The 56538-nt window shown below is 73.6% G+C and carries 56 protein-coding genes and 1 riboswitch (2 of these 57 cut by a window edge); of the genes, 12 read left to right on the top strand and 44 right to left on the bottom strand.

Annotated features, from left to right (window positions below):
* Nucleotides 1–254, top strand: the 3' portion of a protein-coding gene (locus V7S47_RS12525; RefSeq protein ID WP_336561855.1) for an aldose 1-epimerase family protein. Its footprint begins 673 nt before the window's first position; the window shows 254 of its 927 coding nt (coding positions 674–927); its start codon lies off the left edge, out of view; its stop codon occupies nt 252–254.
* Nucleotides 255–474: 220 nt separating this feature from the next.
* Here V7S47_RS12525 and V7S47_RS12520 read toward each other — a convergent pair whose 3' ends face one another.
* The 3 genes from V7S47_RS12520 to V7S47_RS12510 are packed head-to-tail and all read right to left on the bottom strand — an operon-like array spanning nt 475 to nt 2056.
* Nucleotides 475–951, bottom strand: coding sequence for a PH domain-containing protein (locus V7S47_RS12520; protein WP_336561854.1), 477 nt, complete (start codon nt 949–951; stop codon nt 475–477).
* Nucleotides 935–1783, bottom strand: coding sequence for an ATP phosphoribosyltransferase (gene hisG / locus V7S47_RS12515; RefSeq protein ID WP_090855497.1), 849 nt, complete (start codon nt 1781–1783; stop codon nt 935–937). The genes V7S47_RS12520 and hisG overlap by 17 nt, the downstream gene beginning before the upstream one ends.
* A 9-nt stretch (nt 1784–1792) precedes the next feature.
* Nucleotides 1793–2056 (bottom strand): phosphoribosyl-ATP diphosphatase, encoded by a 264-nt coding sequence (locus tag V7S47_RS12510; RefSeq protein WP_090855672.1) that lies wholly within the window; start codon nt 2054–2056, stop codon nt 1793–1795.
* Between the two features lie 68 nt (nt 2057–2124).
* Between V7S47_RS12510 and V7S47_RS12505 the strand changes: the two genes are divergently transcribed.
* The 4 genes from V7S47_RS12505 to V7S47_RS12490 are packed head-to-tail and all read left to right on the top strand — an operon-like array spanning nt 2125 to nt 6383.
* On the top strand, nt 2125–4833 hold the full coding sequence (locus tag V7S47_RS12505) for a PAS domain-containing sensor histidine kinase (RefSeq protein WP_336561853.1): 2709 nt from the start codon (nt 2125–2127) through the stop codon (nt 4831–4833).
* 17 nt (nt 4834–4850) lie between these two features.
* Entirely contained in the window at nt 4851–5366 is a 516-nt protein-coding gene (locus V7S47_RS12500) for a pyruvoyl-dependent arginine decarboxylase (protein ID WP_336561852.1), read from the top strand.
* Complete coding sequence (locus V7S47_RS12495) at nt 5359–5931, top strand: hypothetical protein (RefSeq protein ID WP_336561851.1); 573 nt, start codon at nt 5359–5361, stop codon at nt 5929–5931. Before V7S47_RS12500 ends, V7S47_RS12495 begins: the two co-directional genes overlap by 8 nt.
* A 59-nt stretch (nt 5932–5990) precedes the next feature.
* Nucleotides 5991–6383 carry a response regulator gene (locus V7S47_RS12490; RefSeq protein ID WP_336561850.1) on the top strand — a complete coding sequence of 131 codons (393 nt, stop codon included), beginning with the start codon at nt 5991–5993 and terminating at the stop codon, nt 6381–6383.
* 132 nt (nt 6384–6515) lie between these two features.
* Here V7S47_RS12490 and ribH read toward each other — a convergent pair whose 3' ends face one another.
* From ribH to ribD, 5 genes are read right to left on the bottom strand one after another with little or no spacing between them, the layout of a single operon-like run.
* Complete coding sequence (gene ribH / locus V7S47_RS12485; protein WP_090855482.1) at nt 6516–7004, bottom strand: 6,7-dimethyl-8-ribityllumazine synthase; 489 nt, start codon at nt 7002–7004, stop codon at nt 6516–6518.
* A complete protein-coding gene (locus V7S47_RS12480; RefSeq protein WP_336561849.1) occupies nt 7001–8263 on the bottom strand; it encodes a bifunctional 3,4-dihydroxy-2-butanone-4-phosphate synthase/GTP cyclohydrolase II in 1263 nt (420 codons plus the stop codon). The genes ribH and V7S47_RS12480 overlap by 4 nt, the downstream gene beginning before the upstream one ends.
* Nucleotides 8260–8946, bottom strand: a complete 687-nt coding sequence (pnuC, locus tag V7S47_RS12475) for a nicotinamide riboside transporter PnuC (RefSeq protein WP_336561848.1) — start codon at nt 8944–8946, stop codon at nt 8260–8262. The genes V7S47_RS12480 and pnuC overlap by 4 nt, the downstream gene beginning before the upstream one ends.
* The gene (locus tag V7S47_RS12470) at nt 8946–9563 is read right to left on the bottom strand and encodes a riboflavin synthase (RefSeq protein WP_336561847.1); all 618 of its coding nucleotides are present in this window, start codon (nt 9561–9563) and stop codon (nt 8946–8948) included. Before V7S47_RS12470 ends, pnuC begins: the two co-directional genes overlap by 1 nt.
* Entirely contained in the window at nt 9564–10661 is a 1098-nt protein-coding gene (gene ribD, locus V7S47_RS12465) for a bifunctional diaminohydroxyphosphoribosylaminopyrimidine deaminase/5-amino-6-(5-phosphoribosylamino)uracil reductase RibD (protein WP_336561845.1), read from the bottom strand.
* A gap of 90 nt (nt 10662–10751) precedes the next feature.
* A riboswitch (FMN riboswitch) is annotated at nt 10752–10896 on the bottom strand.
* Between the two features lie 251 nt (nt 10897–11147).
* Between ribD and V7S47_RS12460 the strand changes: the two genes are divergently transcribed.
* On the top strand, nt 11148–11324 hold the full coding sequence (locus V7S47_RS12460; RefSeq protein WP_336561844.1) for a hypothetical protein: 177 nt from the start codon (nt 11148–11150) through the stop codon (nt 11322–11324).
* Nucleotides 11325–11342: 18 nt separating this feature from the next.
* Here V7S47_RS12460 and V7S47_RS12455 read toward each other — a convergent pair whose 3' ends face one another.
* The 8 genes from V7S47_RS12455 to ligD form a co-directional block, all read right to left on the bottom strand.
* Complete coding sequence (locus tag V7S47_RS12455; protein WP_336561843.1) at nt 11343–13862, bottom strand: polynucleotide kinase-phosphatase; 2520 nt, start codon at nt 13860–13862, stop codon at nt 11343–11345.
* A complete protein-coding gene (locus tag V7S47_RS12450) occupies nt 13855–15216 on the bottom strand; it encodes a 3' terminal RNA ribose 2'-O-methyltransferase Hen1 (RefSeq protein WP_336561842.1) in 1362 nt (453 codons plus the stop codon). Before V7S47_RS12450 ends, V7S47_RS12455 begins: the two co-directional genes overlap by 8 nt.
* A gap of 7 nt (nt 15217–15223) precedes the next feature.
* Nucleotides 15224–15883, bottom strand: a complete 660-nt coding sequence (gene rpe / locus V7S47_RS12445) for a ribulose-phosphate 3-epimerase (RefSeq protein ID WP_336561841.1) — start codon at nt 15881–15883, stop codon at nt 15224–15226.
* A 10-nt stretch (nt 15884–15893) separates the two neighbouring features.
* A complete protein-coding gene (locus V7S47_RS12440) occupies nt 15894–17006 on the bottom strand; it encodes a phosphotransferase (RefSeq protein ID WP_336561840.1) in 1113 nt (370 codons plus the stop codon).
* A 31-nt stretch (nt 17007–17037) separates the two neighbouring features.
* Nucleotides 17038–18009: a lipid kinase gene (locus V7S47_RS12435; RefSeq protein ID WP_336561839.1), complete on the bottom strand. Its 972-nt coding sequence runs from the start codon at nt 18007–18009 to the stop codon at nt 17038–17040.
* 97 nt (nt 18010–18106) lie between these two features.
* Nucleotides 18107–20368 (bottom strand): catalase/peroxidase HPI, encoded by a 2262-nt coding sequence (katG, locus tag V7S47_RS12430; protein ID WP_336561838.1) that lies wholly within the window; start codon nt 20366–20368, stop codon nt 18107–18109.
* Between the two features lie 22 nt (nt 20369–20390).
* Nucleotides 20391–20822 carry a Fur family transcriptional regulator gene (locus V7S47_RS12425; RefSeq protein WP_090855448.1) on the bottom strand — a complete coding sequence of 144 codons (432 nt, stop codon included), beginning with the start codon at nt 20820–20822 and terminating at the stop codon, nt 20391–20393.
* A 197-nt stretch (nt 20823–21019) separates the two neighbouring features.
* Nucleotides 21020–21982, bottom strand: a complete 963-nt coding sequence (ligD, locus tag V7S47_RS12420) for a non-homologous end-joining DNA ligase (protein ID WP_336561837.1) — start codon at nt 21980–21982, stop codon at nt 21020–21022.
* Nucleotides 21983–22023: 41 nt separating this feature from the next.
* Between ligD and V7S47_RS12415 the strand changes: the two genes are divergently transcribed.
* From V7S47_RS12415 to V7S47_RS12405, 3 genes are read left to right on the top strand one after another with little or no spacing between them, the layout of a single operon-like run.
* Nucleotides 22024–22749 (top strand): AAA family ATPase, encoded by a 726-nt coding sequence (locus V7S47_RS12415; RefSeq protein WP_336561836.1) that lies wholly within the window; start codon nt 22024–22026, stop codon nt 22747–22749.
* A 49-nt stretch (nt 22750–22798) separates the two neighbouring features.
* Nucleotides 22799–23311 carry a sigma-70 family RNA polymerase sigma factor gene (locus V7S47_RS12410; RefSeq protein ID WP_336561835.1) on the top strand — a complete coding sequence of 171 codons (513 nt, stop codon included), beginning with the start codon at nt 22799–22801 and terminating at the stop codon, nt 23309–23311.
* Nucleotides 23308–23934, top strand: a complete 627-nt coding sequence (locus tag V7S47_RS12405) for a hypothetical protein (protein ID WP_336561834.1) — start codon at nt 23308–23310, stop codon at nt 23932–23934. Before V7S47_RS12410 ends, V7S47_RS12405 begins: the two co-directional genes overlap by 4 nt.
* An 18-nt stretch (nt 23935–23952) precedes the next feature.
* Here the strand turns inward: V7S47_RS12405 and V7S47_RS12400 are convergent, their stop codons facing one another.
* From V7S47_RS12400 to V7S47_RS12345, 12 genes are all read right to left on the bottom strand, one after another.
* The gene (locus V7S47_RS12400; protein WP_336561833.1) at nt 23953–24348 is read right to left on the bottom strand and encodes a hypothetical protein; all 396 of its coding nucleotides are present in this window, start codon (nt 24346–24348) and stop codon (nt 23953–23955) included.
* A 6-nt stretch (nt 24349–24354) separates the two neighbouring features.
* Entirely contained in the window at nt 24355–25692 is a 1338-nt protein-coding gene (locus tag V7S47_RS12395) for an RsmB/NOP family class I SAM-dependent RNA methyltransferase (protein WP_336561831.1), read from the bottom strand.
* Entirely contained in the window at nt 25685–26104 is a 420-nt protein-coding gene (locus V7S47_RS12390; RefSeq protein WP_336561830.1) for an MmcQ/YjbR family DNA-binding protein, read from the bottom strand. The genes V7S47_RS12395 and V7S47_RS12390 overlap by 8 nt, the downstream gene beginning before the upstream one ends.
* On the bottom strand, nt 26094–27023 hold the full coding sequence (gene fmt, locus V7S47_RS12385; protein ID WP_336561829.1) for a methionyl-tRNA formyltransferase: 930 nt from the start codon (nt 27021–27023) through the stop codon (nt 26094–26096). Before fmt ends, V7S47_RS12390 begins: the two co-directional genes overlap by 11 nt.
* Before the next feature lies 1 nt (nt 27024).
* Complete coding sequence (gene def / locus V7S47_RS12380; RefSeq protein ID WP_090855422.1) at nt 27025–27570, bottom strand: peptide deformylase; 546 nt, start codon at nt 27568–27570, stop codon at nt 27025–27027.
* Nucleotides 27571–27644: 74 nt separating this feature from the next.
* Nucleotides 27645–29684, bottom strand: coding sequence for a primosomal protein N' (locus tag V7S47_RS12375; RefSeq protein WP_336561828.1), 2040 nt, complete (start codon nt 29682–29684; stop codon nt 27645–27647).
* Nucleotides 29685–29731: 47 nt separating this feature from the next.
* On the bottom strand, nt 29732–30922 hold the full coding sequence (gene metK / locus V7S47_RS12370; protein ID WP_090855419.1) for a methionine adenosyltransferase: 1191 nt from the start codon (nt 30920–30922) through the stop codon (nt 29732–29734).
* Nucleotides 30923–31021: 99 nt separating this feature from the next.
* Nucleotides 31022–32272 carry a bifunctional phosphopantothenoylcysteine decarboxylase/phosphopantothenate--cysteine ligase CoaBC gene (gene coaBC, locus V7S47_RS12365; RefSeq protein ID WP_336561827.1) on the bottom strand — a complete coding sequence of 417 codons (1251 nt, stop codon included), beginning with the start codon at nt 32270–32272 and terminating at the stop codon, nt 31022–31024.
* Nucleotides 32273–32297: 25 nt separating this feature from the next.
* Nucleotides 32298–32627: a DNA-directed RNA polymerase subunit omega gene (gene rpoZ / locus V7S47_RS12360; RefSeq protein WP_090855413.1), complete on the bottom strand. Its 330-nt coding sequence runs from the start codon at nt 32625–32627 to the stop codon at nt 32298–32300.
* A gap of 4 nt (nt 32628–32631) precedes the next feature.
* Complete coding sequence (gmk, locus tag V7S47_RS12355) at nt 32632–33207, bottom strand: guanylate kinase (RefSeq protein ID WP_336561826.1); 576 nt, start codon at nt 33205–33207, stop codon at nt 32632–32634.
* Nucleotides 33204–33530 (bottom strand): integration host factor, actinobacterial type, encoded by a 327-nt coding sequence (gene mihF / locus V7S47_RS12350; protein WP_090855406.1) that lies wholly within the window; start codon nt 33528–33530, stop codon nt 33204–33206. The genes gmk and mihF overlap by 4 nt, the downstream gene beginning before the upstream one ends.
* A 102-nt stretch (nt 33531–33632) precedes the next feature.
* A complete protein-coding gene (locus tag V7S47_RS12345) occupies nt 33633–34106 on the bottom strand; it encodes a hypothetical protein (protein ID WP_336561825.1) in 474 nt (157 codons plus the stop codon).
* Between the two features lie 33 nt (nt 34107–34139).
* Here V7S47_RS12345 and V7S47_RS12340 point away from each other — a divergent pair, with 33 nt between their 5' ends.
* Nucleotides 34140–35258, top strand: coding sequence for a M48 family metalloprotease (locus V7S47_RS12340; protein WP_336561824.1), 1119 nt, complete (start codon nt 34140–34142; stop codon nt 35256–35258).
* 4 nt (nt 35259–35262) lie between these two features.
* Here the strand turns inward: V7S47_RS12340 and pyrF are convergent, their stop codons facing one another.
* From pyrF to V7S47_RS12265, 15 genes are all read right to left on the bottom strand, one after another.
* Nucleotides 35263–36081, bottom strand: a complete 819-nt coding sequence (gene pyrF / locus V7S47_RS12335; RefSeq protein WP_336561823.1) for an orotidine-5'-phosphate decarboxylase — start codon at nt 36079–36081, stop codon at nt 35263–35265.
* Nucleotides 36078–36875, bottom strand: a complete 798-nt coding sequence (locus V7S47_RS12330) for a HisA/HisF-related TIM barrel protein (RefSeq protein WP_336561822.1) — start codon at nt 36873–36875, stop codon at nt 36078–36080. Before V7S47_RS12330 ends, pyrF begins: the two co-directional genes overlap by 4 nt.
* Complete coding sequence (locus tag V7S47_RS12325) at nt 36872–37675, bottom strand: iron-sulfur cluster-binding protein (protein WP_336561821.1); 804 nt, start codon at nt 37673–37675, stop codon at nt 36872–36874. Before V7S47_RS12325 ends, V7S47_RS12330 begins: the two co-directional genes overlap by 4 nt.
* Nucleotides 37672–38697 carry a quinone-dependent dihydroorotate dehydrogenase gene (locus V7S47_RS12320; RefSeq protein ID WP_336561820.1) on the bottom strand — a complete coding sequence of 342 codons (1026 nt, stop codon included), beginning with the start codon at nt 38695–38697 and terminating at the stop codon, nt 37672–37674. Before V7S47_RS12320 ends, V7S47_RS12325 begins: the two co-directional genes overlap by 4 nt.
* 145 nt (nt 38698–38842) lie before the next feature.
* Nucleotides 38843–42157 carry a carbamoyl-phosphate synthase large subunit gene (gene carB, locus V7S47_RS12315; protein WP_336561819.1) on the bottom strand — a complete coding sequence of 1105 codons (3315 nt, stop codon included), beginning with the start codon at nt 42155–42157 and terminating at the stop codon, nt 38843–38845.
* A gap of 1 nt (nt 42158) precedes the next feature.
* The gene (gene carA / locus V7S47_RS12310) at nt 42159–43361 is read right to left on the bottom strand and encodes a glutamine-hydrolyzing carbamoyl-phosphate synthase small subunit (RefSeq protein ID WP_336561818.1); all 1203 of its coding nucleotides are present in this window, start codon (nt 43359–43361) and stop codon (nt 42159–42161) included.
* Between the two features lie 180 nt (nt 43362–43541).
* Complete coding sequence (locus V7S47_RS12305; protein ID WP_090855374.1) at nt 43542–43715, bottom strand: YbdD/YjiX family protein; 174 nt, start codon at nt 43713–43715, stop codon at nt 43542–43544.
* Nucleotides 43712–45808 (bottom strand): carbon starvation CstA family protein, encoded by a 2097-nt coding sequence (locus tag V7S47_RS12300; RefSeq protein ID WP_336561817.1) that lies wholly within the window; start codon nt 45806–45808, stop codon nt 43712–43714. The genes V7S47_RS12305 and V7S47_RS12300 overlap by 4 nt, the downstream gene beginning before the upstream one ends.
* 39 nt (nt 45809–45847) lie before the next feature.
* Entirely contained in the window at nt 45848–48325 is a 2478-nt protein-coding gene (gene hrpB, locus V7S47_RS12295; protein WP_336561816.1) for an ATP-dependent helicase HrpB, read from the bottom strand.
* Complete coding sequence (locus V7S47_RS12290; RefSeq protein WP_336561815.1) at nt 48312–49607, bottom strand: dihydroorotase; 1296 nt, start codon at nt 49605–49607, stop codon at nt 48312–48314. The genes hrpB and V7S47_RS12290 overlap by 14 nt, the downstream gene beginning before the upstream one ends.
* A complete protein-coding gene (locus V7S47_RS12285; RefSeq protein WP_090855362.1) occupies nt 49604–50560 on the bottom strand; it encodes an aspartate carbamoyltransferase catalytic subunit in 957 nt (318 codons plus the stop codon). Before V7S47_RS12285 ends, V7S47_RS12290 begins: the two co-directional genes overlap by 4 nt.
* Nucleotides 50557–51120, bottom strand: coding sequence for a bifunctional pyr operon transcriptional regulator/uracil phosphoribosyltransferase PyrR (gene pyrR / locus V7S47_RS12280; protein ID WP_337681423.1), 564 nt, complete (start codon nt 51118–51120; stop codon nt 50557–50559). The genes V7S47_RS12285 and pyrR overlap by 4 nt, the downstream gene beginning before the upstream one ends.
* 64 nt (nt 51121–51184) lie before the next feature.
* A complete protein-coding gene (locus tag V7S47_RS12275) occupies nt 51185–51529 on the bottom strand; it encodes a hypothetical protein (RefSeq protein WP_336561813.1) in 345 nt (114 codons plus the stop codon).
* A 48-nt stretch (nt 51530–51577) separates the two neighbouring features.
* On the bottom strand, nt 51578–52072 hold the full coding sequence (locus tag V7S47_RS12270; protein WP_336561812.1) for a 2'-5' RNA ligase family protein: 495 nt from the start codon (nt 52070–52072) through the stop codon (nt 51578–51580).
* Nucleotides 52073–53536, bottom strand: a complete 1464-nt coding sequence (locus tag V7S47_RS12265) for a cryptochrome/photolyase family protein (RefSeq protein ID WP_336561811.1) — start codon at nt 53534–53536, stop codon at nt 52073–52075.
* A 145-nt stretch (nt 53537–53681) separates the two neighbouring features.
* On the opposite strand from V7S47_RS12265, the gene V7S47_RS12260 reads away from it, so the two are divergent.
* Together V7S47_RS12260 and V7S47_RS12255 are read left to right on the top strand one after the other, a co-directional pair.
* Entirely contained in the window at nt 53682–54413 is a 732-nt protein-coding gene (locus V7S47_RS12260) for a dienelactone hydrolase family protein (RefSeq protein WP_336561810.1), read from the top strand.
* Nucleotides 54406–55443: an LLM class flavin-dependent oxidoreductase gene (locus V7S47_RS12255; protein ID WP_336561809.1), complete on the top strand. Its 1038-nt coding sequence runs from the start codon at nt 54406–54408 to the stop codon at nt 55441–55443. The genes V7S47_RS12260 and V7S47_RS12255 overlap by 8 nt, the downstream gene beginning before the upstream one ends.
* Before the next feature lie 56 nt (nt 55444–55499).
* On the opposite strand, the gene V7S47_RS12250 is transcribed toward V7S47_RS12255, so the two are convergent.
* Nucleotides 55500–56538, bottom strand: the 3' portion of a protein-coding gene (locus V7S47_RS12250; protein WP_336561808.1) for a lipid-transfer protein. Its footprint extends 128 nt past the window's final position; 1039 of the gene's 1167 nt are visible here — the last part of the coding sequence; the start codon falls outside the window, past its right edge; its stop codon occupies nt 55500–55502.

Below are 56538 nucleotides of genomic sequence, written 5' to 3'. Positions count from 1 at the left end.
GCATGGCGACCACGGTGCTGCGGGACCCGGGCTCGGGCCTCGGCGTCGCGCTCTGGGTCGACGAGCACCACCCGTGGCTGCTGCTCTACACCGCCGACGACGTCGCGACCACGGCTCGCCGGTCGATCGCCGTCGAGCCGATGACGGCGCCGCCGGACGCGTTCCGGTCCGGGGACGACCTGCTGGTGCTGGGCGTCGCGGGGAGCCCGGACGACGAGGTCTCGGCGACCTGGGGGATCCGGGACGCTGGTTGAGGTGCTCCGGAGCGACGGAGGAGCGGAGGAGCCTCGAAACCCGTCCTGCCGACAGACCGCGTCGATCGACGCCGTCGGGCGTCTCAACGGGCCTTGAGGCTCGTCGCTAGCGCTTCTCGCCCCTCAACCAGCGGCCACGGTCACCGGCTGGCTGCGGGGATCTCGACGGGCGCTCAGGACTTCGTCCTTCGCTGCTCGATCACCGGTGGGGGCTGCTCGATCACCGGTTCGGCGGCTGGTCGACGAGGGCGCGGAGCTGGCGGACGGCCCGGGTGGCGCGCTGGCCGTCGGAGCCCTGGATGCCCATGGCCGAGAGCGTCTCGCCGTCGGCGAGGTCGAGGGTGACCCAGGGGGCGCCGGGGGGCAGCCGGACGGCGACGACCTGCGCCCAGTCGAGCTCGTGGCGGCGGTAGCCGTTGACGACGACCAGCCGGTCCCGCTCGGCGACCACGCGGGAGCGCACCAGCGCGTTCATCGCGGTCGCCCCGAGCAGCCAGAGCACGGTGAGGGTGCCGATCTGGATCGCGGTGAAGCGGGCCCGGGTCTCGTCGTCGAAGGCGAACCACGCGGCGAGGAAGAGCGCCAGCAGCAGCGTGCCGCCCGCCGCGCCGGCGATCCGGGGACCGAGGGGGCGCCAGGTGTGGGGAAGGCTCACGGCGTGGTCGGGCGCCGCCGCCGGCTCAGAGCCGGCAGGCATCGATCTTCGTCGTCAGGATGCCGCGGGCGCCGATCTGGTAGAGCTCGTCCATCAGCCGCTGGGAGCCGTCGCGCGGGACCATCGCCCGCACCGCGACCCAGCCCTCGCGGCGCAGCGGGGAGACCGTCGGGCCCTCGATGCCGGGGGTGAGCCGGACCGCCTCGGCGACCCGCGACTCCTCGATGTCGTAGTCCATCATCACGTAGCCGCGAGCGACCAGGACGCCCTCGAGCCGACGCTTGAACACGTCGAAGCCCGGCGGCACCGAGCCGCTGCGCGTCACCAGGACGGCCTCGGACTCCAGGATCGTCTCGCCGAAGACCTCCAGCCCGGCCTGGCGCAGGGTGCTGCCGGTCTCGACCACGTCGGCGATCGCGTCGGCCACCCCCAGCTGGATGCTGGTCTCGACCGCACCGTCGAGGCGGACCACGCTGGCCTCGATGCCGCGCTCCTCCAGGAACGCGCGCACCACCCCGACGTACGACGTGGCGATCCGCGCGCCGGACAGCTGGGCCAGGTCGGTGAACGCGCCCTTGGGCCCGGCGAAGCGGAACCGGCTGCGGCCGAAGCCGAGGCTCAGCGCCTCCTCGGCCTTGGCGCCGGAGTCGAGCAGCAGGTCGCGGCCGGTGACACCGATGTCGAGCGTGCCCTCGCCGACGTACAGGGCGATGTCGCGCGGGCGGAGGTAGAAGAACTCGACGCCGTTCTCGGCGTCGGTCAGCGTGAGCTGCTTGGCATCCTCGCGCTGGCGGTAGCCGGACTCACGCAGCATCTCGGAGGCGGACTGGGACAGCGACCCCTTGTTGGGGACCGCGATGCGGAGCAGGGACATGGGGATCTCTCAGAGGTGGGCGTAGACGTCGTCGAGCTCGATGCCGGTCGCCAGCATCAGCACCTGGGCGTGGTAGAGCAGCTGGCTGATCTCCTCGGCCGCCCGCTCGGCGCCCTCGTGCTCGGCGGCCATCCAGGACTCGGCGGCCTCCTCGACCAGCTTCTTGCCGATGGCATGGACGCCGGCCTCGAGCTGCTGCACCGTCCCGGATCCCTCGGGCCTGGTGCGAGCCTTCTCGCTCAGCTCGGCCCACAGCTCGTCGAACGTCTTCACGGTCGGCAACTCTAGGCGGTCGTGGCCGCTGGCCGGGACGGCGGCCCCCGCGCTGGTACGGTCCGGGCATGGGCCAGACGGCGTCGCTGACCACGCAGCGCCGGCGGTTCCGGATCGCGGTCCCCGCCGCCCTGGCCTTCCTGCTCGTCTTCGGGCTGCTGCTGCAGCCGTGGTTCTCCACGGCGGTGCGCGAGAGCGCGAGCAGCGCGGGGCTCATCATCGTCGCCGTCGTCGGGATGACGAGCTGCGCGGTCCGGGCCCGCCAGACCGCCGGCCGGCGGCAGCGCTCCTGGCTGCTGCTGATCGCCGCCGGCGCCTCCGGGGTGCTCAGCAACGTCTGGGTGGCGGCGGTCGGGTCGGACCCCCTGGAGTCCCCCAGCACCTTCGGCGACCTGCTGCTCGCGCTGGCGCTGGCGCTCTCGATCGCGGCCCTGCTCAACTTCCCGACCGTACGACGGCGCGGGATCGACCTGCTCCTGCTCGTGCTCGACGGCGTCGTCATCGCCGCCGGCGTCCTCATCATCGCCTCGGTCCTGGTCTACGCCGCCCTGGCCGACCCGGTCGGCGGCTCCGGACCCGCCGTGACCCCGGTCCTGCTCCCCGTGCTCGACGTCGTGCTGGCGACCGTCGCCCTGCTGCTGGTGCTGCGCAGCGGGGGCGCCGACCGTCCGGTGCTGGCGCTGGTCTCGGCCGGGTTCGTGATGTACACCGCGGCCGACCTCTCCTTCGCCGTCCGGGTCGCGGAGGACGAGTTCCACTTCGGCACCGTCGGCGACCTCGGGTGGATGGCCGGCTACCTGCTCATCGGGCTGGCCGCGTGGTACCCGAGCGCCCAGGTCGACGGCCCCGAGCAGGACGCCACCGGATCCTCCGACGCCCGCGACACGCTGTTGGTCTACGCGGTCACCCTCGTCGCGGCGACCGTGCAGGTGGCCTTCTCCTCCGAGACCGAGATCGCCGGCGCCCAGGCCGTCGTCTGGCTGGTGCTGGTCATGGCCGCGGGGGTCCGGCAGACGCTGCTCACCTACGACAACGCGACCCTGCGGCGCGGCCTGGAGCACCGGGTGCGCGAGCAGACCGCAGACCTGCGCCGGCTGGTGCGTCAGACCGAGGTGCTGGTCAGCTCGGTGGGCGACGGGATCTACGGCGTTGACCTCTCCGGGCGGATCACCTTCGTCAACCCCTCGGGCGCGAAAGCGCTCGGCTACTCCCCCGACGAGCTGCTCGGTCGCAATGCGCACCTGGACTTCCACGGCCCCGCCGCCGACGGGACGCCGTACCCGCTCGAGCAGTGCTACATCACCGACGCGATCCTCTCCGGCCGGGTCTCGAGCGCCGAGCTGGACGAGTACCAGCGCGCCAACGGCGAGCTGTTCCCGGTCGAGATCACGGCCAGCCCGCTGCTCGACGGCGACGACCACGAGCGGATCCGGGGTGCGGTCGTGGTCTTCCGCGACATGACCCAGCGCCGCGAGGTCGACCGGATGAAGAACGAGTTCGTCTCGGTCGTCAGCCACGAACTGCGGACGCCGCTGACCTCGATCCGCGGCGCCCTGGGTCTGCTGGCGACCGGCAGCCTGGGCGAGCTGAGCCCGCGCGCGCAGTCGATCACCTCGATCGCGCTGGAGTCGAGCGAGCGGCTGGGTCGGCTGATCAACGACATCCTCGACCTCGAGCGCATCGAGTCCGGCAGTCGCCAGCTCGACCTCGGCACCCACCGGGCGGCCGACCTCCTCGCCGCGTCGGCCGACGAGATGACGGCGCTGGCCCGGGACCACGACATGCGCCTCGAGGTCGGCGCCGCCGAGGGCGTGGTGGTCGCCGACCGGGACCGGGTCGTGCAGACCCTCGCCAACCTGATCGGCAACGCCGTCAAGTTCTCCGGCGACGGCGACGTGGTCGTCCTCGAGGCCGCCGCCGGGGACGACGAGGTCGTGTTCAGCGTGCGCGACCAGGGCCGCGGGATCCCGCCCGACAAGCTGGCCACCATCTTCGAGCGCTTCCAGCAGGTCGACTCCTCCGACGCCCGCCAGAAGGGGGGCACCGGACTCGGCCTGACGATCAGTCGCGGCATCGTGGAGCGACACGGCGGCCGGATCTGGGCCGAGAGCGAGGTGGGCGCGGGGACGACGGTCCGGTTCACGCTGCCCACCCCCCGTCGCTCCCAGCTTCCGGCCTCGGGCGAGCACGACCTGCCGATCGGGCACGTCGTGCTCCTGGCCTCCGACGTGGCCGCCAGGTCCTCGTGGGCGGCCCGACTCGGCGCGGCCGGCTACCACCTGGAGGGCGACCGGTCGCCGGCGGTCGCGGTCACCGGTCCAGCCAGCGAGCCGCTGACCCGTGAGCGGATGCTCGCGGCGCTGGAAGTCTCGCGACGCGGCGACGGCGACACCGCCCTGGTCCTGGAGCCGGACGAGCGGATCGCGGACGAGGTCAGCCGCTGGATCGCCGACAGCGGCGTCCCGGTCGCGTCGGTGCCCAGCAGCTCCGAGGGGCAGACCCTGCTCGGGCAGCTGCGGCCGACCGTCCTCGTCGTCGACCTCGAGCGCTCCTGGGCGGAGGCCCTCGGCCTGGTGCGCGACCTCCGCGCCCGCATCCGGGGCGGCGAGACGACGGTCATCGCCTACCGGGCGTCGCCGCGGCAGGGGCGGGTGGGCGCCGCCGCGAGCGATCCGGCAGGATCGTCCTCGGACCGGACCGAGGACGACATCCTCGGCCAGCGACTCGTGGCGCTGATGGACATCGTGACAGCCCGTTTGGGCGGAGGCCCCACTTGAACCCATCCCAGCCGCCCGTGAGCACGCGATCGCGGCGCCTCGGCGTCGACATCTCGATCCGCTCGGCCTCGGGCGCCGGACGCACCACCCTCTCGGCGTTCGACCATGCGCTGCTGAACGCCGGCGTGGCGAACTTCAACCTGCTGGCGCTGTCGTCGGTGATCCCGCCGGGCAGCACGGTCACGCACGTCACCGACGGCTCCGAGCAGCCGGTCGAGGGCGACCACGGCGACCGGCTCTACTGCGTGCTGTCCACGGCGTACGCCGTCGAGCCGGGTCAGGTCGCCTGGGCCGGCCTCGGCTGGACCGTGGACGAGGAGACCGGTGGTGGACTCTTCGTCGAGCACGCCGCCCGGACCGAGGAGGACCTCCACCGCGCCCTGAGCGACTCGCTCGGCGACCTGGTCGCGCACCGCGGCGGCGGGTACGGCGAGTTCCGCACGCTGACCGCCTCGGCGTCGTACGTCGACCGCCCGGTCTGTGCCCTCGCCGTGGCCGCCTATGAGGTCAGCGGATGGACCCCCCGTGCCTGAGACCCCCCGGCCGGAGCTGCCGGTCCGGATCAGCGTCGAGACCGACGTCGACGCCGAGACCGCCGCCACCTACTACCGCCTGTACCTCGAGACGTTCGGCCACCTGGCCACCAAGGCCGTCGCCCGTCAGCTCCTGCACGAGGACGAGTTCCTCGAGGAGATGCACGACCCACGGGTCGCCAAGTACGTCGCCTGGGACGGCGACGACGTCATCGGACTGACCACCCTGACCAAGCACCTCGAGACGGTGCCGTGGATCAGCCCGGCGTACTTCGAGCACCACTACCCCGAGCAGTGGGCGCGGGACGCGGTCTACTACCTGGGCGTGACGCTCGTGGCGAAGAGCCGGCGTGAGTCGCACGTCTTCCAGGCGATGATCGCGGCCTGTACCGAGCTCATCCTGCGCGAGCGCGCGGTGTGCGCCTGGGACATGTGCTTCTACAACGACGAGGAGCTCGGCCTCGGCCCGGCGATCCGGCGGATGCTCGACCACCACCCCGAGCTGCAGGTCGCCCCGATCGACCGGCAGACGTACTTCGCGGCCGTCTTCTCGCCGCCTGCCTGAGCCGCCTCGTTCACCCCACGGACGCGGTCGCTACGCTGACCGCTCTGGGAGGAGGACCGATGACGGTGCCGCGTGTGCTCGTGGTCGACGACGACGACTCGATCCGGGAGATCACCCAGATCGCCCTCGAGGTCGTCGGCGGCTGGGAGGTGCTGAGCGCGAACGGCGGTGCGCCGGCGCTCGCCCTCGCGCGGGAGCACCACCCGGACGCGGTCCTGCTCGACGTGATGATGCCCGAGATGGACGGGCCGACGACGTTCGCGCACCTGCGCGCCGACGCGGCCACCAGCGACATCCCGGTCATCCTGCTCACCGCCAAGGTGCAGGTCGGTGACCGGCAGGCGTGGAGCGACATCGACGTCGTCGGGGTGATCGCCAAGCCGTTCGATCCGATGACGCTGCACAGCCAGGTCGCCGAGATGCTCGGGTGGGTGGGCGGGCAGGTTCCGTGAGTTCGGGGGTCCGCGGTCGGGTGCGGGGGTCTCGACACGGTTGCTAGCGCAACCTGCTCAACCACCGGGGGTACCGGGTGCGGAGGTTTCGAGACGGGACTTCGTCCCTCCTCAACCACCGGGGTCGGGTGCTCAGGCCTCGTAGCCGCGCTTGACCCGCTTCAGGGTCTGGGCGGTGACCAGGGCGGCGGAGGTGGCCTCGTAGCCCTTGTCCTCCTTCGAGCCCTCCAGGCCGGCGCGGTCGAGCGCCTGCTGGTCGTCGTCGCAGGTGAGGACGCCGAAGCCGACGGCCACGGTGTGGTCGAGGGCGACCCGGGTCAGGCCGTCGGTGGCGGCGTTGCAGACGTAGTCGAAGTGCGGCGTGCCGCCGCGGATGACCACGCCCAGCGCCACGACAGCGTCGTACCCCTGGGCGGCCAGCGCGGACGCCACCACCGGCAGCTCGAAGGTGCCCGGCACCCGGACGACGACCGGGGCCTCGACCTGGAAGTCGGCGAAGGCCCGGGCGGCGCCGGCCAGCAGGCCGTCCATCACCTGGTCGTGCCAACTGGCGGCCACCACCGCCACGCGCAGGTCGTGACAGTCGATCGGCTGGGGGGTGGGCGATCCGGCTCCGCTCATCGGAGTTCTCCGTTCTGGGTCGGGTCCTGCGTCAGGTCGAGGTCGGGCAGCACGTGGCCCATCCGGTCGCGCTTGGTCAGCAGGTAGGCGATGTTGTGGTCGTTGGGGTGCGGCGTCAGCGGGACCCGCTCGACGACCGAGATGCCGTAGTCCTCGAGGTTGGTGACCTTGTCGGGGTTGTTGGTCATCAGCCGCACGGTGTCGATCTTCAGGTCCTTCAGCACCTGGGTGGCCGCACCGTAGTGACGGGCGTCGGCGGGCAGGCCCAGGTCGAGGTTGGCGTCCACGGTGTCGCGCCCGCCGTCCTGGAGCTGGTAGGCCTGCAGCTTGGCGACCAGGCCGATCCCCCGGCCCTCGTGACCGCGCAGGTAGACGACGACGCCCCGGCCCTCGGCGACGATCCGTTCGAGCGCCTCGTCGAGCTGGGGACCGCAGTCGCAGCGGCTGCTGCCGAACACGTCGCCGGTCAGGCACTCCGAGTGCACCCGGGTCAGCACCGGGTCGGGGCCGCTGACGTCGCCGTACACCAGAGCGATGTGCTCGGAGTCGTCGGTGGTGATCCGGTAGCCGAAGGCGGTGAAGTCGCCGTGCCTGGTCGGGAGCCGGGTCTCGGCCTCGCGCTCGACGAGCACCTCGTGGCGGCGGCGGTACTTGACCAGGTCCTCGATCGAGATCATCGCCAGGCCGTGCTCGTCGGCGAACTCGCGCAGCTCGGCGGCCCGCTTCATGGTGCCGTCGTCGTTGACCACCTCGACCAGCACCCCGGCCGGCGTCAGCCCGGCCAGCTTCGCCAGGTCGACGGCCGCCTCGGTGTGGCCGCGGCGGGCCAGCACGCCGCCCTCGCGGTAGCGCAGCGGGAAGACGTGGCCGGGCCGGGTGATCTCCCACGGCTCGGTCGCCGAGTCGGCCAGCACCCGGGCGGTGTGCGCCCGGTCAGCGGCCGAGATGCCGGTGCTGACGCCGTCGCGGGCGTCCACCGAGATCGTGTACGCCGTGCGCAGCTTGTCCTTGTTGTGCGGCGTCATCAGCGGGATCTCCAGCCGGTCGAGCATGTCGCCCGGCATCGGCACGCAGATCACCCCGCTGGAGTGCCGGATCGTGAAGGCCATCAGCTCCGGGGTCGCCCGGCTCGCGGCGAAGATGATGTCGCCCTCGTTCTCGCGGTCCTCGTCGTCGACGACGACGACGGCCTTGCCGTCGGCGACGTCGGCGATCGCCCGCTCCACGCTGTCGAGGCGGACCTTCTCGTGCTGGCTCATGCCAGGGCTCCTTCGGAGTGCTGGCCGGCGGCCAGGTCGGCCTCCGGTTCGGTACGACGCTCCGCGCGCCACCAGGCGAAGAAGCCCAGGACGCAGAAGCCGCCGTAGAAGAGGTACATGCCGGCCGTCGGGTAGTAGCCGGCGTCGACGAGCGTGGTCACACCGACGACGTCGACGGCCACCCAGACCAGCCAGAACTCCACGTAGCCACGGGCCATCCCGTAGGTGGCGAGCACCGAGTCGGTGAGGATCCAGGCCTCGGTCGGCGGGCTGTAGGAGCCGATGTGCTGGAGGGTCTCGTAGGCCACGACGTAGCCGACGGCCGCGACGCCCAGCAGGGCCAGCCGCTCGGTCGCCGTGGCCCACCGAGGGGCGACCGCCCCGCCGTCGGTGGCACCGCGGGTGTGCTGCCAACGCCACCAGCCGTAGGCGCTGGCGACCGCGAAGAGCACCTGCCGGCCGGCCTGGCCCCACAGCGGCTCCGCGACGGCCCCACTCAGCTCGCCGCTGACGAACACGGTGAACAGCAGGACGTTGCCGACCAGGCCGACGGGCCAGGCCCAGACCAGGCGGCGCATGCCCAGCAGCGCGCTGGCCAGGCCGAAGCCGTTGCCGACGACCTCGCGGACCGAGAGGTAGCCGTCCCCCACCGGGATCGTGCCGTCGAGCAGCCAGTGCAGCATCAGTCCCGCACCTCGCTCCGGTGGGCGAGCAGCTTCTCGACGTGCTTGGCCAGGATGTCGGCCTCCAGGTTGACCCGGTCGCCCGGCGCGCGGGTGCCGAGCGTGGTGCGCGCGAGCGTCTCGGGGATCAGGCTGACCGTGAACGACTCGCGGCCGGCCTCGACGACGGTCAGGCTGACCCCGTCCACGGTGATCGAGCCCTTGTCGACCAGGTATCGGCCCAGGCCGCCGTGCTGGTCGGCCGGAAGGGAGATCTCGACGACCTCCCAGTGCTCGCTGGCGGTGCGTCGTACGACGTGGCCGACGCCGTCGACGTGGCCCTGGACGATGTGGCCACCCAGTCGCTTGTCGGCGGTCACCGCGCGCTCCAGGTTGACCCGGTCGCCCGGCCGGACGCCGAGGAGGCTGGTCTTGTCGAGGGTCTCCTGCATCACGTCGGCGGTCCAGGTCTCCCCGGTGCGCTCGGCGACGGTGAGGCAGCAGCCGTTGACCGAGATCGAGTCGCCCAGGCCGGCGTCCTCCAGGACGGTCGCGGCGCGGATGGTGAGGCGGATCGCGTCGCCCTGGTCCTCGACCGCCTCGACGGTGCCGAGCTCCTCGACGATTCCGGTGAACATTCAGGTGTCCTCTCGGGTCACGGGGTGTGGAGACGGTCGCTGCGCGACCTCCTCGACCACCGGCAAGGTGGGCGCCAGGGTCAGGCGCACGTTGGGCTCGTCGTCCTCGATCGGGTCCAGCACGGCGATGTCGGTGACGCGGGGACGGAACGCCGCGGAGATCGTGGAGATTCCGAGGTCGGCGACGGCGCTGCGCCCGGCGCCCAGGAACATCGGGGCCACGTAGACGACGATCTCGTCGACCAGGCCCGCGCGGAGGAAGGCCGCGGCCAGCGTCGGGCCGCCCTCCAGGAAGACGTGCTGACGGTCGCGGGCGAACAGCTCGGCCAGCGCCTGCTCGGGGTCGCGAGTGCGGAGGTGCACCGACGCGGCGTCACCGTTGAAGACCCGGCTCGCGGGGTCCAGGTCACGCAGGCCCATGACCGCGCGGAGCGGCTGGTGTGGGAGCGGCCGGTCGTGCTCGTCGCGGACGGTGAGCAGCGGGTCGTCGACCTCGACCGTGCTCGTCCCCACCAGCATGGTGTCGCAGCGGGCCCGGAGCCGGTGGGTGTCGAGGCGGGAGGCGCGCGAGCTGACCCAGCGACTGGTGCCGTCGGCCGCGGCGCTGCGTCCGTCGAGGGTGGTGGCGAGCTTCCAGGTCACGAACGGGCGGCCCCGCTCGACGGCGAACGACCAGACCCGGTTCAGGGCCCGCGACTCGTCCTCCAACAGACCCTGCGCGACCTCGATCCCGGCGGCGGCCAGGGTCGCCGCGCCGCCGGTGGCCACCGGGTTCGGGTCCGCCTGCGCGTACACGACCCGTCGTACGCCGGCCTCGACCAGCGCCTGCGCGCAGGGACCGGTACGCCCGGTGTGGTTGCACGGCTCGAGGGTCACGACCGCGGTCGTCCCCCGCGCCGACTCCCCCGCCCGGGCGAGCGCGTCGGCCTCGGCGTGCGCGGTCCCGGCGCCACGGTGGTGGCCCTCGGCGACCGTTCGGCCGTCGTCGGCCAGGAGGACGCAGCCGACCCGCGGGTTGGGACCGAGCGGGACGCCGGGCGTGGCCGCGAGCACCAGGGCGCGCGCCATCGCGTCGCGCTCGGCGGTGCTGAACGTCATCTCGCCCTCCGTCCGGGATGCTCACGGACTCCGGGGCGGACGGGACGTCACCCACGCGCTCGTCTCGGGGACGGGGCGTCGGTGTGTCACCTGCGTGCGCTTCCCATCCGGACTTTCACCGTCGGTCCAGGATTCTCACCTGGTCAACCGGCCGCTGGCTGCGACCGGGTCGCGGACTCCTGATCGTCGATCAGTCACCGCCGGCTCGGAATTACACCGACCCCAGAGCACGCGAGCTGTACACAACTCGTCGGGCCCGAGTCTGCCACAGGGTGTCCGAGGCCCGGATGTGAGTTCCGACATGCGGCAACCGATCGGGACCGCCTGGTCCACGCCTCGCTCGACGACGGGCGCTCGTCCCGCCCGGTGCCTGCCCGGTAGGTCCTCCGGGGGTTGATCGATCGTTCGCTCACCCACGGCGCGGACATTCGTGATCGAACGGTCGATCAACGGATTGCCGAGGCTGTGGAGGCCCGGTCGCCACCAGTGGGCGAATCGGTCAGCATCGGGGGGTGGTACGCCGCGGCCGGTGACCGCTGCCGGGACCCCGAGCAGGTCGAGCAGGTGCAGGCGCTGCTGCACGGGCTGCGAGCCGCCACCACGCGCTTCTGCGACCCGCTCGACGTCCCGGTGGCCCGGCGGATCCTCGACGACGCCGTCTGAGCCGACGTCGAGCATCCGTCACAGCCGCGGGTCGACGGGCTCCGACTCGAGCGCGAGGACCGCGAACACCGACTGGTGCACCCGCCACAGCGGCTCGTCCTCGACCAGCAGGTCGAGCGACTCCAGGCCCAGACGGTGCTCGCGGATCGCCAGGCCACCCTTGCGGCCGGTGTCCCGGCCGCGCAGCAGGTCGAGCGAGTCGAGGTAGTCGGGCCCGTAGACCAGGCGCAGGTAGTCGCGGCCGCGCACCTTCAGGCCCGGCTGCACCTTCCCGGCGCGGTCGACGAGGTGGGCGGGCTTGACGACCATCCCCTCGCCCCCGGCCGCGGTCAGGTCGAGCCACCACCGGGTCGCGGCCGCGCGTGAATCCGGTGAGGCCAGGTCCACGGTGAGGTGCCGGGTCGGGGTGAGCAGCGGGCCGGTGAGGGCGCCGAGCTGCGCCAGGTGCCAGGGGTGCGGCTCGCTGGCGGCCAGGTTGCGGCCTTCGGCCGCAAGCACCTGGAACGGGGCCAGGGTGACGCCGTCGAGGCCGTCGGTGGGTCGCACGTAGGCCGCGTAGGCGTCCCGGAACGCGTCCGCTCCCGCGGTACGACGGGCCGCGCGGTCGGCCAGTCCGGCGACCTCGAGCCCGCGGCCGGCGGCCGCGTCCAGCACCCGCTGCACGGCCGGGAGTGCGTGGTGGGCTGCGGTGCCGACCGCGGCGTACTGCTCCCGGATCAGGCCCTCGGCCTTGGCCGACCACGGCAGCAGCTCGGCGTCCAGGACCAGCCAGTCGGTCGCCAGCTGTTCGAACAGCGGCGCGCAGGACGCGCGCAGCCCGTCGACCAGCCGACCGGTGAGGGTCGGATCGAAGAACGCCCGGCCGGTGCGCGTGTGCACCGTCCCGGTGGAGCCGTCGGCGACCCCGAAGCGTCGCTCGGCGGCGGCCTCGTCGCGGGCCAGCACGACGATCGCCCGCGAGCCCATGTGCTTCTCCTCGCACACGACCGACTTCACCCCCGCCCGGGCATAGGCGTCGAAGGCCTGCTCGGGGTGCTCGAGGTAGCCGTCCTCGCGGGACGCCGGCGCGGGGGCCATCGTCGCCGGCAGGTGCACCAGCCAGCGCGGATCGACCGCGAACCGGCTCATCACCTCCAGCGCGGCGGCGGCGTTCTCCTCCGGGACCTTGACCTTCCCGGTACGCGTGCTCAACCAGGTCGGAGCGCCCGGCGTGAGCACGTCCTCCAGGCGGAGGGTGCCCGGAGCGCGCTCGGGAACCGGCGGGGCGAGCGGACGGACCGGCTCGAACCACTGCTGCTCGGCCGGGACGGAGACGATCTCCCTGCTCGGGTAGCGCAGGGCGGTCAGCGCGCCACCGAAGACGACGCCGGTGTCGAGACAGATGGTGTGGTTGACCCACTCGGTCTCCGGGACCGGCGTGTGGCCGTAGACCACCATCGCGCGGCCCCGGTACTCCTGGGCCCACGGGTAGCGCACCGGCAGCCCGAACTCGTCGGTCTCGCCGGTGGTGTCGCCGTACAGGGCGAACGAGCGGACCCGGCCCGAGGTCCGGCCGTGGTAGGACTCCTTCAGCCCCGCGTGGGCCACCACCAACCGGCCCTCGTCGAGGACGTAGTGGCTGATCAGGCCGTCCATGAAGGTCAGCGCGGCGGCGCGGAACTCCGCACTCTCCCCCGCGAGCTGGTCGAGCGACTCCGCCAGCCCGTGTGTGCGGCGGACGTCGGAGCCCTTCAGCGCCCGGACCAGCTTGGCTTCGTGGTTGCCGCTGACGCAGAGCGCGGTGCCGGCCGCGACCATGCCCATCACGAGGCGCAGCACGCCCGGCGTGTCCGGGCCGCGGTCGACCAGGTCGCCGACGAAGACGGCCGTCCGGCCCTCCGGGTGCGCGGCGCCGACGGCCCGCCCGCGGTGGTCGTACTCGAGGTCCCAGCCGAGCTCGCCGAGCAGGGTGCGCAGCTCGGAGGCGCAGCCGTGCACGTCGCCGACCAGGTCGAAGGGGCCGGTGAGGTCGCGACGGTCGTTCCAGGGACGCTCGGTGACCACCGTCGCGGCGTCGATCTCGTCGGTGCCCTGCAGCACGTGGACGCGCCGCATCCGCTTCCCCATCCGGGAGAGGCCCTTGCGCAGGTCGCGGTGCTGGCGCGCCACCACCTGCCGGCCGAAGTCGCGGTCGGGACGCAGCCGGTTGCGCTCCTGGGCGACGGCCTCGGGGACGTCCAGGACGATCGCGTCGACCAGGACGTCGTGCTCGCGGGCCACCTCGATCAGGCTCGCCCGGGCGCGGTCCTGGACGTTGGTCGCGTCCACGACGGTCAGCAGGCCGCGGCGCAGCCGGGTGCCGACGATGTAGTGCAGGACGTCGAAGGCGTCTCGGGTGGCGTCCTGGTCGTTCTCGTCGTCGGCGACCAGCCCCCGGCAGAAGTCGCTGGAGATCACCTGGGTGGGCGCGAAGTGGCGGGCCGCGAAGGTGGACTTCCCGCTGCCGGACACGCCGACCAGGATGACCAGCCCGCGCTCGGGGATCCTCAGCTCAGGCACGTCGGAACACCGCCAGCTGGGTCGGGGCGCCGAGCTCGGGGTCGGGCTCGCCGATGCCGCGGAGCTCGACGTCGTATCCGTTCCGCTCGGCGACGCCGCCCGCCCAGTCCGCCAGCTCGGCCCGGGTCCACTCGAAGCGGTGGTCGGGGTGCCGCATCCCGACCAGGTGCTCGTAGCGCGGGTTGTAGTCGGCGTTCGGCGTGGTCAGGACGACCGCCCCCGGCCGCGCCGTCGCGAAGACAACGTGCTCGAGCGCGGCCAGCCGGGGCGGGTCGACGTGCTCGACGACCTCCATCAGCACCGCGGCGTCGTACCCGGCGAGGCGCGGGTCCTCGTAGGTCAGCGCGCCCTGGAAGAGCGTCAGCCGCTCGGCCTGCCGCTCCCCCATCTCGTCGGTCCGCAGCCGACGCGCGGCCTGGCGTAGGGCACCGCTGGAGACCTCCATCCCGGCGACCCGGGTGTACGACGGGTCGCCCAACAGTGCCTCGACCAGCTGGCCCTGGCCGCAGCCGAGGTCGATCACCGAGGTGGCCCCGAGCTCGGAGAGCACCTGCAGCACGGTGTCCCGGCGTCGCGCGTTGAGCGGCACCGGCCGCTCGTCGGTCTCGTCCGCGACGTCACCCCCGACCTCGGCCAGCCGGACCAGGGCGGCGCGTGCGAGGCCGGTGCGGGCCAGGTAGCGCCGGGTCACCAGTTCGCGCTCGGGGTGGGTCGCCAGCCAGTCGCCGCCGGAGCGGAGCAGCTTGTCGACCTCGTCGGCGGCCTGCCAGTAGTGCTTCGACTCGTCGAGCACCGGCAGCAGGACGTAGAGCTGGTTGAGCGCGTCGGCGAGCCGCACCGTGCCGGTCAGCCGGAGCCGCACGTAGCGAGAGTCGCCCCAGGCCGGGAACCGCTCGTCGAGCGGCAACGGGTCGGCCTCGACACTCCAGCCGAGCGGGGCGAACAGGCGGTGCGCGACCTCGCTGCCGCCGCGGCACGGCAGCACCGGCACCTCGATCTCCAGCGGGAGCGCGGTCTCGGCGAGGTCCTGGCGGGACCCGCCGCGGCCGGCCCGTGCGGTGCTGAACACGTCGCCGAGCGCGACCGCGAGCAGCGAGGACGCGGCGTACGGCCGGTCGTTGACGTACTGGGCCAGGCTGAAGTCGGGCGCGTTGCGCGGCCGCGACCGGGCCAGCCGCACCGGGTCGACGTCGAGCATCAGCGCGACCGTGGTCCGCTCGTCGGTCGCCTCGGGGAACAGCACGGTGGCGGTCCCGAAGGACTGCCGGAACTCCTGGACCCGGTCGGGGTGCTTGTGCAGCAGGTAGCCGAGGTCGCGCGCGGGCTGGTGGGTGGTCGAGACGGTCAGCAGCACGGGAGCGTCACCGGGCTGCCTCGGCCGCGGCGCGCAGCGCCTCGACCATCGCGTCCGGGTCGTCGGCGGAGTAGACGGCCGAGCCGGCCACGAACACGTCGGCGCCGGCCTCGGCGCAGCGCTCGATGGTCTCCAGGGAGACGCCGCCGTCGACCTGCAGCCAGGTCTCGACGCCGTGCTTCTCCATCAGCGCCCGCGCACGACGGATCTTGGGCAGCACCAGGTCGAGGAACTTCTGGCCGCCGAAGCCCGGCTCGACCGTCATCAGCAGCAGCATGTCGAGCTCGGCGAGCAGGTCCTCGTAGGGCTCGACCGGCGTGGCCGGACGCAGCGCCATGCTCGCCCGGGCCCCGGCCGCGCGGATCTCGCGGGCCAGCCGCACCGGGGCGGCCGCCGCCTCGACGTGGAAGGTCACGGACCCGCAGCCCGCCTCGGCGTACGTGGGGGCGTGCCGGTCGGGGTCGGCGATCATCAGGTGGGCGTCGAGGGGCAGGTCGGTGCTGCGGGCGAGCGCCTCGACCATCGTCGGCCCGAAGGTCAGGTTGGGCACGAAGTGGTTGTCCATCACGTCGACGTGCACCCAGTCGGCACTGGGGATCCGCGCGACCTCCGCGCCCAGGGCGGCGAAGTCGGCGTTCAGGATGCTCGGCGTGATCTGGATACCCACGCGGGCGATCCTAGGGGTGCCGCAGGGCCTCGGCGGTGTCCAGGTCCTCGACGGCGGCGAGCGCCCGACGCAGGCCGACGGTCGCCACGTCGGCGCCCTGGAGCCCGCCGAGCCCGACGGTGAAGACCGTCGAGACGTAGGCGTAGGCGACCTGGCGGCGGTAGCCGGCCCAGGCCTGCGCCGCGGACAGGTCCGGACCGCCGGCGCTGCGCAGCGCCGTGCGGTAGTCGTCGAGCAGGTCACGCTCGACGACCCGTCGTACGTCGGGCTCCAGCGCGAGCACCAGGTGGTAGGACGCGTCACGCAGACCCACGCCCCGCCGCACGGCCTGCCAGTCGAGCAGCCCGGCCCGCTCGCCGCCGGCAGCCCCGTCGAGGAGGTAGACGTTGCCCGGGTGCGGGTCCCCGTGCAGGACGCTGAGCGGTCCGTCGTCGAGGAGCCGGGCCCAGTGACCGTAGCCGCGCAGCAGCGGCTCGGCGGCCGCCGAGGTGAGGGTCGGGTCGTGGCGCAGCACCCGCTGCTGAAGGCGCCCGAGGGTGGCGTCGACCAGCGGGAGGAAGGCGTCGCCCGCGTTGGTGCCGAGCCAGCGCGGCGTGCGCCCGGCATGCGTGCGGCCGTGGAGCAGCGCGAGCTCGCGCAGCACCGCCGCCACCCGGTCGGGCGTCAGCGGGGTGCGGGTGTCGACGAACCGGGCGCCCCGGGCGGCGAGGTCCTCCAGGACGACCGCGAACCGACCGGTCCGGCCCTCGTGGCGAGCCGCGACCAGGGCGGGCGCCTCGACGGGGAGGCCCGGGCGCAGGTCGCGGTAGAAGCCGACCTCGACCGCGCCCAGCCGGGACAGCCCGCCGAAGACCCGGGTGCCGGCCTCCCCCGCGGTGGCCTTGACGAACACCGAGGGCGGTACGGCGCGCCCGCGCAATCCCAGGCGGGCCCGGTCGGTCGTGCCGGAGGTCCCCGCGAGCACGGTCACCGCGTCCACACGGCGGCCGAGCAGCCGCGTCCGCGCGGCGGCGTCGTACTCCTGGACGCGGCGGGGCAGGCCGCTCGTCGGGGCCAGCGCCGCGCGGGAGGCCTCGCGGACCACCCGGCCGCCGAGCCGGGCCAGGGCGACCACGTCGGGCATCCCCGCAAGGTCGCAGCGGCCCCGGGTCGCGTCAAGCGCCGTACCGCTCAGTTGGCTCGTGGGCCCGCGGACCGTCGAGTCGGGCGGCCTCGGAGCCGAGCGGCACGACGACGTGGACCGCGTTGCGCTCGACGGTGAAGGTCGCGGGCGTGGTGGCGGCGATCTCGCCGTCCAGGTTGACCGGGAGCGGCGGGTCGGTGACCACCCGGACCGCACGGGTGGTCAGGTGGTGGACCCGCTCGTGCTCGATGAAGGAGCCGTCCTTGAGGATCCGGGCGATCGACACGTGGTCGGTGAACCGGCCCCGGACGATGGCGTAGACGTCGAGCAGGTGGTCATCGATCGAGGCCGTCGGCGAGACCGCGTTGCCACCGCCGTAGTGCCGACCGTTGCCGACCGCCACCTGCAGCAGATCATCGAGCTCCAGCGGGTCGCGGTCGCCGTCGGGGAACTCCAGCCGGGCGCGGAAGGGGCGGTGGTGGCGGTAGGCCAGGAGCGTGGCCAGCGGGTAGGCCAACCGCCCGAGGCGGCGCTTGAGGCGCGGTGTCAGGCGCTCGGTGACGCCCACCGACAGCCCGATCGAGGCCACGTTGAGGTAGGCCCGGCCGTCGACCCGTCCGAGGTCCACGTCGACCACCCGGCCGCCGACCAGGGCCGCGACCGCCTCGTCGAGGCCCGCCGGTACGCCGAGGGTCCGCGCGAAGTCGTTCGCCGTCCCCAGCGGCAGCACGCCCAGCGTCACCCCGGTGCCGGCGACCCGGCCGGCGGCGCAGCTGACCGTGCCGTCGCCCCCGCCCGCGACCAACAGGTCCGGACCGGTGGCCAGCGCCTCCTCGATCCGGCGCGGCAGGTCGGCCCCGCGCATCACCGGGTAGGTGCGGACGGCGTCGTACCCGGCCTGGGACAGGAGCTCGGCGACCCGGTCGACGGCGGCCGCGCCGCGGCGCGAGCCGGCGTTGACCACGACGGCGACCTCACGGGCATCTCTCGCGTGCAGCAACATGCGACGACGCTACGAGGCGTTGCTAAGGGCCAGATGAGAACGACCCCGGCCCGTCCTGTGAGGACGGACCGGGGTCGCCGGGTGGATCAGGTCCGGGTCAGTCGAGGTCGAACCGGTCGGCCTCGGTGACCTTGGTCCAGGCCGCCACGAAGTCGTGGACGAACTTCTCCTGGGCGTCGGCGCTGGCGTAGACCTCGGCGAACGCCCGCAGCTGCGAGTTGGAGCCGAAGATCAGGTCGACCGCGGTGGCCGTCCAGAGCACGGAGTCGCCCTCACGGATCTCGTAGACGTGCTCGTCGGTCTGGGAGGCCTTCCAGGTGCGGCCCGGGGTCAGCAGGTTGGTGAAGAAGTCGGTCGTGAGCTGGCCGGGACGGTCGGTCAGGACGCCGTGCTGGGCGCCGTCGACGTTGGTCCCGATGGCCCGCAGGCCGCCCACGAGCACCGTCATCTCGGGCGCGGTCAGGTCGAGCATGTAGGAGCGCTCGACCAGCAGCTCCTCCGGCTGCAGCTTCTCGCCCGCCCGCAGGTAGTTCCGGAACCCGTCGGCGCGCGGCTCGAGCAGGGCGAAGGACTCGACGTCGGTCTGCTCCTCGGACGCGTCGGTGCGACCCGCGTGGAACGGCACCGTGACCTCGACGCCGGCGTCCTTCGCGGCCTTCTCGACCGCGGCGTTGCCGGCGATGACGATGAGGTCGGCCAGCGACACCTGGGCGCCACCACCCGCGTTGAACTCGCTGCGGACCGCCTCGAGCTTGTCGAGGACCCTCGCCAGCTGCTCGGGCTGGTTGACCGCCCAGCTGCGCTGCGGCTCCAGACGGATGCGGGCGCCGTTGATGCCGCCGCGCTTGTCGGTGGAGCGGAAGCTCGCGGCCGCGGCCCAGGTCGTCGAGACGAGCTCGGAGACCGAGAGGCCGGACTCGAGGACCTTGACCTTCAGCGTCGCGATGTCGGCGTCGCCGACGAGCTCGCCCTCGTGGGCCGGGACCGGGTCCTGCCACAGCTGGGGCTCCGGGACCCAGGGACCGAGGTAGCGCTCGACCGGGCCCATGTCGCGGTGCAGCAGCTTGTACCAGGCCTTGGCGAAGGCCTGAGCGAACTCGTTGGGGTTCTCGAGGAAGCGGCGCGAGATCTTCTCGTACGCCGGGTCGAAGCGCAGGGCGAGGTCGCTGGTCAGCATGGTCGGCTTGCGCTTCGGCGAATCGGCCGCCGGACCGGGGACGATGTCCTCGGCGTCCTTGGCGACCCACTGGTAGGCGCCGGCCGGGCTCTTCGTGAGCTCCCAGTCGTACGCGAAGAGGAACTTGAAGAAGTCGTTGCTCCACCGCGTCGGCGTGGAGGTCCAGGTGACCTCGAGGCCGGAGGTGATCGCGTCGGCGCCCTTGCCGGTGCCGAACGCGCTCTTCCAGCCGAGGCCCTGCTCCTCGAGCGGGGCACCCTCCGGCTCGGGGCCGACGAGGTCGGCGTCGCCCGCGCCGTGGGTCTTGCCGAAGGTGTGGCCACCGGCGATGAGAGCGACGGTCTCCTCGTCGTTCATGGCCATCCGGCCGAAGGTGTCGCGGATGTCGCGGGCCGAGGCCAGCGGGTCCGGGTTGCCGTTGGGGCCCTCGGGGTTGACGTAGATCAGGCCCATCTGGACCGCGCCGAGGTTCTCGCCGAGCTCGCGCTCGCCGCTGTAGCGCTCGTCGCCCAGCCAGGCGTCCTCGGGACCCCAGAAGATCTCCTCGGGCTCCCAGACGTCCTCGCGACCGAAGCCGAACCCGAAGGTCGTGAAGCCCATGTCCTCGAGCGCGACGTTGCCGGCGAGGACCAGCAGGTCGGCCCAGGAGATCTTCTGGCCGTGCTTCTGCTTGACCGGCCACAGCAGCCGGCGGGCCTTGTCGAGGTTGCCGTTGTCGGGCCAGCTGTTGAGCGGCGCGAACCGCTGGGAGCCGTCGCCCGCACCGCCGCGGCCGTCGTACGTGCGGTAGGTGCCGGCGGCGTGCCAGCTGAGCCGGATCATCAGCCCGCCGTAGTGGCCGAAGTCGGCGGGCCACCAGTCCTGGGAGGTGTTGAGGACCTCGACGACGTCGCGGCGCAGCTCGGCCAGGTCGAGCTTGGCGAACTCCTGCGCGTAGTCGAAGTCCGGGCCGAGCGGGTTGCCCTTCGACGAGTGGGCGTGCAGCACCGACAGGTCGAGGCTGTTGGGCCACCAGTCCTTGTTGGTGTGCGGCCGGCCGCCGGTCTTCGGCGTCGGGGAGTCGAGCGCGGGGTTCTCGCTCTCGCTGCCGTGCTCGGTCGCACCACCGTGCATCACCGGGCAACCACCCTCCGCCTTGCGGTCCACGCCCTGGGGGCTCTCGGGGGTCTGGCTGTCGCTCATCTGCTTCCTTCCACGGGGGCCATCACTGAGGGGTACGCGCGGCCGCGCACTCGGGGCAGGTGCCCCAGTACACGACCTCCGCCTCGTCGACCACGAAGCCGTGGTCGTCGGAGGCGGTGAGACAGGGGGTGTGGCCGACGGCGCAGTCGACGTCGGCGATCGCACCGCAGGAGCGGCAGACCACGTGGTGGTGGTTGTCGCCGACCCGCGACTCGTAGCGCGCGGTCGCACCGGCGGGCTGGATGCGGCGCACCAGCCCGGCGTCGGTGAGGGCACGCAGCACGTCGTACACGGCCTGGTGGGAGACGGCTCCGAGGTCGGTCCGCACGTGCCCGATCACCGCGTCGGTGTCGAGGTGCGGGTGCTCGTGGACGGCGCTCAGCACGGCCAGCCGTGGCCGGGTCACCCGGAGCGAGGCGGCGCGGAGCTGGCTCGCGAAGTCCGGTGCGGTCATGGGAGTCAGCATGCCGCGCTATCTGGAACGAGTCAAGAAAGAGCGCGCCGCTGGTCCCCGCCGGTTGAGGTGCGAGGCGCCCCAGCGCCGAGCCTCGAAACCCGTCTTGCGGACCTTCGGTCTCGATCAAGGCTGGTTGTCGGCTCGCCAGGTTTCGAGGCTCGCTTCGCTCGCACCTCAACCAGCGTGAGACGGCGTCACCCCTCCGGGGGGTCGGGGGTCTCCTGGCCCGCGGCCTCGTCCCGCTCGGCCCACTCCAGCAGCGGGGCGAGGTCGAACGGATGAGCGTCGATCTCGTCGTGCAGGTCGCCGAGCTCGGCGAACCGGGCCGGCACGGTGAAGATCGTGCCGTCGTGGGGATCGACGTCGTCGACCTCGTCCCAGCGGATCGGGGTCGAGACGCGCCCGTCGGAGACCCCGCGGACCGAGTAGGCCGCGGCGATGGTGTGGTCGCGGGCGTTCTGGTTGTAGTCGACGAAGAGGTGGTGGGGATCGCGGTCCTTGCGCCACCAGGCGGTCGTCACGTCGTCGGGGGCCCGGCGCTCGACCTCGCGAGCGAAGGCCAGCGCGGCCCGTCGTACGTCGGAGAAGCCGTGGGCGGGCGGGACCCGGACGTAGACGTGCAGCCCGGACCCGCCGCTGGTCTTGGGGAAGCCGACCGCACCCAGCTCGTCGAGCACCTCGTGCACGACGTGGGCGACCCGGCGGACGGTGGCGAAGTCGCACAGCGGGCCCGGGTCGAGGTCGATGCGCCACTCGTCGGGCTTCTCGGTGTCGTGACGGCGGCTGTTCCAGGGGTGGAACTCGACGGTGGACATCTGCACCGCCCAGATCACGCTGGCCAGCTCGGTCACGCAGAGCTCGTCGGCGGTGCGGTTCCAGCGGGGGAAGTGCAGCCGCACGGTCTCGACCCAGGGGGGCGCGCCGGCGGGGACACGCTTCTGGTGCACCTTGTCGCCGGCCAGGCCCTTCGGGAAGCGGTGCAGCATGCACGGCCGCTCGAACAGCGCGTTGACGATGCCGGGGCCGACCGCGAGGTAGTAGTCGACCAGGTCGAGCTTGGTGGCTCCCGACTCCGGGAAGTAGACCCGGTCGGGGTTGCTGATCCGGACCACCTTGTCGTCGACCTCGATCTCGACCGCGGGCGGCTTGCTGGGCATGCCGCTCAATCTAGGGGGTGGCGCCGACTACGGTGCGGGACGTGGACTTCGACCAGCCGCCCGTGGTGCATGTCTCCGCGCGCGCCGGTCACGGCCTCGACCAGGAGGACTGGCCGGCGGAGATCCCCGCGGTGGCCCAGCTGCTGCGGCGGGGCCTCGAGCTGCCGAAGGGCGTCACGTTCCTGGTCGGCGAGAACGGCTCGGGCAAGTCGACGATCGTCGAGGCGGTCGCGATGGCCTACGGCCTGTCGCCGGAGGGCGGGTCGGTCGGGGCTCGGCACTCGACGCGCCCCTCGGAGTCGCCGCTCGGCGCCGCCCTCCAGGTACGGCGCGGGCTCGGGTCCGGTCGTGGGGGCTTCTTTCTGCGCGCCGAGACCATGCACGGCTACTACACCTACCTGGAGGAGAACCCGGGCACGCTGCGCGAACCCCGCTTCCACGAGATGAGCCACGGCGAGTCGTTCCTGGCGGTGCTGCGCACCCGCTTCGACACCCCTGGCTTCTACTGCCTGGACGAGCCCGAGGCCGCTCTGTCCTTCTCGTCCACCCTCGGCCTGATCGCCGCCCTCCACGACCTGGTCTCCGACGGTGGGCAGGTGCTGTGCGCCACGCACTCCCCCGTGCTGGCCGCGATGCCGGGCGCCACGATCCTGGAGGTCGGCGAGTGGGGCCTGCGTCGTACGACGTGGGACGAGCTCGCGCTGGTCCAGCACTGGAGGGCCTACCTCGACGCGCCCGGCCGCTACCTGCGGCACGTCCTCGACTGATCATCGCGACCGTGTCACGTCACGAGGCCCCCGAGGAGTCTGATCAGGTGTGACGAGGGACGAGCAGGCCGAGGAGTTCGCGACGTTCGTGCGCGAGACGGGCACCCGGCTGCACCGGGCCGCCCTGCTCCTCACCGGCGACCGCCAGCTGGCCGAGGACCTGACCCAGACGACGTACGCCAAGGTCTTCGCGTCCTGGCGCCGGGTGTCGCGGGCGGACAGCCCGCTCGCCTACGCCCGGACGACGCTGCTCAACTCGTTCCTCTCGCACCGCCGGCTGCGTCGCAGCAGCGAGCTGCCGGCCGACCTCGACCTCGGGCACGAGAGCTCCGTGCCCGCGGACGACCCGACGACCCGCCTGGACCTCCTGGACGCGCTCGCGACGCTGCCCCCGCTCGACCGGGCGATCGTCGCGCTGCGCTACTGGGAGGACCGCTCGGTCGCCGACACCGCGCGCGACCTCGACCTCACCGAGTCCGTGGTCCGCACCCGTTCGCGACGCGCGCTGCAGCGGCTCCGGCCGCTGGTCGCCGCCGAGCTCACCGAGAGGAACCACCCGTGAACGACCTCGACCCCGACCGCCTGGGCACCGCCCTCCACGACCGCCTGCGCGACGAGCGCCTCGACCTCGAGCGGCTCGTCGTCGACGCCACCCGCACCGGCACCCGGATCCGACGCCGCCGCGCCACCGTCACCGTGCTGGCGGCGTGCGCCGGCGTCGCCGCTGTCGCGTTCGCCGGCAGCCAGCTCGCCGGGTCCTCCGGTACGACGAACGGCGGGCCCGGCTTCGCCGACCGACCCCGTACGGCGGAGCCGACCGACCGCTCCTCCACCGGCACCGGCGAGGGCGGATCCGGACTGGACGAGCTGGCCCGCCTGGCGACCGAGCAGGCCGAGCTCATGGAGGCCGCCCGCGACCGCGCTCCGTTCGACGTCACCGTGCCCGGCTGGGCCTGCGACGAGCCGGCCGACGAGAAGTTCGGCTGCACCCGGGGCACGGAGTCGCTGCACCTGGTGTGGCGACCCGCCGCCAGCCGCCCGAAGTACCTCGGCCCGGACGGCTCCGGGCCCGGCACCTACGTCAGCGACGTGCACGGCGGGATCTTCGTGACCGTCGAGCCCGGGGTCGGCACCTCCGCCGAGGCGGCCGCCGAGGTCGGCGCGACCCTGGCCTGGTCCGACTAGCGGTCCTTCGGGGCTCGATCAGTCGTCGACCATCCACCGTCGCAAGGCCCCGACGACCTCCGGGTCACCATGGCCGCCGCCGCTCGTCCAGGGATCGGCGGCGTCGCCCCGCAGCCAGGCGAGCACGTCGGACGGATCCGCGTGACCTCCCGCCTCGTGCGGTGCCCGCACCATCTCCTCGTCGGGAAGGTCATCCGGCCAGCGCCGCCAGCCCAGGCCGTCGACCGTGTCGAAGACGATCCAGTCGGGCGACTCGTGGAGCGTCACGCAGGCACAGATCATCAGGACGTGCTGGGCCCGCCCCTGCCACACCCCCGCGGGGTGGCGCGACGCCGCCTCACCGAGCAGGAGCTCGATGCCTCCGACGGCCGAGTCCGCTGCCGGTCCGCTCGGCGGCCGCGGGCGGTACCTCATCGCGACCTACCCCTGGCGGCGCAGCAGGGCCAGGAACATCGCGTCGGTGCCGTGCCGGTGCGGCCACAGCTGCAGCGTGCCGGGCAGCGGCCCGGCCGCGTCGGGCACCTGCGGCAGCAGCGCGGCCGCGTCCTCGAGCACGACGTCCGCCCGGTCCGCCAGCACACTGCTCACCACGCCGGCGGTCTCGGCCAGCACCGGCGAGCAGGTCGCGTAGAGCACCACCCCGCCCGGTCGGACCAGGTCGAGGGCCGAGCGCAGCAGGGCGCCCTGGAGCGGCACCAGCTCGTCGAGATCGGCCGGACGGCGGCGCCAGCGCGACTCCGGGCGCCGGCGGAGCGCGCCCAAGCCGGTGCAGGGCGCGTCGACCAGGACCCGGTCGAAGACCCCGGACGGGTACGGCGGGGCCGTGCCGTCGCCGGCCACCACCCCGAGGACCCCCGGCCCGCCGGCGACCGAACGGGCGACCAGGCGGGCACGGTGCGGCTGGCGCTCGTTGGCCAGCAGGGTCGCGCCGCGCTGGGCCGCCAGCGCCGCCAGCAGGGCGGCCTTGCCCCCGGGACCGGCACACAGGTCCAACCAGGCGGCGTCCGGGGAGTCGACCGGAGCCGCGGCCAGCACCGCCGCCACCAGCTGCGAGCCCTCGTCCTGCACGCCGGCGCGTCCCTCGGCGACGGCGGGAACGGCGCCGGGGTCACCACCCTCGAGCACCACCCCCCAGGGCGAGTACGACGTCGGCGCGCCCGGCAGCTCCTCGCGGGTGGCCCACCCGGGCCGCGCGACCAGGGTGACCCGTGGCGGATCGTTGTCGGCGGCCAGCAGGGCCGGGAGCTCCTCGGGTCCGACCGCCTCGCGGAGCCGCTCGACGATCCAGGCGGGGTGGCTGTGCACGGTCGCGAGGTCGTCGCCGAAGGTCGCCAGCCAGCCGTCGAGGTCGCGGGCCGACACCTTGCGCAGCACGGCGTTGCTGAACGACGCCGCACCGGGCCCGACCTTGGAACGCACGAGGTCGACGGTCGTGCTGATGGCGGCGTGCGCCGGCACCCGCATCGCGAGCAGCTGATGCACCCCGAGCCGGAGTGCGTCGAGGACCTTGGCCTCGACCTTGCGCAGCGGCCGGTCGACGCACGCGGCCAGGACCGCGTCGTAGGTGCCCCGTCGGCGCAGCGTGCCCGAGACCAGCTCGGTCGTGAAGGCCGCGTCGCGGCCGCTCAGGCCGTGCTCGCGGAGCACGGCAGGCAGGGCCAGGTTGGCGTAGGCGTCGTCGACCCGGACGACCTTCAGCACCTCGAACGCGGCCAGTCGCGACGGGTCGGGCCGCCGGCCGCGCGAGCGCTCAGCCATCCGACGAACCGTCGAGGCGCTCGCGGGCCAGCTTCTTGGGCGCCCGGGCGGCCCAGGCGTCGGTGATGATCTCGGCCAGCTCGGCCCGTCCCAGCTCGCCGAGCCGGGACTGCTGCACGAGCACCGCGTTGGTGCGGCGGAAATGGTCGATGGTGAAGAACGGCAGCCGCTCGTCGTCGACCAGCGCCTGCTTCTCGACCACGGTCGGAGTCACGATCACCAGCAGGTCGTCGTACTCCTCGCCGGTGGCGGGGTCGACGGCCGTGTGGTGGGGCTTGCGGAACAGCACGAAGCCGCGGCCGCGCACGAGGTAGGTCGGCACGTCGCCCCAGGACGTGCCGAGCTCGACCTCCGGCAGCGAGCGACAGATCTCGTCGACGTCGTCCGGAGTGGCCGGGCGGTCACTCGCCACCGAAGACCGCACCCGTCTCCACGCGGGTGCCGCGGGCCCAGTCGGCGGCCGGCATCTGCTTCTTGCCGAAGGCCTTGACGTCGCCGAGCCGTACGGCGTGGGTGCCGGTGCCGACCAGGACGGCGTTCTTGCGCACCTCGAGGGTCCCCGGCACCAGGGCCACGTCGGGCTCGGCCGCGACCGGACCCAGCTTGATCCGCTCGCCGCCGTACGTCGACCATGCCCCGGGCCCGGGCGTGCACGCGCGGATCCGCCGGTCGACCGCGGCGGCGGGCTCGGCCCAGTCGACCCGGGCGTCCTCGACGGTGATCTTGGGGGCCATGCTGACGCCGTCGTCGGGCTGCGGGCGGGCCTCGATGTCGCCGACCTCGAGGTGGTCGAGCGTCGTGACGAGCAGCCCCGCACCGCCCTCGGCGAGCCGGCCGAGCAGGTCGCCCGCAGTGTCGGTGGGCCGGATGCGCTCGGTCATCACGCCGAACGTCGGGCCGGCGTCCATCTCCTTGACGATCCGGAACGTGGTCGCGCCGGTGACCTCGTCGCCGCCCCAGATGGAGTGCTGCACCGGGGCCGCGCCCCGCCAGGCGGGCAGGCAGGAGAAGTGCAGGTTGACCCAGCCCAGCGGCGGGATGTCGAGGGCCGACTGCGGCAGCAGGGCGCCGTACGCCACGACCGGGCAGCAGTCCGGCGCCAGCTCGCGCAGCGCGGCCTGGAACTCCGGGTCGCGCGGGTGGTCGGGCTTCAGCAGGGGTACGCCGAGCTCCTCGGCCCGCAGCGCGACCGGGCTGGCCACCAGCTTGCGCCCGCGGCCGGCCGGGGCGTCGGGACGGGTGACGACGCCGACCAGCTCGTGACGGGAGGCGGCGATGGCGTCGAGCGCCGGGACGGCGACCTCGGGGGTGCCGGCGAAGACGACGCGCACCTCAGAACCCCAGCCCGTTGGTGGCGTGCGGGCTGACCTTGACCGTGGGCTTCTCCAGCCCGAACCACTCGGCCTCCCGGATCGCCTTCATCGCCGCCTTGCGGGTCTCCCCGTCGAGCCGGTCCACGAACAGCACGCCGTCGAGGTGGTCGGTCTCGTGCTGGATCGCGCGGGCGAGGTAGTCGGACCCCTCGATGGTCACCGGCTCCCCGTGCATGTCGAAGCCGTGCGCGACGACCCGCAGCGCCCGCAGGCAGTCGAAGCTCAGGTCGGGGATGGACAGGCAGCCCTCCATGCCGTCCTGCTTCTCCTCCGAGAGCTCGAGGGTCGGGTTCACCAGGTGGCCGACCTCGCCCTCGACGTTCCAGGTGAAGACCCGCAGCCCGATGCCGATCTGCGGCGCGGCCAGACCGGCGCCCGGCGCGGCCAGCATCGTGTCGGTGAGGTCCTGGACGATGCGGTGCAGCTCCTTGTCGAAGCGGTCCACCACCAGGGCGGGCTTGCGGAGGACCGGGTCACCGAAGAGCCGGATGGGTTGGATGGCCACCCGAGGAGTCTAGAGAGCCCGGTCGCCAGGCGCCGAGTCAGCACGACCGGTGCTGACTCGGCGGCCCCCGGCGCTCAGAGCGAGTAGGGGTCGACCTGGATCCGGACCGCGTCGAGCTTGCGGCTGGAGCGCACCCGCTGGAGCTGGCCGAGAGCGCGGGCCAGGTCGGCGCCCAGCGCCCGGGGGACGCGTACGACGACCCGCGAGCCCTCCTCGGTCTCCACCGGGCCGAGCACCTCGGCTGCCGCGGGCAGGTCGAGCAGGGTGACCGCGTCGTCGACCGGGCCCGGCTCGCCGCTGATCGTGGCCAGCCGGGAGGCGGGCGGCAGGTGGGCGGCCTGGCGCTGGGTGGACTCGCGCTCGGCGAACCCGGCGTGGTCCCAGCGCACCAGGGCCTGGAGCGCCGGGTGGGCGGCATCGCCCACCACGAGGGCCTGTCCACCCGGGCGGACCAGCCCGACGGCGTTGCTCCAGCGGCGCAGCGCCTCCTCGTCGGTGCGCAGGTCGGCGCGGCCGAGCGCCAGCCAGGCGTCCAGCAGGACGACCGCGGCGTACCCGTCATCCGCCACCGGCTCACCCCCGGGGGTGGCGACCACGACCGCGGGCCGCCCGTCGACCCGGGCCACCACCCGGTCGCCCGACGAGGTCAGCACCCGGACCCCGGGGAAGGCCCGGCCGAGCTCCTCGGCGGTCCGGGAGTCGCCCACGACCGGGGCGCGCAGCCCGTGGTGGCCGCACTCGGCGCAGGCCCAGGCCTCGACCTCGGTGCCGCACCAGCGGCAGGCGGGCGGCCGGGTCGGACCCGAGAGCGCCAGCGGGCCGGCACAGACCGTGCAGCGCGCGGGGGTCCGGCAGCGTTCGCAGGCCAGGCTCGGGACGTAGCCCGAGCGCGGCGTCTGCACCAGCACCGGCCCGCCGGCCAGCGCGTCGCGGACCAGGTCGCGCACCTGCAGCGGCATCCGCGCGGCCCGGGCGTGCGCGTCCCGCTCGACGTCGAAGTCGGAGGCCCCGGCCACGGTCACGGTGAGCGCCGAGCGGATGACGGCTCGGGGCGGGGCGAGGGGACGGGCCCAGCCGGTGCGCAGCAGGTAGTCGGCCTCGACCGTGCGGGCGAAGCCGCCGACCAGCGCGGCGGCGCCCTCCCGCTCCGCGCGCAGCAGCAGCACCTCGCGGGCGTGCGGGTACGGCGCCCGCGGCTCGGCGTGCAGGTCGTCGCCGTCGTCCCAGATGGCGACCAGCCCGAGGTCGCGGACCGGGGCGAACCCCGCGGCGCGGGTGCCGACGACCACGCGACGGGCACCGCGGCTGACCGCGAGGAAGTCGCGGTAGCGCCGAGCCGGCCCCGAGTCGGCGGCCAGGGCCACGTGGTGGCCCTCTCCGAGCAGCTCGGTCAGCGCCTGGTCGACCCGGTCGAGGTCGCGCCGGTCGGGCACCACCAGCAGCGCGCCCCGGCCACCGGCCAGGGTCGCCGCCGCGGCGTGGGCGAGCAGCAGCGGCCAGTCGGTGCCGGGTGCGGCGCCCCACACGGCCCGGGGCGACCCGCCGGAGCGCAGATGGGACAGGAACGCGTCGGCGTGCTCGTGGTCGGCCCAGGCCGCGCGCCCCGCGTCGGCCACGTCGGGGGTCGCGGCGGGCGGGGGCGGCGAGGGCTCCTTCTCGGTGGTGGCGTGCCGGGCCGGGACCGCGAGGCGGAGCACGTCGGCGCGGCTGCCGGCGTACCGCTCGGCGACGGCGGCGGTCAGCGCCGCCACGGCGGGGGTCAGCACCGGCTCGGCGCCGACCACGCGGCGCAGCGGGGCGAGCCGGCCAGGATGGTCGGACCGGTCGACGCGGGCGACGACGTAGCCATCGACGTCCTGGCCGGCGAAGCGGACCTTGACCCGCACCCCGGGCTGCGCGGACTCGGCCATGGTGACCGGGACGGCGTAGTCGAACGGCCGGTCGAGGTGGGCCAGGGGGACGTCGACCAGCACCTGCGCCACCGGCAGAACGTCGGTGATCTCAGCCTCGACGGCCTTGCGCTCGCGGGTGGCCCGGGCCTTCGCCTGGGAGGCCCGCACGGTCGCCCGCACCATGCCCGGCAGCAGCTCGGGCTGCTCGGGCTCGGGGGTCATGGCGGTATTCCTACCAGCCACCACCCCCGAGCCCGCAGGCGCCTGGATCAGGCCTGGACGGCGGCCTTCAGCGCGTCGGCGCGGTCGGTGCGCTCCCACGTGAACTCGGGCAGCTCGCGGCCGAAGTGGCCGTAGGCGGCCGTCTTGGCGTAGATCGGGCGGAGCAGGTCGAGGTCCTCGATGATCGCGGCCGGACGCAGGTCGAAGACGGCCAGCACGGCCTCCTGGATCTTCTCGTCCGAGACCGTGCCGGTGCCGAAGGTCTGGATGAAGACGCCGACCGGCTGGGCCTTGCCGATCGCGTAGGCGACCTGGGCCTCGCAGCGCCGGGCCAGGCCGGCGGCCACGACGTTCTTGGCGACCCAGCGCATGGCGTACGCCGCGGAGCGGTCGACCTTCGACGGGTCCTTGCCGGAGAACGCGCCGCCGCCGTGGCGGGCCATGCCGCCGTAGGTGTCGACGATGATCTTGCGGCCGGTCAGGCCGGCGTCGCCCATCGGCCCGCCGATGACGAACTTGCCGGTCGGGTTGACCAGCAGCCGGTAGCCCTCGGACGGGATGTCGAAGCTGGCCAGCACCGGGTCGATGACGTGCTTCTTCACGTCGGCCTCGAGCGTCTCGAGGGTGGTGTCCTCGGAGTGCTGGCTGGAGAGGACGACGGTGTCGATGCGGACCGGGCGGTCGTCGGCGTCGTACTCGATGGTGACCTGGGTCTTGCCGTCGGGACGCAGGTAGGCGAGCGTGCCGTCCTTGCGGACCGCGGTCAGCCGCTCCGAGAGGCGGTGCGCGATGGTGATCGGCAGCGGCATCAGCTCAGGCGTGTCGTCGCACGCGTAGCCGAACATCAGGCCCTGGTCGCCGGCGCCCTGCTTGTCCTTGGCGTCCACCGATCCGGTGCGCGACTCGTGGCCGGTGTCCACGCCCTGCGCGATGTCGGGCGACTGGGCACCGATCGCGATCTGGACGCCGCAGCCGCGACCGTCGAAGCCCTTGGCGCCGTCGTCGTAGCCGATCTCGACGATCTTCTCGCGGACCAGCTTGGCGATCGGGGCGTACGACGTCGTCGTCACCTCGCCGGCCACGACCACGAGGCCCGTGGTCAGCAGGGTCTCGACCGCGACCCGGCTGTGCTTGTCGTCGGCCAACAGGGCGTCGAGGACGGTGTCGCTGATCGCGTCCGCGATCTTGTCCGGGTGACCCTCGGTCACCGACTCCGACGTGAAGAGACGTCCAGCCACAGTGCTACTCGCTCCCGTATGTCAATGGTGCAGTTGGTTGGTGCAGATTCGTGCTGCGCGCACACCCTAGCCGTCGTCCCGCAGGCCGAGACGACGGTCTCAGCCGAGGCGCGTCGCGACCTGGTCCCAGATCACGTGCGCGAGGGCGCTCTTGGTGCCGCGCGGGACCTCGACGGTCGCCCCGTCGGCGGCCAGGATCACGGCCTCGTTGTCGGGGCTGCCGAACACCGCTCCCCCGCTGACGTCGTTGACCACCAGCAGGTCGCAGCCTTTGCGGGCCAGCTTGGCGCGGGCCAGGTCGAGGACCGATCCGGTCGCATCACCCGTCTCGGCGGCGAAGCCCACGATCACGCTGCCGGACCGGGCCCGGTGGGTGCTGATCTCGTGGAGGATGTCGGGGTTCTGCGCGAGCTCGATGCCCGGCGCCGAGCCGTCGTCGGACTTCTTGATCTTGGCGTCGCTGACGGTGGTGGGCCGGAAGTCCGCCGGGGCGGCCGCCATCACCACGGCGTCGGCGGAGCCCGCCGCCGCGACGACCTCGGCCCGCAGCTCGGCCGTGGTCTCGACCCGGACCACCGTGACGCCGGCTGGGTCGGGCAGCGTCACGTTGGCGGCGACCAGCGTGACCCCGGCCCCGCGGGCAGCGGCGGCCCGGGCCAGGGCGTAGCCCTGCAGACCGGACGAGCGGTTGCCGAGGAAGCGGACCGGGTCGAGGTACTCGCGGGTGCCGCCGGCCGACACGACGACGTGGCGTCCGGCCAGGTCGGTGAGCTCGGCGGTCGAGCCCGCCGAGACTCCGCGGGTGAGGACCTCGCGCGCCACCTCGAAGATCTCGCCCGGGTCGGGCAGCCGGCCCTTCCCGGTGTCGGCACCGGTGAGGCGGCCCTCGGCGGGCTCGAGGACGACGGCGCCGCGGGCGCGCAGCGTGGCCACGTTGGCCCGCGTGGCGGGGTGCTCCCACATCTCGGTGTGCATGGCCGGGGCGAAGACCACCGGGCAGCGGGCTGTCAGCAGGGTGCTGGTCAGCAGGTCGTCGGCCTGTCCGTGGGCGGCCTTGGCGAGCAGGTCGGCGGTGGCGGGGGCCACGACGACCAGGTCGGCGCCCTGGCCGATCCGGACGTGGGGCACCTCGTGCACCGACGACCAGACGTCGCTGGCCACGGGCTTACCGGACAGCGCGGCCCAGGTGGGGGCACCGACGAACTCCAGTGCCGCGGCGGTCGGCACCACGGTGACGTCGTGTCCCGACTCGCTGAAGCGCCGCAGCACCTCGCAGGCCTTGTAGGCGGCGATCCCGCCGGAGACGCCCAGGACGACCCGTGGCCGCGTCCCCGAGGGGGACGCGGCCACGTGGTCGGAGCTGGTGCTCAGCGAACTACTCGCTCGCGGGGAACGCGTCGGCGGCGGCGGCCTTGGCCGCAGCCTCCTCGGCCGCGAGCTCGGCCGGGTCGACGTCCTCGCAGGTCAGCAGGTCGTCGTTGATCTCGCGGAGCGCGATCGAGAGCGGCTTCTCCTGGACGTGCGTGTCCACGAGCGGGCCGACGTACTCGAGGAGGCCCTCGCCGAGCTGGGAGTAGTAGGCGTTGATCTGGCGGGCGCGCTTGGCGCTGTAGAGCACCAGCTTGTACTTGCTGTCCGTCTTGGTCAGCAGGTCGTCGATCGAGGGGTTGGTGACACCCTCGGCGGCGATGTTCGGAGAAGACACGCGGTTACGCCTCACGATCAGTTGGGGATTGCACCATCAAGGCTACCAACTCCTCAGCGGCAGCGTGAATCTCGTGGTTGACGATGGTCACGTCGAACTCCGGCTCGGCGGCCAGCTCGTCGCGAGCGGTGACGAGCCGCCGCTCGCGCTCCTCCTCCGTCTCGGTGCCCCGGCCGACCAGCCGGCGCACGAGCTCGTCCCACGACGGCGGCTTCAGGAAGACGAACATCGCGTCCGCCATCGTCTCGCGCACCTGGCGCGCACCCTGGAGGTCGATCTCCAGCATGGCCGGGTGCCCGGAGGCCAGGGCCAGCTCGACGGGCTGCCGCGGGGTGCCGTAGCGGGCCGCCCGGTGGACCACCGCCCACTCGAGCAGGTCGTCCTCGGCGACCATCCGGTCGAACTCCTCGTCGGAGACGAACCAGTAGTGGACGCCGTTCTCCTCCCCGGGGCGCGGCGGACGGGTCGTCGCCGAGACCGAGATCCAGACCTCGGGGTGGGCGGCGCGCACGGCGGCCGCCACGCTCCCCTTGCCGACGGCCGTCGGGCCGGCGAGTACGACGAGGCGCGAGCGGCTCACGTGTCGTCGCGCGGGGCGAACTCGGCCTCGAGAGCCGCGACCTGCTTGGCCCCGAGCCCGCGGACCCGGCGGCTCTCGGCGATCCCGAGCCGCTCCATGACCTGGCGTGCGCGAACCTTGCCGAGCCCGGGCATCGACTGGAGCAGGTCGACGACCCGCATCTTGCCGACGACCTCGTTGGTCTGGCCCTGGCGCAGCACGTCGACGATCGAGGCGCCGGAGTTCTTCAGCCGGTTCTTGACCTCGGCCCGCTCCCGCCGGGATGCTGCGGCCTTCTCGAGAGCCGCCTGACGCTGTTCGGGGGTGAGTGGGGGCAGTGCCACGTGAGCGGGTCCTTCGTGAGGGGGGCGGCGTGAGAGGTCAATCTAGTCAGAACCCGCGGCGAGCGGCAATCGCGGCAACGAGAACATGTTCTACCCGATGTCCTACAGGGTGAGAGGTGTCTTGCACACGTCACGTGCCTGCTGCTGCAGGGCCTCGAGCGCGTCGGCGGTCTCCGGGGCGACCAGGGCCCGGCCCGCGGCGGCGATCCGGGACCGGTCCGCAGCGGGCAGGTCGCCCGGCGGCTCGGCGGCGTCGTACGTCTGAGGGTCGACGTCGGCGTCCTCCAGCGCCTCCTCCAGGTCGTCGAGCCGCCCGACCACCTGCTGCCACTCGTCACGGATGTCGCCGGGGGCCTGCTCCTGCAGGTCGCGGAAGGCGTCCAGGGCCCCGAGCAGCGCGGTCGGGCCGCCGGCGGCGACGATCTCGGTGAGCTCCTCCTGGTGCTCCTGCACAGCCGCGCAGTAGTCCTGCGCAGGATCCCCACCACAGGCCGCCAGCGGGAGCACGCCCAGCGCAAGCAGTGCCGCCCCGATCCGGGCGCGACGTCGTGCACGTCCGATCCTGTGGTTCCCCATGTCCCGGGACCCTACGTTCCCTAGGCTCCTCGGGTGGCCGAGCACCAGCGCCTGCGCGAGAGGGTCGACGCCCGCGTCGCCGCCGTCCTCGACCGACGGACCGTCGACCGCCCGTCGACGCCTTCGTCCAGGGCCGTGCCGCCGCCGGCCGCCATCATCGCCCTGGCGCTGGCCACGATCGTCCACCTCTCGGTGCTCGCCCTGCTCGCCGGCGGCGTCGGCCTGGTGGTGGCGGGCGACAACCTCGTCCAGCGCCTCGCCGGGATCGTCCTGCTGCTGCCCGTGCTGCTCCTCGTCCGGCGGCCCCACCGCGACCGCGCCGACGAGGTGACACCCGAGGCGGCCCCGGTCCTCACCGGCCTCGTCGCCGAGGTGGCGGGCGCGCTCGGCACGCGGCCCCCGACGTACCTCGGCATCGACGAGGACACCAACGCCTACGCCCGCCGCAGTGGGCTGCGGACCCGGACCCTCGTCCTCGGCGCCCCGCTGTGGGTGGCGCTCGGTCCGCAGGCCCGGATCGCGCTGCTCGGCCACGAGGTCGGGCACTTCGCTCGGCGCGACGTCGTGCACGGCCGGTACGTCGGCACCGCGCTCGCCACCCTGCAGACGTGGGCCGACGCCTCCTCACCCGGCGAGGAACGCGCGTCGAGCCTCGGCCACACCCCGATCATCGCCACCGTTGCCCTCTGGCCGATGCGGATGGCGTCGACCGGCTCGCTCCGGCTGCTCGGATGGGTCAACTCGGCCGCCTCCCGGCGTGCCGAGCTGCTGGCCGATCTCGAGTCGGCCGTCGTGGCCGGCACGCCCGCGACGATCGAGGTGCTGGAGCTCCTGCTCGCGGCCGACGTGATCGACCGGGCCGCCAACCGGGCCGCCGTCGACCCGCGGCGTCCCGACCTGGCCGTCGAGATCCGCGCTCGCGCGACTGCCCTCGACGAGCGCGACCACGCGGAGGCCCTGCTCGCCGCCGGCGAGCGCAGCGGCACCGACCGCACCCATCCGCCGACCGGTGAGCGCCTGCGCCTGCTGCGCAGCCTGCCGCCCTCCCCCGGCACCATCGTCCTGGACGCCGAACGCGTCGCGGCCATCGACGGCGAGCTGCGTCCCTTCCTCGACGCCGCTCTGCGGCGCCGGGCCGACTGGTACCGCTGAGCGGCTACGCGGTCAGCTCGTCGTTCGCCCGTCGTACGGCGTCGCGCATCGCAGCGGTGTCGGGGCCGAGCCGGAGCACCTCGCGCGAGGAGCTGGCCAGCACCGCACCGGCGGCCGGGCCGAAGATCCGGCGGATGTCGGCCGTGGTGCCGCCCTGGGCGCCGTACCCGGGGGCGAGGACAGGGCCGTTGAAGGCCAGGTCCTCGTCCGGCTCCCCGATGGTGGCGCCGATGACCGCGCCGAAGCTGCCGAGCGGATCGGCGTCCGCGTTGAGGCGGCGCAGGTGGTCGAGGACGGTGCCGGCCACCGTGGCGCCGGAGTCGGTGCGGGCGTGCTGGAACTCGGGCCCCTCCTTGTTGGAGGTGAGCGCGAGGACGAAGACGCCGGCCCCGTGGGTGCGCGCGGTGTCGATCATCGGGTCCAGCGACCCGAAGCCGAGGAACGGGCTGGCGGTGATCGCGTCCGAGGCGAGCGGGGAGGCCGGGTCGAGGTAGGCGTCGGCGTACGCCTGGGAGGTGGAGCCGATGTCGCCGCGCTTGACGTCCATCAACACGAGCGCCCCGGCCGCCCGGGAGTCGGCGACCACCCGTTCCAGGACCGCGACGCCACGGCTCCCGAAGCGCTCGTAGAAGGCCGACTGCGGCTTCACCACCGAGGCGTACGGCGCCACCGCCTCCACGACGGTCAGCGCGAACCGCTCCAGCCCGGCGACGTCGTCGGCGAGTCCCCACTCGTGCAGCAGCCCGGCGTGCGGGTCGATGCCGACGCAGAACGGGCCGCGGTCGGCGATGGCGGCGTGCAGGCGGGTGCCGAAGGGGCTCATGGGGTCTCCTGGTCGAGCTCGGCCGCGATCCGCGCGGCGGTGGTGGGGTCGTGGAGCAGGGCGGTGCCGACCTGGACGGCCCGCGCCCCGGCGGCGAGGAAGCTGCGGGCGTCGGCGGTGGTGGCGATGCCCCCGCCCCCGATCACCGCGGCGTCCGGGAGGGCGGCGCACACCTCGGTGACGCAGCGCAGGGCCACCGGCCGGATCGCCGGGCCGGAGAGGCCCGCGGGCCGGCCGTCGGGCAGCGCGGCCGCCTGGGCGTCGCCCACGACGACGGCCGCGGCCCCGGCGTCGAGGACGCCCCGGGCGGTCTCGACGACGCGGAGCAGGTCGGGGCGGAGCTTGGCCAGCACGGGGAGCCCGCGGGGCAGATCCCGGACGACGGCGGCGACCAGGCTGGCCGCGTGGAAGGGCTCGCCGCTGACGGCGACCTCGACCGCGGCCGGGCCGGGCGCGCGGCCGAGCCGGCGGGCGATCTCGGTGTGCTCCCCCAGGCTCCGGCCGGTGATGGAGACGACGACGCGGGCGCCGGAGCGCACCAGCCAGGGCAGCTCGCTGGCCAGGAACGGCTCCAGGCCGGGGCTGGGCGGCTCGGCGTGGAGCAGGCCGGAGGGGGTCTCGACGACCCGGGGGGCCTCGGCACCGGACCGCGGGTCGAGGCTGATCGAGCGGGTGACGAAGGCGCCCAGGGTGGCCAGGTCGACGTACGGCTCCAGCTCGCGGCCCGTGCCGCCGCACCCGGCGGCGACCAGCACGGGTCCGGACAGCTCGAGGGCGCCCAGGGAGACGCTCATGCGAGCGCTCCCCAGCGGACCCGGTCACCGCGGACCACCGGACCCTCGGTGCACGCACGCACGGTCCGGGAGACGCCGTCCTCGCCGACGACGGGCAGCGCGCAGCCGTGGCACAGACCCGTCGCGCAGGGCTGGGCCACCTCGACCGCGGTCTGGCTCCAGGCGCCCTGGTCCTCGGCCGCGGCGGCCACGGCGTGCAGCGTGTCGTGGGGGCCGGCGGCGTACACGACCTCCGCGCGGGCGCGCGCCAGGGTCTCGACCACGACGTCGGCGACCCGCCCCTTCTGCCCCACCGACCCGTCCGCGGTGACGACGGTGACCGCGCGCGCCGAGCGCCGGGCCTCGAGGGCCGACAGCAGGTGGGCCTCGTCGCGCCCGGCGACCAGCAGGGTCACCGCGCAACCGCGCTCGCGGAGCCGCTCGGCGAGCGGGAACAACGGCGCGGCGGAGACGTCCTCGCCCACGAGCAGGCAGGAGACCGGCTCCTTGGGCAGCGCGAACGGCCGTCCCAACGGGCCGGTGAGCCCGACCTTCGAGCCGACCGGCAGCCCGGCCAGCCAGGTGCCGGCGACGCCGACCGGCTCCACGACCAGCTGCAGCGCCGGCCCGTACCCGCCGACCGGCCGCACCTGGTGGATCCAGTACGAGCGCCGCGCGAGCCGGGCCGAGTCGGCCAGGGTGAGCGCGACGAAGGTGCCGGGACGGAAGCGCTCGGCGACGCCCGGCGCCACCAGGGTGAGGTGGCGGTAGGCGCCCACCCGCTTGCTGTCGAGCAGCTCCCCGGTGACGTGCAGGCTCATCCCGAGATGCCCCGCAGGATCCGGCGCGGCCAGCCCGGGCCCTCGTAGACGAACGCCGTGTAGCCCTGGAGCAGGTCCGCGCCGGCGTCGAGCCGGTCGCGTGCGTCCTCGACGGTGGTGACGCCCCCGACGCCGACCAGCGTCAGGTCGGGGCCGACCCGGCCGCGGAGCAGCCGGAGCACCTCCAGCGAGCGGGCCGTCAGCGGCCGGCCGGACAGCCCGCCGGCGCCGACGGCCTCGACCTCGGCGTCCGGGCTGGCCAGCCCGGTCCGGGAGATCGTGGTGTTGGTGGCGATGATCCCGTCGAGGCCGATGGCCAGCGCCATCTCGGCGACACCGAGCACGTCGTCGTCGGCCAGGTCGGGCGCGATCTTGACCAGCAGCGGCACCCGCGCCGCCGTGACCTCGTCCGCCGTACGACGCACGTGCTCCAGCAGCGGCTGCAGCTTCTCGACCGCCTGGAGGTTGCGCAGCCCCGGGGTGTTCGGCGAGCTGACGTTGACCACCAGATAGTCGGCGTGCGGCGCCAGCAGCCGGGTGCTCTTGGCGTAGTCGGCCTCGACCGCGGCCTGGTCGTCGTCGGGCACGACCTTGGTCTTGCCGATGTTCACGCCGAGGACCGGTCCGGGCCGACGGCCCCGGACCGCGAGCCGGGCGGCGACCGCCTCGGCGCCGTCGTTGTTGAAGCCCATCCGGTTGACCACGGCCCGGTCGGCGGTGAGCCGGAACAGCCGCGGCGTCGGGTTGCCGGGCTGGCCCTCGCCGGTGACCGTGCCGACCTCGACGTGGCCGAAGCCGAGCGCGGCCAGCGCGTCGATCCCGACCGCGTTCTTGTCGAAGCCCGCGGCCAGGCCGAGCCGGTTGGGGAAGGTCAGCCCCAGCGCGTGCACCGGCGCCCAGGGCTGCTTGCGGCGCGCCAGGACCGGGGCGGCGGTCCGGATCGCCCGGAAGCCCAGGTGGTGGGCCCGCTCCGGGTCGATCCGGGTCGCGACGCGGTCGAAGAGCACGTCGTAGGCGGTCACGGCCTGGCCTCCCGGTGGTTGAGGAGGGACGAAGTCCCGTCTCGAAACCCGGTGAGAGGGACGACGACCCCGATCGAGGCCGACTCTCGGCACGAGGGGTTTCGAGACGGTTGCTGCGCAACCTCCTCAACCACCGCGGTCGCGTTCATCGCGCGGCCCACTCCTGCAGGGACCGGACGCCGATGTCGCCGCGACGCATCGCCTCGATGCCCTGCACCGCGGCGCCCAGGCCCTGGACGGTGGTGATGCAGGGGACGTTGGCGCGGACGGCGGCGGTGCGGATCTCGTAGCCGTCCAGGCGGGCCTGGCCGCCCGTGCCCGCGCCGTACGGCGTGTTCACGATCAGCTGGATCTCGCCGTCGTGGATGAGCTGGACCGTGGTCCGCTCGCCGTTCGGGCCCTCGCCCTCGAAGTGCTTGCGCACGATCGTCGACGGCACGCCGTTGCGGCGCAGCACCTCGGCGGTGCCCTGCGTCGCGAGGATCTCGAAGCCCAGGTCGGCCAGCACCCGTACCGGGAAGATCATCGAGCGCTTGTCGCGGTTGGCGACCGACACGAAGATCTTGCCGCTCGTGGGGAGCGGGCCGAACGCCGCGGCCTGGGACTTGGCGAAGGCCTTGCCGAAGTCGGTGTCGAATCCCATCACCTCGCCGGTCGACTTCATCTCCGGGCCGAGCACGGTGTCGACCTGCTGGCCGTCGGGGGTGCGGAACCGGTTGAACGGCATCACCGCCTCCTTGACCGCGATCGGCTGGTCGGCCGGCAGCGTCCCGCCGTCGCCGGTCGCCGGCAGCAGGCCGGCCGCGCGCAGCTCGGCGACGGTCTCCCCCAGCATCACCCGGGCCGCGGCCTTGGCCAGCGGCGTGGCGGTGGCCTTCGACACGAACGGCACCGTCCGCGAGGCGCGCGGGTTGGCCTCCAGGACGTAGAGGATGTCCGAGCCCAGCGCGAACTGGATGTTGAGTAGGCCACGCACGCCCACGCCTCGGGCGATCGCCTCGGTGGCCTCGCGGATCCGCTCGATCTCGCGGGCGCCGAGGGTGATCGGCGGCAGCGCGCAGGACGAGTCGCCGGAGTGGATGCCGGCCTCCTCGATGTGCTCCATCACGCCGCCGAGGAAGAGCTCCTCGCCGTCGAAGAGCGCGTCGACGTCGATCTCGATGGCGTCGTCGAGGAAGCGGTCGACCAGCACCGGGGCCCCGCGGGAGATCAGCCCGGCGGCGACGTACTTCTCCAGGTACGCCTGGAGCGCGTCGTCGCCGTACACGATCTCCATGCCGCGCCCGCCCAGGACGTACGACGGCCGCACCAGGACCGGGTAGCCGATCTCGGCGGCGATCCGCTGCGCCTCGGGGTACGACGTCGCCGTCCCGTGCTTGGGCGCCACCAGGCCGGCCTCCGCGAGCACCCGCCCGAAGGCGCCGCGCTCCTCGGCCAGGTCGATGGAGTCGGGCGAGGTGCCGACGATCGGGACGCCGGCGGCCGCGAGGCCCTGGGCGAGCCCGAGCGGGGTCTGGCCGCCCAGCTGGCAGATGACGCCGGCGATCGGGCCGGCCAGGGTCTCGGCGTGCACGACCTCCAGGACGTCCTCGAGGGTGAGCGGCTCGAAGTAGAGCCGGTCCGAGGTGTCGTAGTCCGTGCTCACCGTCTCCGGGTTGCAGTTGACCATCACCGTGTCGTAGCCGGCCTCGCTGAGCGCCAGGCTCGCGTGGACGCAGGAATAGTCGAACTCGATGCCCTGCCCGATCCGGTTCGGCCCCGAGCCGAGGATGATCACGGCCGGCCGCTCGCGTGGGGCGACCTCGCTCTCCTCGTCGTACGACGAGTAGTGGTACGGCGTCGCCGCCGCGAACTCGGCCGCGCAGGTGTCGACGGTCTTGTAGACCGGCCGGATGCCGAGCGCGTGCCGGACCCCGCGGACGACGTCGGCCGTCATGCCGCGGATCTTGCCGATCTGGGCGTCGGAGAAGCCGTGCCGCTTGGCCAGCCGCAGCAGTCCGGGCGTGAGCTCGGGCGCGGCGGTGACCTCCTCGGCGATCTCGTTGATCAGCACCAGCTGGTCGACGTACCAGGGGTCGATGCCGGTGGCCCCGAAGACCTCCTCGGGCGTCGCACCCGCCCGGATCGCGTCCATGACCCGCTTGAGCCGGCCGTCGGTGGGCGTGGCGATCTCGGCCAGCAGCGCGGCCTTGTCGAGCTCGACGTACTCCTGGTGCCAGTCGAAGACGGCGTCCTTGGACTCCAGCGAGCGCAGCGCCTTCTGCAGCGCCTCGGTGAAGTTGCGGCCGATGGCCATCGCCTCGCCGACCGACTTCATGTGGGTCGTGAGCCGCTTGTCGGCGCCCGGGAACTTCTCGAACGCGAACCGCGGGACCTTCACGACCACGTAGTCGAGGGTCGGTTCGAAGGCCGCCGGCGTGCTGGAGCCGTCGGCGCGCACGGTGATGTCGTTGGGGATCTCGTCGAGGGTGTAGCCGATCGCCACCTTCGCGGCGATCTTGGCGATCGGGTAGCCGGTCGCCTTGGACGCCAGCGCGCTCGACCGGCTGACCCGCGGGTTCATCTCGATGACGATGACGCGCCCGTCGGCGGGGTTGACGGCGTACTGGATGTTGCAGCCGCCGGTGTCGACCCCGACCTCGCGGATGATGCCGATGGCCAGGTCGCGCAGGTGCTGGTACTCGCGGTCGGTGAGCGTCATCGCCGGCGCGACGGTGATCGAGTCGCCGGTGTGCACGCCCATCGGGTCGAGGTTCTCGATCGAGCAGATGATGACGACGTTGTCGGCCTTGTCGCGCATCACCTCCAGCTCGTACTCCTTCCACCCGATGATCGACTCCTCGATCAGCACCTCGGTGGTCGGGCTCGCGGCCAGGCCGGCACCGGCGATCCGGGCCAGCTCGGTCGCGTCGAAGGCGATGCCGGAGCCGGTGCCGCCCATGGTGAACGACGGCCGGATCACGACGGGGTAGCCGAGCTCGCCGACCGCCTGCTCGCAGTCGTCCATCGAGTGGCACACGAAGCTGCGCGCCACCTCGCCGCCGACCTTGTGCACGATCGCGTTGAACAGCTCGCGGTTCTCGCCGCGGTGAATGGCCTCGAAGCTGGCGCCGATCATCTCGACGCCGTACTTCTCCAGCACGCCGTTCTCGTGCAGCGCGATCGCCGCGTTGAGCGCGGTCTGGCCGCCCAGGGTCGGGAGCAGCGCGTCGGGGCGCTCCTTGGCGATCACCTGCTCGACGAACTCGGGCGTGATCGGCTCGACGTACGTCGCGTCCGCGAACTCCGGGTCGGTCATGATCGTGGCCGGGTTGGAGTTGACCAGGATCACCCGGATCCCCTCGGCCTTCAGCACCCGGCAGGCCTGGGTGCCGGAGTAGTCGAACTCGCAGGCCTGGCCGATGACGATCGGGCCGGACCCGATCACCAGGACGGACTTGATGTCCTCGCGCTTCGGCATCTCAGGCTTCCTCTCGGCTCACCGGGTTTCGAGACGGTTGCTGCGCAACCTCCTCAACCACCGGGGCACCGCTCATCAGGTCGACGAACCGGTCGAAGAGGTACGCCGCGTCGTGCGGGCCGGCGGCGGCCTCGGGGTGGTACTGGACGGAGAAGCTCTTCAGTCGCCCCACCTCGGTGGTCGAGCCGGTCGAGGCCCGGAGCTCGAGGCCCTCGACGACGTCGTCGTTGAGGCAGACGTGGCTGACGCTCGCGACGCCGTACGGCGTGGTGGTGGGCGCGTCGAGCGGGGCGTCGACCGCGAAGCCGTGGTTGTGGGCGGTGACCTCGACCTTGCCGGTGGTGCGGTCCAGGACCGGCTGGTTGATGCCGCGGTGGCCGTACTTCAGCTTGTAGGTGCCGAAGCCGAGCGCGCGGCCGAAGAGCTGGTTGCCGAAGCAGATGCCGAAGTAGGGCAGGTCACGCGCGAGCGCGCCCTGCAGGACCTCGATCTGCTGCGTGGTCGCGGCCGGGTCGCCGGGGCCGTTGGAGTAGAAGAGCCCGTCGGGCTGCACCGCGAGGATGTCGTCGAGGGTCGCGGCGGCGGGCAGCACGTGCACCTCGATGCCGCGCTCGGCCATCCGGTAGGGCGTCATGGTCTTGATGCCCAGGTCCAGCGCGGCGACGGTGAACCGCTTCTCGCCGTGCGCGGGGACGACGTACGTCTCGCTCGTGGAGACCTCGGTCGCCAGCTCGGAGCCCGCCATCTCCCCCGACGCGCGGACCCGGTCGAGCAGCGCCGCGGGGTCGGTCTCGGTGCTGGAGATGCCGACGCGCATCGCACCCCGCTCGCGCAGGTGACGGGTCAGCGCACGGGTGTCGACGCCGGAGATGCCGACGACGCCCTGGTCGCGCAGCTCCTCGTCGAGCGAGCGCCGGCTGCGGTGGTTGCTGGGGACCCGGGCGGGGTCGCGGACGACGTACCCGGCCACCCAGATGCGGGAGGACTCGGGGTCCTCGTCGTTCACGCCGGTGTTGCCGATGTGCGGGGCGGTCATCACCACCACCTGGCGGTGGTAGGACGGATCGGTCAGCGTCTCCTGGTAGCCGGTCATGCCGGTGTTGAAGACCGCTTCGCCGAAGGTCTCGCCGGGGGCGCCGTAGGCCTCGCCGGTGAAGGTGCGACCGTCCTCGAGGACCAGGATCGCGGGGGCATGCGACGGCACGCCGTACCTCCTTCTCCGCCTCACGGGACGGATCGTTAAAGGATGTCGAACGGCCCCGACCCTACCAGCGGCCGACGGCCGTTCCGGCACGCCGTCCGCCGCAGGCCGGTCGTCGTCGTCGAGTGACGCGAGATGGCTGCCCACGACCCCTGGCGGGGACCATCTCGCGTCCCTCGACGCTCAGCAGCAGCGACCCTGGGTGGACCGCTCGCGGTGGGCGTCACGGTGGCGCTCGAAGGCGCGGCGGGTCATCGGCTCGGTGCCCTCGCGCTCGCAGCGCTCGACGTAGGCGTCCCAGCGGGACTCACCGGTGAAGTCGCGCAGGTAGCGGCGCACCGCGGCGAGCGCGCTCACCGGCCCGCCCCCACCGGCTCGCGCTCCTGCGCGCCGTCGGGCGGCAGCTGGGACGGCACGTGCGGGACCTCGGTGGTCGGCAGCGAACCGGCCCGCAGGGCGCGGACCCAGATCACCGCGGCGTTGGCCACGATCACGATCACCAGCACGGCGAACGAGGCCTGGAGGACGCCGTTGACGGTGGAGTTGGTGATCACCGTGGCCATCTGGGAGGCGTCGGCCGCCGGAGCCAGGACCTCGCCGGCGTCGCGGGCCTCGCGGTAGCGGTCGGCCTGGGCGAAGTAGCCGATGGTGGGGTCGGAGGAGAAGACCTTCTGGTAGCTCGCGGTCATCGTGGTGACCAGGTCCCAGGCCAGGGGTACGGCGGGCACCCAGACCCACTTCGTCCAGCCGTGCTTGAGGAACAGGGTCACGCAGAGGGTCAGCGCGATGGCCGCCAGCAGCTGGTTCGCGATGCCGAACAGCGGGAAGAGCTGGTTGATCCCGCCCAGCGGGTCGGTGACGCCGACGTACAGCATGTAGCCCCAGCAGGCGACGACCACGGCCGAGGCGCTCCAGGCGGCCGGCTTCCAGGTGGTGTCGGCGTACCGCTTCCAGACGTTGCCGACGGTGTCCTGGACCATGAACCGGCCCACGCGGGTGCCGGCGTCGACCGCGGTGAGGATGAACAGCGCCTCGAACATGATCGCGAAGTGGTACCAGAACGCGGCCAGGTTGCCGCCGAAGGCGTCGCTGAAGATGGTCGAGATGCCGAGAGCCAGGGTGGGGGCGCCACCGGTGCGCGAGACCAGCTCCTCCTCGACGGCCGCGGCGGCGGCGTTCAGCTGGTCGGGGCTGAGGGTGAAGCCGAGGCCGTTGACGAACTCGACCGCGCCCTCGACGGTGCCCCCGGTCATCCCGGCCGGCGCGTTCATCGCGAAGTAGAGCCCCTGGTCGATGACCGAGGCGGCGATCAGCGCCGAGATGGCGACGAACGACTCCATCAGCATGCCGCCGTACCCGATCATCCGGACGTGGCTCTCCTTGCCGACCATCTTCGGCGTGGTGCCCGACGCGATGAGGGCGTGGAAGCCGGAGAGGGCGCCGCAGGCGATGGTGATGAACAGGAACGGGAACAGCTTCCCGGCGAAGACCGGGCCGTTCCCCTCGGTGGCGAACGAGGTGACGGCGTCGTTCTGGAGGACCGGCGTGGCCAGCACCAGGCCGACGGCGAGCAGCAGGATGACGCCGATCTTCATGAACGTCGACAGGTAGTCGCGAGGGGTCAGCAGCAGCCAGACCGGCAGGATCGAGGCCACGAAGCCGTAGACCACCAGGCAGACCGTCAGCGTCTCCTTGGAGAGGGTCAGGCTGTCGGCCAGGCCCCAGGTCTCGACGTACCCGCCGCCGACGATGGCGAGCAGCAGCAGGACCACCCCGATGCCGGTGACCTCCAGGACCCGGCCCGGGCGGACGAAGCGCAGGTAGCAGCCCATGAACAGGGCGATCGGGATGGTCAGGCCGATGGAGAACACGCCCCACGGCGACTCGGCCAGCGCGTTGACCACGACCAGCGAGAGCACCGCCAGGATGATGATCATGATGGCGAAGACGGCGATCAGCGCGGCCGTGCCGCCGACCACGCCGATCTCCTCCCGGACCATCTGGCCCAGGCTCTTGCCGTCGCGGCGCAGGGACAGGAAGAGCACGACCATGTCCTGCACGGCGCCGGCGAAGATGACGCCGACGATGATCCAGAGGGTCCCGGGCAGGTAGCCCATCTGCGCCGCCAGCACCGGGCCGACCAGCGGCCCCGCGCCGGCGATCGCGGCGAAGTGGTGGCCGAAGAGCACCCGCTTGTCGGTGACCTCGAAGTCGGCGCCGTCGTCGAGCCGCTCGGCCGGCGTGGCCCGGGTGTCGTCGAGGCGGAGCACGGTCCGGGCCAGGAAGCGGGAGTAGAAGCGATAGGCGATCAGGTACGACGACAGCGCCGCGAACAGGATCCACAGCGCCGAGACATCCTCGCCGCGGCTGAGGGCGAGCACCGCCCAGCAGACGGCACCGACGACAGCGACGAGCGTCCAGACGACGATGGAGCGGGCTTTGGGGGTCATGCAGCGCCTCCGGTCCGAGATGTGAGCGCGATCACTCTCCTATACCCGGCGCACACCTCGGGTAGGCGGGGCGGTCCACGGGTCCTCCGGCCAGGCGTGCTTCGGGTAGCGCCCGCGCAGCTCGGCTCGCACCTGCGGGTAGCCCTGGGCCCAGAACGACGCCAGGTCGGCGGTCACCGCCACCGGTCGCCGCGCCGGCGAGAGCAGGTGCAGCAGCACCGGCACCCGGCCGTCGGCGAGCCGAGGAGTCTCCGCCCAGCCGAACGTCTCCTGCAGGCGTACGGCGAGCACCGGCTGCTCGGCGTCGTAGTCGACCCGGACCGCCGACCCGCTCGGGACTGCCAGCCGCTCGGGCGCGAGCTCGTCGAGCCGGCCCGCCTCGGGCCACGGCAGCAGCCGGCGCAGCGCGGCCAGCACGTCGATGCGGCGCAGGTCGCGGGTGCCGCGGACCCGGGCCAGCTCGGGTCCGAGCCAGGTCTCGACGCTCGCGGCCAGGGCGTCGTCGGCGACGTCGGGCCAGGGCGCGCCGAGGGTGCGGTGCAGGAAGTCCATCCGCGCCCGCAGGGCCCGGGCCGCGTCGGTCCACGGGAGCACCGCCAGTCCCTCCTGGCGGAGCCCCTCGCGCACCGCGGCGCCGACCCGCTCGGCCGGCGGCTCGGCGAGCGTGGCCGCGGCCAGCTCGATCGCGCCGAGCCGGGTGACCCTGCGCGCGACCACCCGGCCGGACGACCAGGTCACCTCGTCGTCCTCGGTCCAGCGGGCCGCGGCCGCCTCGAGCGCGAACCCCTCGTCGATCGGCGCGGCCGAGCGGATCGTCGCGTCGCGCTGCCCCGGCCGGCGGTCCACGTCGGCGACGGCCAGCCACTCCGCCCCGGCGAGCGCGGCCTCGCCACGGGGCAGCACCGCGCCCGTCCCGCCCACCATCAGGTACGACGAGCCGCCGGGCCGCCGACGTGCGACCCGGTCGGGATGGGCCAGGGCCACGACCGCGCCCACCGCGAGGTCGTCGGTGAGCCGCTCGCCGGGCTCGCCGGCCGGGGCGGACCGGACCAGCTGGTCGACGGCCCCCTTCCAGGCGGGCGAGCCGGACCCGCCCCGCCGTACCTGCCGGAGGGCGGCGACCAGGTCTCCCCCGGGCGCCCGGACGTCCTCGGCGAGCAGGGCCACCACCTCCGCGGCCCGGCGGGAGCCGACCACGGGCGCGCCGTCGAGCAGCGCGCGGGCCAGTCGGGGGTCGGTGGGCACCCGGGCGATGGCGCGGCCACGGTCGGTGATCGCGCCCGCGTCGTCGACGGCGCCGAGGTCGGCGAGCGTGGAGCGCGCCGCGGCGAGAGCGGGCGTCGGCGGTGGATCGGGCAGCGCCAGTCCCCGGCCGTCGGGGCTTCCCCAGGCGGCGAGCTCCAGCGCGAACCCGGTCAGGTCGGCGACCGCGATCTCCGGCTCCGGGTGGGCGGCCAGGTGGGCGTGCTCGGCCTCGCCCCAGCAGCGGTACGCCGTCCCGGACGCCTCCCGGCCCGCGCGACCGGCCCGCTGCTCGGCGCCCGCGCGGCTGACCCGGACGGTCACCAGGCCGGCCAGACCGCGCCGGTGGTCGGTCCGCGGCTCGCGGGACAGCCCGGCGTCGACGACCACCCGGACCCCGGGGACGGTGAGCGAGGACTCGGCGACCGCGGTCGAGACGACCACCCGGCGCCGGTCCCCCGCGGTCAGCGCCCGGTCCTGGTCGGCGGCGGGCAGCCGGCCGTGCAGCCGGTGCACCTCGGCGTCGCTCCCGCCGAGGCGGCGGGCCACCCCGTCGACCTCCGCGACGCCGGGCAGGAAGGCGAGCACGTCGCCGTCCCGCTCCGCCAGCGCACGGCGGACGGTCGCGGCGACGTGGTCGAGGAACGCCGGCGTCGGGCCGCGCTCGTCGTGCGGGAGCACGCCGGGCGGCGGGGCGGCGTACACCGTCTCGACGGGGTGGAGCGCGCCCGGGACCTCGACCACGTCGGCCGTGAGCAGGTCCGCGAACCGCTGCGCCTCGAGGGTCGCCGACATGGCGACCAGCCGCAGGTCGTCGCGCAGGTTCTCGCGCACGTCGACCAGCAGGGCGAGCAGGAGGTCGGCGTCGAGCGCGCGCTCGTGCACCTCGTCGAGCACCACCGCCGCGACGCCCGGCAGGTCGGGGTCGCGCTGCAGCCGGCGGAGCAGCACCCCGGTGGTCACGAACTCGACCCGCGTCGCCGCGGACGAGCGGCGGTCGCCGCGGACGGCGTACCCGACCGACTCACCGCGCGACTCGCCGACCAGCGACGCGAGCCGCCGGGCCGCGGCCCGCGCGGCGATCCGGCGGGGCTGGGTGACGACCACCCGGCCCGGTCCAAGGTCGGCCACCGCGGGTGGGACCAGCGTGGTCTTGCCGCTGCCCGGCGGCGCCCAGAGCACCGCCGCGCCGCGGTCGCGCAGCGCGACGGTCAGGGCCGGGAGACCGGCGCGGACGGGGAGGTCGACCTCCCCGAGTCGCTCAGACCAGGGCACCGTCGAGGACCGTCGGCCTCCCCCGGAGGAACGTCGCGACGACCCGGCCCGGCAGCTCCATGCCGCGGTACGGCGTGTTGCGGCTCAGGCTGGCCGACTCCGTCGGGTCGACGGTACGACGGGCCGCGGGGTCGTAGAGCACGACGTTGGCCGGCTCGCCGACCTCGATCGGCCGCCCGTGGTCGGCGACCCGGCCGATCCGGGCCGGGGCGTAGGACATCCGCTCGGCGACGCCGGCCCAGTCGAGCAGGCCGGGGTCGACCATGGTGGCCTGGACGATCGAGAGCGCGGTCTCGAGGCCGAGCATGCCGAACGCCGCGGCCGCCCACTCGCAGTCCTTGTCCTCGTGGGGGTGCGGGGCGTGGTCGGTGGCGACGATGTCGATCGTGCCGTCGGCCAGCCCGGCGCGCAGCGCCTCCACGTCGGCGGCGGTGCGCAGCGGCGGGTTGACCTTGTAGATCGGGTCGTAGGTCGCGGCCAGCTCGTCGGTGAGGATCAGGTGGTGCGGGCAGGCCTCGGCGGTGACGTCCCAGCCCTTGCGCTTGGCGTCGCGGACGATCTCCACCGAGCCCGCCGTACTCACGTGGCAGACGTGCAGGCGGGAGCCGACGTGGGCGGCGAGCAGACAGTCGCGGGCGATGATCGCCTCCTCGGCGACCGCCGGCCAGCCGGTGAGCCCGAGCTTGCCGGACAGCTCGCCCTCGTTCATCTGGGCGCCCTCGGTGAGCCGCGGCTCCTGGGCGTGCTGGGCGATCACGCCGTCGAAGGCCTTGACGTACTCCAGGGCCCGGCGCATCAGCACCGCGTCGCTGACGCACCTGCCGTCGTCGGAGAAGACCCGGACCCGGGCGGCCGAGTCGGCCATCGCGCCGAGCTCGGCGAGCCTCTCGCCCTCCAGCCCGACGGTGACCGCGCCGACCGGGTAGACGTCGCAGTGGCCGGCCTCGCGGCCCAGCCGCCAGACCTGCTCGACGACGCCCGCGGTGTCGGCGACCGGCTCGGTGTTGGCCATCGCGTGCACGGCGGTGAAGCCGCCCATCGCCGCGGCCCGGGTGCCGGTCTCGACGGTCTCGGCGTCCTCGCGGCCCGGCTCGCGCAGGTGGGTGTGCAGGTCGACCAGGCCCGGGAGGGCGACGAGGCCGGTGGCGTCGATGGTCTCGATGCGCTCGCTGGCGCTCGCTACTCGACCACCGAGGTCGGCGATCACCCCGTCCCGCAGCAGCAGGTCGGTCGGCTCCCCGCCGAGGATGCGGACGTTCTTGATCAGGTAGGTGGTGCTCACTCTTCTCCTCCGACGGCGGGCTCGCTGCCGCCCAGCAGCAGGTACAGGACGGCCATCCGCACGGCGACGCCGTTGGTGACCTGCTCGACGATCACCGAGCGGCTGGAGTCGGCCACGTCGGCCGTGATCTCCATGCCGCGGACCATCGGGCCGGGGTGCATCACGATCGTGTGGTCCTGCAGGGTCGCCATCCGGCGCCCGTCGAGGCCGTAGCGGCGGGAGTACTCGCGCGCGGTCGGGAAGAACCCGCCCTGCATCCGCTCCCGCTGGACCCGCAGCATCATCACCGCGTCGGCCTTCGGGATCACCGTGTCGAGGTCGTACGACGTCTGCACCGGCCAGCTCTCGATGCCGACCGGCATCAGGGTCGGCGGCGCGACCAGGGTGACCTCGGCGCCGAGCGTGTTCAGCAGCAGCGCGTTCGAGCGGGCGACCCGGCTGTGCAGCACGTCGCCGACGATCGCGATCCTGCGGCCCTCCAGCCCGCCCGGCTTCGACTCGCCCAGGTGCCGCCACATGGTGAACGCGTCGAGCAGCGCCTGGGTGGGGTGCTCGTGGGTGCCGTCGCCGGCGTTGACCACGCTGGAGCGGACCCAGCCGGAGTTCGCGAGCAGGTGCGGGGCCCCGCTGGCGCCGTGGCGTACGACGACCGCGTCGGCACCCATCGCCTCGAGCGTCAGCGCGGTGTCCTTGAGCGACTCGCCCTTCGACAGCGACGAGCCCTTCGCGGCGAAGTTGATGACGTCGGCGCTCAGCCGCTTGGCGGCCGCCTCGAAGGAGATGCGGGTGCGGGTGGAGTCCTCGAAGAACAGGTTGACCACCGTGCGGCCGCGCAGCGCGGGCAGTTTCTTGATCGGCCGGTCGGCCAGCTCGCGCAGCTCGGCCGCCGTGCTCAGGATCAGCTCGGCGTCGTCGCGGGTCAGGTCGCCCGCGCTCAGCAGGTGCCGCTTCACGAGGCCACCTCCCCGAAGATCGTGACCGCGTCGGTGTCGTCGACGCCCGCGAGCGTCACCTTCACCCGCTCGACCAGGCTGGTGGGCAGGTTCTTGCCGACGAAGTCGGCGCGGATCGGCAGCTCGCGGTGGCCGCGGTCGACCAGCACGGCCAGCCGCACGGCCCGGGGCCGGCCGATGTCGTTGAGCGCGTCCAGGGCCGCCCGGATGGTCCGCCCGGAGAACAGCACGTCGTCGACCAGGACGACGGTCCGGCCGTCGATGCCGCCGGGCGGCAGCTTGGTCGGCAGCAGCGCGCGGGCCGGCTTCATGCGCAGGTCGTCGCGGTACATCGTCACGTCGAGCGAGCCGACGGGGACGTCGTACCCCTCGACGGAGGCGATGCGCTCGGCGATCCGCTCGGCCAGCGGGACCCCGCGGCTGGGGATGCCGAGCAGGACGAGGTCGTCGGCGCCCTTGTTGCGCTCGAGGATCTCGTGGGAGATGCGGGTCAGTGCTCGGGTGATGTCACGAGCGTCGAGGACCACGCGGCCGGTGCTGGGTTCAGGGGGTGCAGACACGAGGTGTCGGACTCCTTCTCCGCCTCACGGGACGGCTCGTTAAAGGATGTCGATCGCGCCGACCCTATCGCACCCGCCACCCCTCGGGCAGCGGCCGGCCGTCGCGCAGGCAGTCCTCGTCCTCGCCCTTCACGACGACCGTCCAGCCCCACCGCTGGTCGCACGAGAACGGCCGGTTGCCGAGCGGGTCGAGCGTGGCGCCGGCCGGCAGCTCGGCGCCCTCGCGGAGGCAGTCGGCCCCGCCCTCGGGATAGGTCACCGGCACTTCGCCGTCCGAGCACTGCCACTCGTCGATCAGCGGCACCCCGCGGATCTCGCGCACGTAGACGGCGTGCGCGCCCCAGGAGAGCAGGGCCACCAGCACGAGGCCGAGGGTGACGGACAGCGGGATCCAGGTACGACGGGTCATGGCGTCCACCCTGGTCCGGGTCGGGCCCGGCCGGATCCGCCCTCGTACTCAGATCAGGCTGGTCACGGTGCCCTCGTCCGGGTCCCAGCGGCGCAGCGCGGTGAGCACCAGCTCGACGTCCGCGGTCCCGACCGCCTCCAGCGCGGCGGGGACGTCGACGCGCCGGATCCGGCGCCCGAGGGTGAGGTGCGGGAGCCATCCGCGGTGCTGGAGGTCCCCGGCGCCCGCCCGCAGCCCCAGCACCGCGGACAGCAGGGCGTCGTCGACGTCGAGGGCCCGGGCGACCGTGACCCGGGACCCGCCCAGGAGCAGCACCCCGGCGACCCGGACCCGGACCGGGAGCAGCGGGCCGACCAGGTCGACCGCCTCCTGGTCGGGCGGCAGCCGCTCCCCGGCGAGCAGGGTCACGTGCGGGGTGTTGGTCATGCCCTTGTGGTCCAGCTGCGACGGGAGCCCGGCGTCGCGCAGCGCCTGCCAGTCGCGCAGCACCGCTGCGCGGCCGGCCTCGTCGGGCACCAGCTCGAACGCGTGCAGCCGGGGCACTCAGTCCTCCAGCCAGCGGGTCGCCCGCTTGGTGTGGGCCGCCTTGGTGGCGGGCGCGAGACCGTCGTACCCCCGCGCGATGACGGAGGCGCGCGGATTGCGGGCGAACACGTCGTGGTGGTCGCGCACGAAGGTCCAGTAGAGCGCGTCCCAGTCGGCCGTCCAGTCGCCGGCGGGCAGGTCGGACATCTTGCGCAGGTAGTTCGAGCCGGAGACGTAGGGCTTCGTGGTCACCAGCCCGCCCGCGGCGAACTGGCTCATGGCGTGCACGTTGGGGACCATCACCCAGTCGTAGGCGTCGACGAACATCTCCATGAACCACTCGTACACCGCCTCGGGGTCCGTGCGCAGCAGGCACATGGCGTTGCCGAGCACCATCAGCCGCTCGATGTGGTGCGCCCAGCCCCGCTCCAGCACCCGGCCGATCACCAGGTCGACCGGGTCGAGGCCGGTCTCGCCGGTCCACCAGCCCGGGGCGAGCGGACGGGTGTGCCGCAGGTGGTTGCGGGTGCGCATCCGGCGGCCGTGGACGACGTACGTCGCCCGCATGTACTCGCGCCACCCGATCAGCTGCCGCACGAAGCCCTCCAGCGAGGCCAGCGGTACGTCGTCGACCGCCAGCGCCTGCGCCAGCACGTCGCGCGGGTCGAGCAGCCCGATGTTGAGCGCCGGGGTCATCACGGAGTGGAAGACGAACGGGTGCTGCGCGGAGATCGCGTCCTCGTAGGGACCGAAGGTGGCGAGCCGGTCGCGCAGGAACGCGCGGTACGACGCCCGTGCCTCGGCGTGGTCGGTCGGCCAGGCGAAGGTGGCCGACCTCCCCGGTGCACCGGGGAAGTGCTCGTCCACCCAGGTCGCGGCCTCCTCGACCGCCGGGTGCCGCTCGGGCCAGGGCACCTCCGGCACCGGATGGTCCTTCGGCAGCTTCTTGCGGTTCTCCTCGTCGAAGGACCACCGCCCGCCCACCGGCGCGCCGTCGCCCTCGACCAGGACGTCCAGCCGCCGGCGCTGCCAGGAGTAGAAGTGCTGCATCCGCGCCCCGCCGTCGCCCACCTGCTCGCGGACCTGCGCCCGGGTGGTGAGGAAGTTGGGGGTGTCGCGCCACTCGACCTGCAGCCCCACGTCCTCCGCGGTGGCCTCCAGGTCCTGCGCGAGCCAGTCGTCGACGACGTCGTACGCCGCGAGCCGGGTGGGCCTCAGCCGCGCCAGCACCTTCGCCGTCGCCGCGCGGCTGGTCGTCCGGCCGTCGGAGTCGACTTGCTCGACGTCGTACCCCGCGTCGCGGAGGCGGTCGGCGAAGCGGCGCATCGACGCCCGGTGCAGGATCAGCTTGTGGCGGTGGAACGCGTACTGCCGGAACAGCAGGTCGTGCTCGACCAGCACGAACACCGTCCCGGCGGCCGCGCGCAGGTGCTGCTCGAACAGTTGATGCGGCATCACGAGCCGGACGAGTCGATCCCCCATGGTACTCCTGGTACCCGCGGGCAGCGGACGCGTCGTACCCGGACGGACACAAGTCCGCACCGCGGGTCCGCCGTACGCCTGGACGAGGGCGCTCGGGGCGACTTGTGTCCGTCGGTGTACGAGGCCCGCCCGTCATACTCGGCCCATGTCCCTCGACGACTGGACGCGCGGCAGCCACACCGACGCCGATGCGACGACGCACCCGACGTACCGCCGCGGCACCGGGCCGGGGATCGTCGTGATCCACGAGCTTCCCGGCCTCACGCCGGCGGTGGTGGCCTTCGCCGAGGAGCTGGTCGACGCGGGTCACACGGTGGTACTGCCGAGCCTCTTCGGCCGCGACGGCGCCGCGATGGGTGGGGTCGAGGTGGCGCGGTCGTTCGCGAAGGTCTGCGTGAGCCGCGAGTTCACCAAGCTGGCCACCGGCGAGACCACCCCGGTCGCGGGCTGGCTGCGCAGCCTGGCCCGCTCCCTGCACGAGGAGCTCGGCGGCCCCGGCGTCGGCGCGCTCGGCATGTGCTTCACCGGCGGGTTCGCGCTGGCCATGATGGTCGACGACTCCGTGGTCGCGCCGGTGCTGTGCCAGCCGTCCGCGCCGTTCCCGGTGGGGCGCCGGCGGGCCGCGGACCTCAACCTCTCCCCCGCCGACCTCGAGACGGTACGACGCCGCGCGGCGGGCGGCTGCCAGGTCCTCGGCGTGCAGTACGACGAGGACCCGCTCACCGGGACCCGGTTCCGCACGCTCGAGCGGGAGCTGGGTGAGGCCTTCCTCCGCGTCGACCTGCCCGGCAAGGGCCACTCGACGGTGACCGAGGACCGCAGCGACGTCGCCGTCGCGCGGGTGCTCGGCTTCTTCGAGGAGAAGCTCCGTGGCTGAGCACCCGACGCCCGGTCGGCCCCTGAAGCGGCTCGGCTTCCTGACCATCGGCCTGTTCGACCCGGCCGACCCGCGTCCCGGCCACGAGGCCACGCTGCGGCTGATCGAACGTGGCGAGCAGCTCGGCCTCGACAGCGCCTGGCTGCGCCACCGCCACCTCCAGCACGGCATCTCGTCCCCGGTCGCGGTGCTCGCCGCCGCCTCCCAGCGCACCTCCCGGATCGAGCTCGGCACCGCCGTCACGCCGCTGGGCTGGGAGAACCCGCTCCGTCTCGCCGAGGACCTCGCGACCGTCGACGTCCTGTCCGGGGGCCGGCTCAACCCGGGCCTGAGCGTCGGTCCGCCGATGCGCTACGACGACGTCCGCGAGGCGCTCTACCCCGACACCGGCGACGTCGAGGACTTCACCTACGGCCGGGTCGAGCGCCTGCTCGGGTTCCTGCGCGGCGAGCCGGCCAGCCCGTTCGAGGGCACCCAGGGCATCGAGACCTTCTCCCGCCAGGTGCAGCCGCAGGCGGCCGGTCTCGCCGAGCGCGTCTGGTACGGCGCCGCCAGCCTGCGTTCCGCGCAGTGGGCGGGCGAGCAGCGCCTGAACCTGCTCACCAGCAGCGTGATGAAGGCCGAGGACGACAGCGGGGCCGACTTCGCCACGGTCCAGGCGGCCCAGATCGACGCCTTCCGCGCCGCTCACCCGCTCGGCGAGGCCGCCCGGGTCTCGCAAGGCCTCGTCGTCATCCCGACCGACAGCGCGAGCGACGACCAGCGCCGGCGCTACGAGGCGTACGCCGAGTCCCGCCTGGCCCGGACCCGCGAGCCGCAGGGCCCGGCCCGGCTGATGTTCGCGCCCGACCTGGTCGGTCCGTCCGACGAGCTCGCCGAGCGGCTGCGCGCCCACGCCGGCTTCCAGCGGGTCGACGAGGTGGCCTTCGCGCTGCCGTTCACCTTCGCGCCGGCCGACTACGAGCAGATCCTCGCCGACCTCGCGACCCGGCTCGGACCGGCGCTGGGATGGTCCCCGGTCAGCGACTGAGGCCGAGTCAGCACTACTGGTGCTGACTCGGCCCGCGATTGCTGCTGACTCGGCGGCTAGCGGCTGAGGACCAACCCGCTCGTCGGCACGCCCGTGCCAGCGGTGACGACCAGGTGCTCGACCGCGTCGACCGGGTTGACCGAGCTGCCGCGGATCTGGCGCACCCCCTCGGCGATGCCGTTCATCCCGTGGATGTAGGCCTCGCCCAGCTGGCCGCCGTGCGTGTTCAGCGGGAACGCACCGTCGACCTCGATCCGCCCGTCGGCCACGAAGCCGGGCGCCTCGCCGCGACCGCAGAAGCCGAGCTCCTCCAGCTGCATGAGGACGTACGGCGTGAAGTGGTCGTAGAGGATCCCCATCCGCATGTCGGCCGGGCCGAGGCCGGACTGCCGCCACAGCTCGCGGCCGACCACGCCCATCTCGGGGATGCCGATGTCGTCGCGGTAGTACGACGTCATGACGAACTGGTCCGCACCGCTCCCCTGGGCCGCGGCCGCGATGAAGGCGGGCTGCTGGCGAAGATCCGCGGCGCGCTCGGGCGAGGTCACGACCAGCGCCACCGCGCCGTCGGACTCCTGGCAGCAGTCGAGCAGGTGCAGCGGGTCGACGATCATCCGCGAGGCCTGGTGGTCCTCGATCGTGATCGGCTTGCCGTAGAAGAACGCGCGGGGGTTTTTCGCGGCGTGCCGCCGGTCGGCCACCGCGACGGCACCGAAGTCGCGGGACGTGGCGCCGTACTCGTGCAGGTAGCGGGTCGCCTGCATGGCCACCGTGGCCGCGGGCGTGCCGAGGCCCATCGGGTAGGACCAGGCGTTGTCGAGGCCGTTGGTGTTCACCTGGGTCGCGGCCGCGAGCGAGAACTGCCCGAAGCGGGACTCGGAGCGCTCGTTGAAGCCGCGGTAGCAGACCACCACGTCGGCGACGCCGGTCGCGACGGCCATCGCCGCCTGCTGGACGGTGGCGCAGGCCGCGCCGCCGCCGTAGTTGATCCGGCTGAAGAACCGCATCTCCTGCATCCCGAGCTCGCGGGCCACCGCGATCTCGGAGGAGGTGTCCATGGTGAACGTCGTCAGCCCGTCGACGTCGGCGACCGTC

The organism is Nocardioides sp. CCNWLW216 (assembly GCF_037120545.1).
Taxonomy (GTDB): domain Bacteria; phylum Actinomycetota; class Actinomycetes; order Propionibacteriales; family Nocardioidaceae; genus Nocardioides; species Nocardioides lianchengensis.
Note: the sequence above shows the minus strand (reverse complement) of the source record. Positions and strands in the feature narration are given on the sequence as shown.

Bases quoted from the DNA above. Each gene is read 5' to 3' on its own strand.
- V7S47_RS12520 (WP_336561854.1), bottom strand. From the start codon at position 951: ATGCCTGCCGGCTCTGAGCCGGCGGCGGCGCCCGACCACGCCGTGAGC.
- hisG (WP_090855497.1), bottom strand. From the start codon at position 1,783: ATGTCCCTGCTCCGCATCGCGGTCCCCAACAAGGGGTCGCTGTCCCAG.
- V7S47_RS12505 (WP_336561853.1), top strand. From the start codon at position 2,125: ATGGGCCAGACGGCGTCGCTGACCACGCAGCGCCGGCGGTTCCGGATC.
- V7S47_RS12490 (WP_336561850.1), top strand. From the start codon at position 5,991: ATGACGGTGCCGCGTGTGCTCGTGGTCGACGACGACGACTCGATCCGG.
- ribH (WP_090855482.1), bottom strand. From the start codon at position 7,004: ATGAGCGGAGCCGGATCGCCCACCCCCCAGCCGATCGACTGTCACGAC.
- V7S47_RS12480 (WP_336561849.1), bottom strand. From the start codon at position 8,263: ATGAGCCAGCACGAGAAGGTCCGCCTCGACAGCGTGGAGCGGGCGATC.
- pnuC (WP_336561848.1), bottom strand. From the start codon at position 8,946: ATGCTGCACTGGCTGCTCGACGGCACGATCCCGGTGGGGGACGGCTAC.
- V7S47_RS12470 (WP_336561847.1), bottom strand. From the start codon at position 9,563: ATGTTCACCGGAATCGTCGAGGAGCTCGGCACCGTCGAGGCGGTCGAG.
- ribD (WP_336561845.1), bottom strand. From the start codon at position 10,661: ATGACGTTCAGCACCGCCGAGCGCGACGCGATGGCGCGCGCCCTGGTG.
- V7S47_RS12440 (WP_336561840.1), bottom strand. From the start codon at position 17,006: ATGCCCGACGTGGTCGCCCTGGCCCGGCTCGGCGGCCGGGTGGTCCGC.
- V7S47_RS12435 (WP_336561839.1), bottom strand. From the start codon at position 18,009: ATGTTGCTGCACGCGAGAGATGCCCGTGAGGTCGCCGTCGTGGTCAAC.
- katG (WP_336561838.1), bottom strand. From the start codon at position 20,368: ATGAGCGACAGCCAGACCCCCGAGAGCCCCCAGGGCGTGGACCGCAAG.
- V7S47_RS12425 (WP_090855448.1), bottom strand. From the start codon at position 20,822: ATGACCGCACCGGACTTCGCGAGCCAGCTCCGCGCCGCCTCGCTCCGG.
- ligD (WP_336561837.1), bottom strand. From the start codon at position 21,982: ATGCCCAGCAAGCCGCCCGCGGTCGAGATCGAGGTCGACGACAAGGTG.
- V7S47_RS12400 (WP_336561833.1), bottom strand. From the start codon at position 24,348: ATGAGGTACCGCCCGCGGCCGCCGAGCGGACCGGCAGCGGACTCGGCC.
- V7S47_RS12395 (WP_336561831.1), bottom strand. From the start codon at position 25,692: ATGGCTGAGCGCTCGCGCGGCCGGCGGCCCGACCCGTCGCGACTGGCC.
- V7S47_RS12375 (WP_336561828.1), bottom strand. From the start codon at position 29,684: ATGACCCCCGAGCCCGAGCAGCCCGAGCTGCTGCCGGGCATGGTGCGG.
- V7S47_RS12345 (WP_336561825.1), bottom strand. From the start codon at position 34,106: ATGGGGAACCACAGGATCGGACGTGCACGACGTCGCGCCCGGATCGGG.
- pyrF (WP_336561823.1), bottom strand. From the start codon at position 36,081: ATGAGCCCCTTCGGCACCCGCCTGCACGCCGCCATCGCCGACCGCGGC.
- V7S47_RS12330 (WP_336561822.1), bottom strand. From the start codon at position 36,875: ATGAGCGTCTCCCTGGGCGCCCTCGAGCTGTCCGGACCCGTGCTGGTC.
- V7S47_RS12325 (WP_336561821.1), bottom strand. From the start codon at position 37,675: ATGAGCCTGCACGTCACCGGGGAGCTGCTCGACAGCAAGCGGGTGGGC.
- carB (WP_336561819.1), bottom strand. From the start codon at position 42,157: ATGCCGAAGCGCGAGGACATCAAGTCCGTCCTGGTGATCGGGTCCGGC.
- V7S47_RS12300 (WP_336561817.1), bottom strand. From the start codon at position 45,808: ATGACCCCCAAAGCCCGCTCCATCGTCGTCTGGACGCTCGTCGCTGTC.
- V7S47_RS12275 (WP_336561813.1), bottom strand. From the start codon at position 51,529: ATGACCCGTCGTACCTGGATCCCGCTGTCCGTCACCCTCGGCCTCGTG.
- V7S47_RS12265 (WP_336561811.1), bottom strand. From the start codon at position 53,536: ATGGGGGATCGACTCGTCCGGCTCGTGATGCCGCATCAACTGTTCGAG.
- V7S47_RS12260 (WP_336561810.1), top strand. From the start codon at position 53,682: ATGTCCCTCGACGACTGGACGCGCGGCAGCCACACCGACGCCGATGCG.